Annotated in this window: 53 protein-coding genes, 2 pseudogenes and 1 riboswitch; of the genes and pseudogenes, 30 read left to right on the top strand and 25 right to left on the bottom strand. The window is 54.6% G+C overall.

Annotation, left to right across the window (positions count from 1 at the left end):
• Window positions 1-156 precede the first annotated feature (156 nt).
• A complete protein-coding gene (locus ACHZB8_RS06115; protein WP_316859380.1) occupies window positions 157-744 on the bottom strand; it encodes a YqgE/AlgH family protein in 588 nt (195 codons plus the stop codon).
• A 319-nt stretch (window positions 745-1,063) separates the two neighbouring features.
• On the opposite strand from ACHZB8_RS06115, the gene ACHZB8_RS06110 reads away from it, so the two are divergent.
• Together ACHZB8_RS06110 and ACHZB8_RS06105 are read left to right on the top strand one after the other, a co-directional pair.
• A complete protein-coding gene (locus tag ACHZB8_RS06110; protein ID WP_316859379.1) occupies window positions 1,064-1,921 on the top strand; it encodes a protein-disulfide reductase DsbD domain-containing protein in 858 nt (285 codons plus the stop codon).
• A 75-nt stretch (window positions 1,922-1,996) separates the two neighbouring features.
• Window positions 1,997-2,488 (top strand): peroxiredoxin, encoded by a 492-nt coding sequence (locus ACHZB8_RS06105; RefSeq protein ID WP_316859378.1) that lies wholly within the window; start codon window positions 1,997-1,999, stop codon window positions 2,486-2,488.
• Here the strand turns inward: ACHZB8_RS06105 and xseA are convergent.
• Complete coding sequence (xseA, locus tag ACHZB8_RS06100; protein ID WP_316859377.1) at window positions 2,485-4,443, bottom strand: exodeoxyribonuclease VII large subunit; 1,959 nt, start codon at window positions 4,441-4,443, stop codon at window positions 2,485-2,487. The genes ACHZB8_RS06105 and xseA overlap by 4 nt on opposite strands.
• A gap of 176 nt (window positions 4,444-4,619) precedes the next feature.
• Here xseA and ACHZB8_RS06095 point away from each other — a divergent pair, with 176 nt between their 5' ends.
• The 7 genes from ACHZB8_RS06095 to ACHZB8_RS06065 all read left to right on the top strand — a co-directional run bounded on the left by ACHZB8_RS06095 (window position 4,620) and on the right by ACHZB8_RS06065 (window position 10,337).
• Window positions 4,620-5,393 carry a 16S rRNA (uracil(1498)-N(3))-methyltransferase gene (locus ACHZB8_RS06095; RefSeq protein ID WP_316859376.1) on the top strand — a complete coding sequence of 258 codons (774 nt, stop codon included), beginning with the start codon at window positions 4,620-4,622 and terminating at the stop codon, window positions 5,391-5,393.
• 192 nt (window positions 5,394-5,585) lie between these two features.
• A complete protein-coding gene (locus ACHZB8_RS06090) occupies window positions 5,586-6,230 on the top strand; it encodes a LysE family translocator (protein ID WP_316859375.1) in 645 nt (214 codons plus the stop codon).
• 272 nt (window positions 6,231-6,502) lie between these two features.
• A complete protein-coding gene (locus ACHZB8_RS06085; protein ID WP_316859374.1) occupies window positions 6,503-7,474 on the top strand; it encodes a DMT family transporter in 972 nt (323 codons plus the stop codon).
• 193 nt (window positions 7,475-7,667) lie between these two features.
• Complete coding sequence (locus ACHZB8_RS06080) at window positions 7,668-9,047, top strand: glutamate--cysteine ligase (protein ID WP_316859372.1); 1,380 nt, start codon at window positions 7,668-7,670, stop codon at window positions 9,045-9,047.
• A gap of 130 nt (window positions 9,048-9,177) precedes the next feature.
• Window positions 9,178-9,384: a hypothetical protein gene (locus ACHZB8_RS06075; RefSeq protein WP_316859371.1), complete on the top strand. Its 207-nt coding sequence runs from the start codon at window positions 9,178-9,180 to the stop codon at window positions 9,382-9,384.
• Window positions 9,385-9,650: 266 nt separating this feature from the next.
• The gene (locus ACHZB8_RS06070) at window positions 9,651-10,025 is read left to right on the top strand and encodes a hypothetical protein (RefSeq protein WP_316859370.1); all 375 of its coding nucleotides are present in this window, start codon (window positions 9,651-9,653) and stop codon (window positions 10,023-10,025) included.
• A gap of 174 nt (window positions 10,026-10,199) precedes the next feature.
• Window positions 10,200-10,337 (top strand): hypothetical protein, encoded by a 138-nt coding sequence (locus tag ACHZB8_RS06065; protein WP_316859369.1) that lies wholly within the window; start codon window positions 10,200-10,202, stop codon window positions 10,335-10,337.
• A 23-nt stretch (window positions 10,338-10,360) separates the two neighbouring features.
• On the opposite strand, the gene ACHZB8_RS06060 is transcribed toward ACHZB8_RS06065, so the two are convergent.
• Window positions 10,361-11,398, bottom strand: a complete 1,038-nt coding sequence (locus ACHZB8_RS06060; RefSeq protein ID WP_316859368.1) for a lipocalin-like domain-containing protein — start codon at window positions 11,396-11,398, stop codon at window positions 10,361-10,363.
• Window positions 11,399-11,981: 583 nt separating this feature from the next.
• Complete coding sequence (locus ACHZB8_RS06055; RefSeq protein ID WP_316859367.1) at window positions 11,982-12,932, bottom strand: oxidoreductase; 951 nt, start codon at window positions 12,930-12,932, stop codon at window positions 11,982-11,984.
• Between the two features lie 124 nt (window positions 12,933-13,056).
• Between ACHZB8_RS06055 and ACHZB8_RS06050 the strand changes: the two genes are divergently transcribed.
• Window positions 13,057-13,581, top strand: a complete 525-nt coding sequence (locus tag ACHZB8_RS06050; protein ID WP_316859366.1) for a TetR/AcrR family transcriptional regulator — start codon at window positions 13,057-13,059, stop codon at window positions 13,579-13,581.
• Window positions 13,582-13,691: 110 nt separating this feature from the next.
• Here ACHZB8_RS06050 and ACHZB8_RS06045 read toward each other — a convergent pair whose 3' ends face one another.
• Window positions 13,692-13,997, bottom strand: a complete 306-nt coding sequence (locus ACHZB8_RS06045) for a BA14K family protein (RefSeq protein WP_316859424.1) — start codon at window positions 13,995-13,997, stop codon at window positions 13,692-13,694.
• A gap of 447 nt (window positions 13,998-14,444) precedes the next feature.
• On the opposite strand from ACHZB8_RS06045, the gene ACHZB8_RS06040 reads away from it, so the two are divergent.
• Window positions 14,445-15,398, top strand: coding sequence for a DMT family transporter (locus ACHZB8_RS06040; protein ID WP_316859365.1), 954 nt, complete (start codon window positions 14,445-14,447; stop codon window positions 15,396-15,398).
• A gap of 47 nt (window positions 15,399-15,445) precedes the next feature.
• On the opposite strand, the gene ACHZB8_RS06035 is transcribed toward ACHZB8_RS06040, so the two are convergent.
• Window positions 15,446-16,336 (bottom strand): LysR substrate-binding domain-containing protein, encoded by an 891-nt coding sequence (locus ACHZB8_RS06035; RefSeq protein ID WP_316859364.1) that lies wholly within the window; start codon window positions 16,334-16,336, stop codon window positions 15,446-15,448.
• A 275-nt stretch (window positions 16,337-16,611) separates the two neighbouring features.
• Between ACHZB8_RS06035 and ACHZB8_RS06030 the strand changes: the two genes are divergently transcribed.
• Entirely contained in the window at window positions 16,612-16,995 is a 384-nt protein-coding gene (locus ACHZB8_RS06030) for a DUF1127 domain-containing protein (protein ID WP_316859362.1), read from the top strand.
• A gap of 126 nt (window positions 16,996-17,121) precedes the next feature.
• Here the strand turns inward: ACHZB8_RS06030 and ACHZB8_RS06025 are convergent, their stop codons facing one another.
• The 5 genes and pseudogenes from ACHZB8_RS06025 to ACHZB8_RS06005 form a co-directional block, all read right to left on the bottom strand.
• The gene (locus ACHZB8_RS06025; protein WP_316859361.1) at window positions 17,122-17,661 is read right to left on the bottom strand and encodes an AAC(3) family N-acetyltransferase; all 540 of its coding nucleotides are present in this window, start codon (window positions 17,659-17,661) and stop codon (window positions 17,122-17,124) included.
• A pseudogene (locus tag ACHZB8_RS06020) lies at window positions 17,645-17,965 on the bottom strand (AAC(3) family N-acetyltransferase); the annotation flags it as partial. The pseudogene ACHZB8_RS06020 and the gene ACHZB8_RS06025, both read right to left, overlap by 17 nt.
• Window positions 17,966-18,024: 59 nt before the next feature.
• On the bottom strand, window positions 18,025-18,726 hold the full coding sequence (locus ACHZB8_RS06015) for an LUD domain-containing protein (RefSeq protein ID WP_316859359.1): 702 nt from the start codon (window positions 18,724-18,726) through the stop codon (window positions 18,025-18,027).
• A complete protein-coding gene (locus tag ACHZB8_RS06010; protein WP_316859358.1) occupies window positions 18,723-20,168 on the bottom strand; it encodes a LutB/LldF family L-lactate oxidation iron-sulfur protein in 1,446 nt (481 codons plus the stop codon). The genes ACHZB8_RS06015 and ACHZB8_RS06010 overlap by 4 nt, the downstream gene beginning before the upstream one ends.
• Window positions 20,165-20,992: a (Fe-S)-binding protein gene (locus ACHZB8_RS06005; RefSeq protein ID WP_316859357.1), complete on the bottom strand. Its 828-nt coding sequence runs from the start codon at window positions 20,990-20,992 to the stop codon at window positions 20,165-20,167. The genes ACHZB8_RS06010 and ACHZB8_RS06005 overlap by 4 nt, the downstream gene beginning before the upstream one ends.
• Window positions 20,993-21,533: 541 nt before the next feature.
• Between ACHZB8_RS06005 and ACHZB8_RS06000 the strand changes: the two genes are divergently transcribed.
• The 3 genes from ACHZB8_RS06000 to ACHZB8_RS05990 all read left to right on the top strand — a co-directional run bounded on the left by ACHZB8_RS06000 (window position 21,534) and on the right by ACHZB8_RS05990 (window position 24,887).
• Window positions 21,534-22,547, top strand: a complete 1,014-nt coding sequence (locus tag ACHZB8_RS06000) for a TRAP transporter small permease subunit (RefSeq protein WP_316859355.1) — start codon at window positions 21,534-21,536, stop codon at window positions 22,545-22,547.
• Window positions 22,544-23,956, top strand: a complete 1,413-nt coding sequence (locus tag ACHZB8_RS05995; protein ID WP_316859354.1) for a hypothetical protein — start codon at window positions 22,544-22,546, stop codon at window positions 23,954-23,956. Before ACHZB8_RS06000 ends, ACHZB8_RS05995 begins: the two co-directional genes overlap by 4 nt.
• A gap of 328 nt (window positions 23,957-24,284) precedes the next feature.
• The gene (locus ACHZB8_RS05990; protein ID WP_316859353.1) at window positions 24,285-24,887 is read left to right on the top strand and encodes a GNAT family N-acetyltransferase; all 603 of its coding nucleotides are present in this window, start codon (window positions 24,285-24,287) and stop codon (window positions 24,885-24,887) included.
• A 186-nt stretch (window positions 24,888-25,073) separates the two neighbouring features.
• On the opposite strand, the gene ACHZB8_RS05985 is transcribed toward ACHZB8_RS05990, so the two are convergent.
• Entirely contained in the window at window positions 25,074-25,472 is a 399-nt protein-coding gene (locus ACHZB8_RS05985) for a cytochrome c family protein (protein WP_316859352.1), read from the bottom strand.
• A gap of 502 nt (window positions 25,473-25,974) precedes the next feature.
• Here ACHZB8_RS05985 and ACHZB8_RS05980 point away from each other — a divergent pair.
• Window positions 25,975-27,279 carry a GGDEF domain-containing protein gene (locus tag ACHZB8_RS05980; protein WP_316859351.1) on the top strand — a complete coding sequence of 435 codons (1,305 nt, stop codon included), beginning with the start codon at window positions 25,975-25,977 and terminating at the stop codon, window positions 27,277-27,279.
• A 250-nt stretch (window positions 27,280-27,529) separates the two neighbouring features.
• Here ACHZB8_RS05980 and ACHZB8_RS05975 read toward each other — a convergent pair whose 3' ends face one another.
• Together ACHZB8_RS05975 and ACHZB8_RS05970 are read right to left on the bottom strand one after the other, a co-directional pair.
• Window positions 27,530-28,243 (bottom strand): L,D-transpeptidase, encoded by a 714-nt coding sequence (locus tag ACHZB8_RS05975; protein ID WP_394706126.1) that lies wholly within the window; start codon window positions 28,241-28,243, stop codon window positions 27,530-27,532.
• Window positions 28,244-28,626: 383 nt separating this feature from the next.
• The gene (locus ACHZB8_RS05970) at window positions 28,627-29,412 is read right to left on the bottom strand and encodes a DUF2927 domain-containing protein (RefSeq protein ID WP_316859348.1); all 786 of its coding nucleotides are present in this window, start codon (window positions 29,410-29,412) and stop codon (window positions 28,627-28,629) included.
• Window positions 29,413-29,858: 446 nt separating this feature from the next.
• On the opposite strand from ACHZB8_RS05970, the gene ACHZB8_RS05965 reads away from it, so the two are divergent.
• Both ACHZB8_RS05965 and ACHZB8_RS05960 read left to right on the top strand, forming a co-directional pair.
• Entirely contained in the window at window positions 29,859-30,584 is a 726-nt protein-coding gene (locus ACHZB8_RS05965; protein ID WP_316859346.1) for a protein phosphatase CheZ, read from the top strand.
• A 432-nt stretch (window positions 30,585-31,016) separates the two neighbouring features.
• Entirely contained in the window at window positions 31,017-31,625 is a 609-nt protein-coding gene (locus tag ACHZB8_RS05960) for a DNA-3-methyladenine glycosylase I (protein WP_316859423.1), read from the top strand.
• Between the two features lie 25 nt (window positions 31,626-31,650).
• Here ACHZB8_RS05960 and ACHZB8_RS05955 read toward each other — a convergent pair whose 3' ends face one another.
• A complete protein-coding gene (locus tag ACHZB8_RS05955; RefSeq protein WP_316859345.1) occupies window positions 31,651-32,700 on the bottom strand; it encodes an alpha/beta hydrolase in 1,050 nt (349 codons plus the stop codon).
• Window positions 32,701-32,980: 280 nt separating this feature from the next.
• On the opposite strand from ACHZB8_RS05955, the gene ACHZB8_RS05950 reads away from it, so the two are divergent.
• The 5 genes from ACHZB8_RS05950 to ACHZB8_RS05930 all read left to right on the top strand — a co-directional run bounded on the left by ACHZB8_RS05950 (window position 32,981) and on the right by ACHZB8_RS05930 (window position 39,060).
• Complete coding sequence (locus tag ACHZB8_RS05950) at window positions 32,981-33,790, top strand: mechanosensitive ion channel domain-containing protein (RefSeq protein WP_316859344.1); 810 nt, start codon at window positions 32,981-32,983, stop codon at window positions 33,788-33,790.
• A 395-nt stretch (window positions 33,791-34,185) separates the two neighbouring features.
• Window positions 34,186-35,655 carry a histidine--tRNA ligase gene (gene hisS / locus ACHZB8_RS05945; protein WP_316859342.1) on the top strand — a complete coding sequence of 490 codons (1,470 nt, stop codon included), beginning with the start codon at window positions 34,186-34,188 and terminating at the stop codon, window positions 35,653-35,655.
• Window positions 35,656-35,700: 45 nt separating this feature from the next.
• Complete coding sequence (locus ACHZB8_RS05940; RefSeq protein ID WP_316859341.1) at window positions 35,701-36,840, top strand: ATP phosphoribosyltransferase regulatory subunit; 1,140 nt, start codon at window positions 35,701-35,703, stop codon at window positions 36,838-36,840.
• Between the two features lie 12 nt (window positions 36,841-36,852).
• Complete coding sequence (gene hisG / locus ACHZB8_RS05935) at window positions 36,853-37,842, top strand: ATP phosphoribosyltransferase (RefSeq protein WP_316859340.1); 990 nt, start codon at window positions 36,853-36,855, stop codon at window positions 37,840-37,842.
• 117 nt (window positions 37,843-37,959) lie between these two features.
• Entirely contained in the window at window positions 37,960-39,060 is a 1,101-nt protein-coding gene (locus ACHZB8_RS05930; RefSeq protein ID WP_316859339.1) for a glycoside hydrolase family 3 N-terminal domain-containing protein, read from the top strand.
• A 17-nt stretch (window positions 39,061-39,077) separates the two neighbouring features.
• Here the strand turns inward: ACHZB8_RS05930 and ACHZB8_RS05925 are convergent, their stop codons facing one another.
• Complete coding sequence (locus ACHZB8_RS05925; protein WP_316859338.1) at window positions 39,078-39,449, bottom strand: hypothetical protein; 372 nt, start codon at window positions 39,447-39,449, stop codon at window positions 39,078-39,080.
• A 76-nt stretch (window positions 39,450-39,525) separates the two neighbouring features.
• Window positions 39,526-39,648: riboswitch (SAM-I-IV-variant riboswitch) on the bottom strand.
• A gap of 457 nt (window positions 39,649-40,105) precedes the next feature.
• On the opposite strand from ACHZB8_RS05925, the gene ACHZB8_RS05920 reads away from it, so the two are divergent.
• Complete coding sequence (locus ACHZB8_RS05920; protein ID WP_316859336.1) at window positions 40,106-40,864, top strand: ChbG/HpnK family deacetylase; 759 nt, start codon at window positions 40,106-40,108, stop codon at window positions 40,862-40,864.
• A gap of 746 nt (window positions 40,865-41,610) precedes the next feature.
• Here the strand turns inward: ACHZB8_RS05920 and ACHZB8_RS05915 are convergent.
• From ACHZB8_RS05915 to ACHZB8_RS05905, 3 genes are all read right to left on the bottom strand, one after another.
• Window positions 41,611-42,603 carry a hypothetical protein gene (locus tag ACHZB8_RS05915; RefSeq protein WP_316859335.1) on the bottom strand — a complete coding sequence of 331 codons (993 nt, stop codon included), beginning with the start codon at window positions 42,601-42,603 and terminating at the stop codon, window positions 41,611-41,613.
• A gap of 241 nt (window positions 42,604-42,844) precedes the next feature.
• Window positions 42,845-43,312: a phage regulatory CII family protein gene (locus tag ACHZB8_RS05910; protein ID WP_316859334.1), complete on the bottom strand. Its 468-nt coding sequence runs from the start codon at window positions 43,310-43,312 to the stop codon at window positions 42,845-42,847.
• A gap of 129 nt (window positions 43,313-43,441) precedes the next feature.
• On the bottom strand, window positions 43,442-43,924 hold the full coding sequence (locus ACHZB8_RS05905; protein WP_316859332.1) for an Rrf2 family transcriptional regulator: 483 nt from the start codon (window positions 43,922-43,924) through the stop codon (window positions 43,442-43,444).
• 184 nt (window positions 43,925-44,108) lie between these two features.
• Here ACHZB8_RS05905 and ACHZB8_RS05900 point away from each other — a divergent pair, with 184 nt between their 5' ends.
• Window positions 44,109-44,318: a SlyX family protein gene (locus ACHZB8_RS05900; RefSeq protein WP_316859331.1), complete on the top strand. Its 210-nt coding sequence runs from the start codon at window positions 44,109-44,111 to the stop codon at window positions 44,316-44,318.
• A gap of 367 nt (window positions 44,319-44,685) precedes the next feature.
• Here the strand turns inward: ACHZB8_RS05900 and ACHZB8_RS05895 are convergent, their stop codons facing one another.
• Both ACHZB8_RS05895 and ACHZB8_RS05890 read right to left on the bottom strand, forming a co-directional pair.
• On the bottom strand, window positions 44,686-46,170 hold the full coding sequence (locus tag ACHZB8_RS05895) for a PAS domain-containing methyl-accepting chemotaxis protein (RefSeq protein ID WP_316859330.1): 1,485 nt from the start codon (window positions 46,168-46,170) through the stop codon (window positions 44,686-44,688).
• A gap of 495 nt (window positions 46,171-46,665) precedes the next feature.
• Window positions 46,666-47,514 (bottom strand): prolyl oligopeptidase family serine peptidase, encoded by an 849-nt coding sequence (locus ACHZB8_RS05890; RefSeq protein ID WP_316859329.1) that lies wholly within the window; start codon window positions 47,512-47,514, stop codon window positions 46,666-46,668.
• A gap of 625 nt (window positions 47,515-48,139) precedes the next feature.
• Between ACHZB8_RS05890 and ACHZB8_RS05885 the strand changes: the two genes are divergently transcribed.
• From ACHZB8_RS05885 to ACHZB8_RS05870, 4 genes and pseudogenes are all read left to right on the top strand, one after another.
• The gene (locus tag ACHZB8_RS05885; protein WP_316859328.1) at window positions 48,140-48,745 is read left to right on the top strand and encodes a hypothetical protein; all 606 of its coding nucleotides are present in this window, start codon (window positions 48,140-48,142) and stop codon (window positions 48,743-48,745) included.
• A gap of 9 nt (window positions 48,746-48,754) precedes the next feature.
• Window positions 48,755-49,858, top strand: a complete 1,104-nt coding sequence (locus ACHZB8_RS05880; protein ID WP_316859326.1) for a HAMP domain-containing protein — start codon at window positions 48,755-48,757, stop codon at window positions 49,856-49,858.
• Window positions 49,786-49,935: pseudogene (locus tag ACHZB8_RS05875) on the top strand (hypothetical protein); the annotation flags it as partial. The gene ACHZB8_RS05880 and the pseudogene ACHZB8_RS05875, both read left to right, overlap by 73 nt.
• Entirely contained in the window at window positions 49,925-50,476 is a 552-nt protein-coding gene (locus ACHZB8_RS05870) for a methyl-accepting chemotaxis protein (RefSeq protein WP_316859325.1), read from the top strand. The pseudogene ACHZB8_RS05875 and the gene ACHZB8_RS05870, both read left to right, overlap by 11 nt.
• A gap of 19 nt (window positions 50,477-50,495) precedes the next feature.
• On the opposite strand, the gene ACHZB8_RS05865 is transcribed toward ACHZB8_RS05870, so the two are convergent.
• Complete coding sequence (locus ACHZB8_RS05865) at window positions 50,496-51,131, bottom strand: MarC family protein (RefSeq protein ID WP_316859323.1); 636 nt, start codon at window positions 51,129-51,131, stop codon at window positions 50,496-50,498.
• 123 nt (window positions 51,132-51,254) lie between these two features.
• On the opposite strand from ACHZB8_RS05865, the gene ACHZB8_RS05860 reads away from it, so the two are divergent.
• On the top strand, window positions 51,255-52,169 hold the full coding sequence (locus ACHZB8_RS05860) for a putative phage abortive infection protein (RefSeq protein WP_316859322.1): 915 nt from the start codon (window positions 51,255-51,257) through the stop codon (window positions 52,167-52,169).
• A gap of 580 nt (window positions 52,170-52,749) precedes the next feature.
• Here ACHZB8_RS05860 and groL read toward each other — a convergent pair.
• The 3 genes from groL to ACHZB8_RS05845 form a co-directional block, all read right to left on the bottom strand.
• Window positions 52,750-54,399 (bottom strand): chaperonin GroEL, encoded by a 1,650-nt coding sequence (groL, locus tag ACHZB8_RS05855; RefSeq protein WP_316859321.1) that lies wholly within the window; start codon window positions 54,397-54,399, stop codon window positions 52,750-52,752.
• 65 nt (window positions 54,400-54,464) lie between these two features.
• Entirely contained in the window at window positions 54,465-54,752 is a 288-nt protein-coding gene (groES, locus tag ACHZB8_RS05850; protein WP_316859320.1) for a co-chaperone GroES, read from the bottom strand.
• Between the two features lie 388 nt (window positions 54,753-55,140).
• The coding region (locus ACHZB8_RS05845; protein WP_316859319.1) for an AAA family ATPase at window positions 55,141-55,506 on the bottom strand (366 nt) is incomplete at its 5' end.

The raw sequence follows: 55,506 nt of genomic DNA, 5'->3' as shown, positions 1-55,506 counted from the left end.
CGTTGTGAAAAGCGGACAGAGGATTTTGTGCAAAAGCAATCAAAAACCATCAAATAACATCAGGATGGTGCGGTGCAGCTTGATGCTCAAGGGTGAGCTACGGCAAAACAGGGCCGTTTGCTTGCCGATCAGAGATGGCGATGAAAGCAATGGAGATCACGCGTGTCCGGCCTCGTGCGAGAGCATGGACAGATCAATGCCCATCATCGCCAGGCTTCGCTCATAACGATCCTTGGGAGCGCATTCGAACAACAGCCCCCGATCAGCCTTGCAGGTCAACCAGCTGTTATTCTGCAATTCTTCCTCAAGCTGCCCCGGCGACCAGCCCGCATAGCCAAGCGTCAACAGCGCCGAACTTGGCCCGCGCCCTTCGGCCATGGCCCGCAAAATCTCGATAGTCGCAGTGAGGCAGATGTCATCGGAGACAGACAGGGTTGAGCTTTCAAGCTTGAAATCTGAACTATGCAGCACGAAGCCCCGACCCTGCTCAACCGGCCCCCCATCCAGCACATCCATTGAGCGCACAGGGGCGGGTAGATTGATCATGTCCTCGTCATCACCAAGAATATCGACCTGACGCAACAGATCGGGAAAGGTGATCTGATCTGAAATATGATTGACCACCAGCCCCATCGCCCCATCATCGGAATGGGAGCAAAGATAGACGACGGACCGCTCGAAAAAGGGGCCCTTGAGGCTTGGCATGGCGACGAGAAATTGCCCCTCAAGAGAAGATGGGATCATATTCCGGTCCTGATTTTTGTTCAGCTCAATCATACGCCAAGGTTACCTTTGCTAGCCGCTTTGTGTAAAGCGCTTCCAGAGCGATGCTTTGTGAGACTTCACACTTCATCACAAAATTATGTGTTAAGCCATACACATGAAGAAGGCCCCCCTCACAGTCTTGACAAATTGCCATTCGATGCTGATAGCATCACGCCTTTAGCGAATGCGACCGGCGGGCATTTGAAAGGCGGTCTGTTATCCTCATGTCAAAGGGGCGCGAAAGGACATGACGGCAAACGCACAGCCCGCCCAAGAATGAGCCAGGAAAATGAAACCTATGAAATACTTTGAAAATTTGGCGATCCGGAGCGGCCTTGCGATCCTTGCTCTCTTCCTTGCCGCGCTTCCTCAGGCTATGGCTGCAATGACGGATTGGCAACAGGTGCAGGGCGGCAAAATGCGCCTGATCAGCGCTGGCCCGAGCGAGGGGCTCTACAAGGCCGGTCTTGAAATCAGTCTTGATGAGGGGTGGAAAACCTACTGGAAGGTTCCCGGCGACACCGGCTTGCCCCCTTTGTTTGACACCAGCCAATCGACGAATGTGGCAAAGATCGACATTCTCTGGCCCGTCCCCAAGCGATTTAAACAAGGGGATACGCAGATGCTGGGCTACAAGGAAGCCATCATTTTTCCGATTCTGATAACGCCCGAGGATGCACAGAAGCCAGTGACCCTGGTGCTTGATGCCCAGGTCGGTCTCTGCTCTGAGCTGTGCATTCCCTTCTCGGCAGATTTCTCGCTGACCCTTGATGAAGAGACAAGGCATGACCCGATGTCCGAGCTGCTGATCGACCGCGATATGGCGCTGGTGCCGGGCAATCCGAGGGATGATTTCGGAATCAGCCGCATTCAGAGGAAAATGGGTGGCACCTCCGGAGATCACCTGCTCATCACCGCCCTCATACCCGATGGGTATGGAGCCAAGGATCTGTTTGTCGAAGCGCCGGAAAACTGGTTTTTGCCACTTCCCCGCAAGGTTGGCAAAGAGATGCGGAATGACGTGACATTCTCGCTTCCCCTTGAAGGCTTGCCCAAGGGAACAAGTCCCGATGGCGCGCGCCTTGTTATCACCTTGACCAATGGCGAAGAGGGCGTGACACAGGATATTGAGGTAAGGACTGACTATCCCGAGTGATAGGCCGCCTTGGCGGTTGGCAACAAAGTCAAGCGAGCAACATGAATCTGATCACCAACTTGGAATGAGGCAAAGATGATCAAAGTCGGCGATAAACTACCTGATGCAACATTTATTGTAATGGGGCAGGACGGAAAGCAAGAGGTTACCGTCAAGTCCCTTTTCGAAGGCCGCAAGGTCGTCCTGTTCGGTGTGCCCGGTGCTTTCACACCCACTTGCCATCGCAATCATCTGCCGGGCTATATCAACACCATCGACGGCATCAAGGCGCTTGGTGTGGATGAAGTTGCCGTGGTAGCGGTCAATGATGTCTATGTCATGGATGCCTGGGCTCAGGCGTCCGGCGGCAAAAACCAGATCACTTTTCTGGCCGATGGCAATGCCGATTTCGCAAAGGCAACGGGTCTGGATCTCGATCTCGGTGCAGGCGGCATGGGCATCCGCTATAAGCGCTTCTCGATGATTGTCGAGAATGGAACCGTCACCCATTTCAATCTCGAAGAAAATGCCGGAATCGTAGAGAAAAGCGGCGCAACCATTGTTATCGAGCAGTTGCAGGGCGACTAGAACAAGCTGCCTTGCGCGTCGTCATCGCTCTTTTTGCGGACCTTTGTCGGCTTCGGGGTGTCCTTGATGCGCGCAAGGATTTCCTTCTCGATGGCCGCAGTCAACTTGGCTGTGGCCTTTTCCAGACGTTCGGTCGAAGCCTTTTCATCGAGCGGTTTGGTCTTGGCGCTTTTGCCAAGAGCCGCGCCTTTCGTCTTGTTCTTGACTTCGGGAACCTTGGCGACATCGGGTTCAGGCACCTTTTCAACCGGAATCGACTTGGCGCGGGCGACCCGGCGACGGGCACGCTTGCCGGCAATGGTCAGCAAATGCGCCTCGATATCCTCTGCCGATATGGCATCTGCGCCCATGATGCCGAAAGCACTCGCTTCCGCATTGTCTCCCCCGGCGGTTTCAGGCAGGCCTTGCGAAGACGCGGGGATATCCGCAGCCCCTTTGGGTGGGGCCACCGGGCCGGGCTCGAAACTGTCGATGAGCGAGGCCGTCGCATTGATCGAGCCATCGGCGAACTCGAGGCATAGAGCCTGTCCGGCGTTGATCGCCTCGGCCCGCCGCATCGGCTTGCCATCCCGGTCCCGCACCAGCGCAAAGCCGCGTGCCAGAACGCCCTTGTGTGACAGGCTGACCAGCAATCGGCTCGTAGCCTCAAGCTGTTCCTTTTTCTGCTTGTGCGTCAGCAGGGCGATCCGAGCAAGTCGTTCACCCCGATCCGCAAGGCGATCTTTCTGTACCCTGATGCGTTCGGACATGACAGTCGGGCGCAATCTGCTTTGCGCCAGCCCAAGGCGGGAGTGATGGTTCTGGGTGGATTGCACAAGGCTCTGTCCCAACCGATTGAACGTGACATCCAGCCTCTCTGCCTGCCGCGTGATCCTGTCGGAAACAAGGGCAGGGCGCAGGCGTGCACTGGCCAAATTCAGTCGGGCACGCCGGTCTTGCGTCGAAGCAATGAGGCTTTGTGAGAGGCGGCCGGACACCATGTCGAAGCGCTGTTGGGCCAGTGCCAGAATGTCGCGCGGTTGCGGCAGGGCGCGGGCGGCGGACCGCAGATCTGACCGTCGCCGGTCCATCATCCGCGCAATGGCCCCATACTGCCTCAGGTGCAGGTCGCCAAGCGTCGCGACAAGCTCTGAACGAACCGGCAGAGCCAACTCTGCCGCGCCGGTGGGCGTCGGTGCGCGCAAATCGGCGACATAATCGATGAGCGTCACGTCCGTTTCGTGCCCGACGGCGGAAATCACCGGAATGTCGCTTTCGGCAACGGCCCGCGCCGGTGCTTCCTCGTTGAAGCCCCAGAGATCTTCAAGGCTGCCGCCACCCCGTGCCACGATCAGCAGATCGGGCCGCGGGATCGGGCCATCAACGGCAAGCGCATTGAAACCGCGCACCCCGGCGGCGACTTCGTCAGCACAGCTTTCCCCCTGCACACGCACGGGCCAGACAATCACATGGACAGGAAAGCGATCCCGTACCCGATGAAGGATATCGCGGATCACGGCCCCGGTCGGTGAGGTGACAACGCCGATGACGCGGGGCAGGTGGGGCAGAGGCTTCTTGCGCTCCTGAGCGAACAGCCCTTCTGCGGCCAGTTTCTTCTTGCGCTCTTCCAGAAGCGCCATCAACGCTCCGGCCCCGGCCGGTTCCATCCGGTCGATGATCATCTGATATTTCGACTGGCCGGGGAAGGTGGTCAACTTGCCGGTGGCAATCACCTCAAGGCCCTGTTCGGGCTTGACCGCCAGCTTGGTTGCATTGCCGCGCCAGATGACGCCGGAAAGCACCGATTTCTCGTCCTTGAGATCCAGATAGATATGTCCTGAGGCCGGGCGGGAGACCCGCCCCAGCTCTCCGCGCACCCGTACATAACCGAATTGATCCTCGATCGAGGCCTTTACCGCAAAGGAGATTTCGGAAACGGTAAATTCGGTTGCATTTGTCGGCGTGGGGTCGGCCATGATTGGATCTCGTAAAGATTTCGACTCAAACAGTTATTCATTGGTGCCCGTCTTTGCGCTCGGGGTCAAGCTTTGCCCGCCAAATCATCACCTTGGCAGGACGGCGAGCATTTCCCCTTGCGTCGGTGGGCCAAACTGCGCAAGAAAAGAGGGAAACAGACCAAGGTGAGACCGATATGTCCCATTATGATTTCAAGAGCCAGCGCCTGTGGGTGGAGCAGGATATTGCCGAACGCATAGCGATTCCCTGTGATCGGGCTCAGGCCAACTATCTGCTCAATGTGTTGCGCATGGAAGAGGGCGATCACATGCTGATCTTCAATGGCCGCGATGGTGAATGGAAGGTCGAGGTTCGACCCATGGGGCGGAAGAAATGTGCCCTCATCCCGGTGGAGCAAAGCCGCCCCCAGCCGGAGCCGCAGGACAATGACCTGCATTATCTCTTCGCGCCGCTGAAATCGGCCCGCATCGACTATATGGCCCAGAAGGCGGTGGAAATGGGGGCAAGCCAATTGCGTCCGGTCTTCACCCAGCACACCCAGGAGCGCCGCCCCAAGCTTGACAAAATGCGCGCCAATATCATCGAGGCCGCCGAGCAATGTGGCATCCTTACCATTGCCGAACTCACCGAGCCGGTGACCTTACCAAAGGTGCTGGAAAACTGGGAGGCCGAGGAAGAAGGCCGCCATATCATTTTCTGTGACGAGGGGGAGCTTGGCAAAGACCCGGTCGCCATTCTCGACACCATAAGGGGCGAGGGCAACGCTGTCCCGCCGCTCGCGATTCTGATAGGACCGGAAGGCGGGTTTTCCGAGAGCGAGCGGCAATTGCTGCGCGAGCAAAGCTTTGTGACACCCATTCCCCTTGGACCGCGTATTCTGCGCGCCGACACCGCAGCGGTCGCAGCCTTGGCGCTCGTGCAGGCCGTGCTCGGGGACTGGGCGGATTAGTCGGGACTGGCAGAGCCGGACCACGCACAGGACCGGGCTGCGGCTTTGCTGCTGCTGGACAAGTCGGCATCTTTGTGCAAGCTTGTGCATGTAGATGGCAAAGGCTGACAGTCTTTAGGGATCTGGCGCAGCAAGCCATCGCTTCCATTCCACCTGTATTTCCGTAATCAAAGCCATTTCAAGAGCCAAATCATGATCATGTCCGCCGAGGCCTGGGGCCTGTTTCTCTTTGCCTGCATTATGCTCAATATCGCGCCGGGGCCGGATCTCATCTTCATCCTGTCCCGCACCATCGGTCATGGCAAGAAGGTCGGGTTCGGCGCTTCACTCGGGGTCTGTTCCGGTGCCATGGTGCATGTCATGGCCGCCGCTTTGGGGGTTTCGGCCATTCTGGCGACCTCGGCCATGGCCTTCATGCTGGTCAAATATGTCGGGGCAGGCTATCTGGTCTGGCTTGGTATCAAGGCGCTGATGTCGCGGCAGAGCACATTACAGGTCGAGGCAATGCAGAAAGCCAGCCTGACGCCATGGGGTGCCTACCGGCAAGGGGTTCTGATCGACATTCTCAACCCAAAGGTGGCGCTGTTCTTTCTGGCCTTCCTGCCCCAGTTCATTCCCCACGATGGCACGCTCAGCTCCCATCAGATCTTTCTTGCGACCATTCTTCTGGGCGCAATCGTTATTCTCGTGGGCCTTGTGATCGAGGCTGGCTTTATTCTGGCCGCCGCACCGCTTGGCAACTATTTGCGTCACAATAAACGCTTTTCGCTCTGGCTTGACCGACTTTTCGGTGGTCTTCTGGTCGGCTTGGGCGCGAAACTGGCGATGTCGGAATAGCGCTCCGACATGTGCTGACCGTCGTAAAGAAGAGGCTGCCACGCTCCATCAACTGGGTGCGTGGTATCCATCAATATCTTTCATTTGTTGCCGTCCATCCTTTCATGTAGGTGATGGCCGAGCATGGTTGTTTCTCACTACCCAATGACTGGGCTCCCCGAGGAACCGGGGCCGGACCATCCAGGTCAGTGGTCAGTGGCTAGAGGCAACAGCCACGCGGCGGCCGTTTCCATCAAGGGGCGGCCAAGGGCGATAGCAGAAAAGACATCGATATGAGCAATGCAGTTTCAAAAAGGAATTTGACGGAAGGGGACAACCCGTTACTGGGCGTTCTGCTCATGATGTTCTTCTGCATGTTTATTCCCTTCGCAGATGCCTTGATGAAGCTGCTTGGCGAAACGGTGCCTGTGATGACGGTTCTGGTTGCCCGTTTTGCAATTCAGGTATTCTTGATGGGGATCGTGATGCTGGTGCAGCGCGGAGGCATCAGCCACATTCTCAATCTCTCCGGTTATGTCTGGAAGCGCCTCGGGCTGCGCTCCATCAACCAGATTGCCGGCATCTCGGCTGTTTATATCGGACTGCAATATCTGCCGGTTGCAGACAATACCGCCATTTGCTTCGTCTATCCGATCCTGATGCTGATCACGGGGCATATTGTCATGAAAGAACATGTCGGCCCGCACAGGATCGTGGCGTCACTGGTGGGATTTCTCGGCACGCTTCTGGTTGTTCAGCCCAATTTCATGGCCGTTGGCGCCAATGCCTTCTGGCCGCTAGGGGTTGCCTTCACCTTCGTGATTGTCATGATGGTGACCCGACAGGTCAGCCGCGAGATCGACCCTGTTTCGATACAGGTTGTCACCGGTTTGCTGGCGCTGGTCATACTCGGCATCCTGCATCTGCTGTTCGGCGGACAGGATTATGCCTTTTTCGAAATGGCCTGGCCAAATGGTCGGGAGGTGCTATATCTTGTCGGGGCCGGGATCATCGGCAGCTTGGGGCATCTGGTTCTGGCTTTTGCGGTCCGCTTTGCCCCCTCAAGCACTCTTGCTCCGATGCAATATCTCGAAATTCCCTTTGCAACGCTCATTGGCTGGTGGATCTTTTCCGATCTTCCCAATCAACTGGCGGCCTGGGGCATCGGCGTCACGATCGCTTCGGGTCTTTATATCGTTTATCGAGAGCAAAAGGTGCGCATCAAGCATCGGTCGGGCGAGAAAGCAGAGCTTGCACTTGACTGACCTCTCAACAGGCGCCCCTGTCAGGGAGGCCCTGTGCGGATGCACACAGTTTTCCGGTGCAGATGCTCACAGTTTTTAAGAAAGAAACCCTGTTTACCCATTGTAACGAGCAAGGCGAGACCCTAGTTTCACAATACGTGACAATTACAATGACAGATTGTCGCGTCTCGCCACAATACCAGGAGCCTGATCAATGGCCGCTTCCCATGAAACCGCTGTTCCCATTACCCTTGAAGATCGCAATGCCCTGATCGAGTGCATCTCGGGCGGCGAAAAGCCCAAGGAGAAATGGCGGATCGGTACCGAGCATGAGAAATTCGTCTTCTACAAGGACAATTACGAACCCGTGCCTTATGAAGGAGATCGCGGCATCGAACGCCTGCTGCTCGGCATGGAAGGCCTGCTTGGCTGGAAACGGATCGAGGACAAGGGCAAGATTATCGGCCTGAATGATCCGATCAATGGCGGCGCTATTTCGCTTGAGCCCGGCGGCCAGTTCGAGCTGTCCGGTGCACCGCTCGACAATCTGCATCAGACCTGCCGCGAAGTGCATGGCCATCTGGCACAGCTGCGCGAGGTTGCCGACCCGCTGGGCATTGGCTTCCTCGGTCTTGGTGTTTCGCCCAAATGGCATCGGGAAGATGTGCCCGTCATGCCGAAAAGCCGCTACGCCATCATGATGAATTATATGCCAAAGGTGGGAAGCCTTGGCCTCGACATGATGTTCCGCTCCAGTACCATTCAGGTCAATCTCGATTTTGACAGCGAGGCGGACATGGCGCAGAAGATGCGTGTCGGCACGGCCTTGCAGCCGATTGCAACAGCCCTTTTTGCCAACTCGCCATTTCTGGATGGCCACAAGAATGGCTATCAGTCCTTGCGCAGCGCGATCTGGCAGGATACGGATCCGGATCGTACCGGCGTGCTCCCCTTCATTTTCGAAGAAGGCTTCGGATATGAGCAGTATGTCGATTGGGTTCTGGACGTGCCGATGTATTTCATCACCCGTGAAGGCACCTATTACGACATGACGGGGCTGACCTTCCGCGACTATCTGTCTGGCAAGCGCAAGGAAGGCATGCCGGACACCGCACCGACCTTGCAGGACTGGGAAGACCACCTGACGACCGTGTTCCCGGAAGTGCGCCTTAAACGCTATATCGAAATGCGTGGTGCCGATGGTGGCCCATGGCGTCGCATCTGTGCTCTTCCGGCGCTCTGGACGGGGCTTCTCTATCATCAGCCGTCGCTTGATGCTGCGTGGGATCTCGTCAGGGACTGGACCCAGCAAGAGCGGGAGGCCTTGCGCATTGGCGTGGCGAGAGATGGCCTTAAGACATCCTTCCGCACTACGACCGTGCAGGCAATTGCCAAACAGGTTGTCACCCTTGCCCGTGAAGGTCTTGCCGCGCGCGACCGTCTTAATGGTGCCGGGTTCGACGAAACGCAATATCTCGCAGCCCTTGAAGAAACGGTGACCCTGGGACTTACCCCGGCTGACCAGCTTCTCATGCGCTTCAACAATGAATGGGGCGGGAATATCAATCGCGTTTTTGAGGATTTTGCCTACTAGAAATCAAAAAACGACAATTTACGGTAATTAATGCAACTTGTGATGGATTGTCGCCTATTATTGCAAGGCTCTGTTAATAGGTATTGTCTATACTTGTTTTCGTGAAACCATTTTTGAGGACATGAAGACAATGACAGATTGTTGTGAAAACCTGGAAAAATGCGGATTTTTCAAAAAATACAATGAGTCCAAACACCTGGCCTGTCTTGGCTTCACCAGGACCTATTGTCAGGGCGAGCGTCAATGCGAGTGTAAACGCAAGCTCTATTTCAAGGAAAATGGCAAGGCACCCTCTGATGACATGATGCCCAATGGTGCAATGGTTGCGGCCGCCTAGAGTGCCGTGCGTGTAATCTGGCGAAAGCAGGGGCACTGAAAAGTGCCCCGTTTTTTGTTGTTTCCGGCCAGATGGACTGAGCGCGTGCCGTTGCCGGTTTCGGCTCATCATGCTCGGCTCTCCACCGACTGTCGTGATTGCCTTCCGTCACACCGGAGCGGTTGAAAGGAAGGGCAGCGACAAAACTCGGTCTTGTGGGCCGCTATCCGTGTCTTGTAAAATGTCTGGACCATATAGATCCGGTTGCACGATGCGAGGATCCCACCGTGAAAAAAATTTTTAAAACATTTTTATGTTGCTTCGTCCTTGTTGGCCTTTCCGCCTGTGTTCCGGCCAAAATAAGTGGTCAGAAGCCAGACAAGACCAAGATCAGCCTTCTCTTTTATCCCGGTGGAGTGAAGCTGGATGATCTGGTCGTTTTTGATGGCAAGACCTATTTCGGCAAGGTCGACACGCTGAAGAACGATCCGGTTGATGATCTCCGCTTCACGCTCACGAGCGGTGAGATATTTATCGGGCAATGCACTGCTTTCATGCCCGATGAGGAACAACTGCCCAAATGCATGGAATATGAGGTCTATCAGAGTGACAGGGAAGAAATTCCCATAGGAACCAATTTCTACCGACCCAGATGGTTCTGATGAAAACCAACAATGCCCGTGATCCACGGCCTGTATTGGCAGAGACCATTTTGCAAGGTCGCAAGTCGCAAATGCAAGCCATTGCGGCCTTTTGTCGTCAGATACAAGGTGTCTGGCGTGGGGGACGTCCTGAGAGCCCGCGCGAGATATCAGACGTGAGATGCCAGGCCAGAGATGCCAGACGTAAGAGGGCTGGCGCGAGGTGCCAAGCGTGAAGGAGCAGGCGCGCGGGGAAGAGGGGGCGATGAGGATCACAGCTTGACCATGGCGCTTTCGTCATTCCTTGGCGGGGAGCTGCGAAAACGCCTTTGATCAGAACAGACGATCCAATCCGGTCAGCGCCAGCGCCCCACCATTTCGACAAAGCCTTCTCCGGTCACTTCTTCCCCATAGATGTAGCCATCGACAACGATCTTGCCGTCAAACTTGATCAGATTGCCGATTTTCGAGACCACTTCGCGATGCTGGGAAGGCAAGCTGATCTGAAGGCATGTTTCAAGCGGTTCATGTGAGAGAACCACATGCCGCGGATAGCGACGACCCGACAGGCGACTGTCGACGAAGTCATTGAGATCGAGCGGCTCGATTTTCTCGATGATATGAGTTCCATCCGGCAAGACAACCGTGCAGCATGTCTCGATGCGGTTGCATGAGAAGTCCCACAATTGCGAGGCACTGATCTTGATGCCGTTGCTGAGCTGGGGATAGAGATTGATCCACTGGCGTTGTTCGAGATTGCGATCCAGGCTAAACCGTCTCGGCAGGGCTCCCCACTGGCGGTTGAGCCACATGGCACCGGTAACGGACTGAGGCTTGCCCATGATGTCGACCGAGCCGGAAACCTGAATGGCTGGCAGAGAGAATTTGTAATGCTGTGCACCGAGGAAATAGAAAACCCCCTCGCCATTATTCACCAGAACCGGAGACGAGATCGTGCCCGTAAGCTCGATTGATGCGTCCGGGAGGTCGGCCACAATATGAATATCGGTGCCACTGCCGCTGATATCGACTTCCCGCGACGAGATTTGCAGGGCCTGCCCGCTTATCAGGATATCCTTGAGCGGAACGGTGTTCTCCACCTCCCTGATCCAGCCGGTATCCTGATCCAGAAGGCAAAGGCCTATTGAAATCTGAGGTTCCTTGGCGCTCGGTTCGACGATGAGCAAATGGATCCGGAAGCTGAAATGATGATCTCCCCCCCTGAGGGAGGTTGAAAACTGCCAGGATTCAAGAGGGTGACGCCCCTCATGCCAGGCAAGATCATGCGCCAGCCTTGCGCTGGTAACGGGCACAGCCTTGCCTCGTCTGGCAGACCGGCCTTGTTGTGGCGTCTGAAGAAGAGTATCTCCGCCAATCTGCGATTTGAGCTGCATACCTGACCTCCAGTAAGCGGCATGTTCCACGGAACAAAGAAAATCTTTGCTTCACCTAATATGGAGTTGCACCTATGGGGTCATGCGGCACTGATGCCGTTCGCGCATGGCTGACAGAGCCCAAAACAGCGCGAAGCAACCAGTTATGCCGTCTGCGACACCGGGACCTTCCTCCAGACCCCCGGCATCAGGAAAAAAACGCACAATCAAACACACGCAACCGTCATTGTTTGAACGCAGGCTTCATTGCCTCCCCAGGCAACTTTGCTTAACAGTAAAGGTTTGCATTCTGACTACAGCACCTTCGACTATCGTCGTGTAAATGATTTTACGACTTGACAGGTCTGAGTTATGTGCATCGGTCGCTAGAAATATCGACTCGTTTTCCCTCTCAAAACCTATGTTAGCAGCGCATTGAGGGGTATAGTCAAGGACTATTTGGTCGCATTCGAAAGAAATGTGAGAGTAACTGAAAGTTGGAATGATTCTGCTTTTTCAACAGGCAAAATATTGGTATTTGTGCTGAATAAATGGACAAATTGCGTGGCCAACCCGGTTTTGGATTGGCCACGAATGTCTAAAATCACGCTTGAGGCGTCGGCAGAAAAGTGATGTCAAGTAATGTCTCACTTGCCTGCCAGAGGGCCTTCCAATCCTCTTTTTTCAAGGCATGCGACGCCACATGAGCATCGGAAACCGGGCCGCTCATGCCGAGAAATCCTGTTGGCCCGTAATAGGCTCCGCGCTTGGCTTCCACCCCGGCCGCAGCGAGCAGGGTGGGGATGGCGCCGCGTTCCTTGGGCTGGGCAATGAGAGAGTTGAGAGGGCCATAGAGTGCATGGAGAAATCCGGTTGGCCCGGTGCTTTGCAAATTGGTGTTCGAGTAACCGGGGTGACATGCGATTGCGCTGGCCGGGCTTCCGGCTTCGGCCAGACGACGATCCAGCTCCAGGGCGAACATCAGATTGGCCAGCTTGCTCTGGCCATAGGCCTTTGTCGGGGTGTAGCCTGATCGGAACATCAGATCGCCGAAATTGATGCGACCGACGCGATGGGCAATCGATGAAATCTGCACGACCCGTCCGCTTGCCGCCTCGACCAGATCGATGAGCAGGCTGGTCCAGAGAAAATGTCCCAGATGGTTGGTGCCAAACTGCAATTCGAACCCGTCCCTGGTTTTCATTTCAGGGGTTTGCATGATGCCGGCATTGTTGATGAGACCATCAATCTTGGGTGCAAGGGTTCGCACCAGGGCCGCCGCGTCTCTGATCGAGGCGAGATCCGAGAGGTCGAGCGTGACAAGGTCGACCTTGCCGCGGATCGTTTTCGCAAGCCTTGCGCGGGCCGTTTCTGCCTTTTGCGGTGAGCGGCACGCCAGAATGAGGTCCGCACCCCTTTCCCCCAGAACACGTGCAGCCTCAGCGCCAATACCGGAGTTGCCACCGGTAATGACAAACAGCTTGCCTGTGAGGTCCGGGAGGCGCTCCGGTTGCCAGTCCTTGATGCCGAGATTGGAAACATAATTCGAAGTCATCTGCGATTTTCCTGAAATGTGTTGAACCCGAATTGTCAGAAGGGTAGGGTGATAAGACCGATGGACAAAGTTTACAAAAAAGATGAAATTTGTCAACTTTGTAAATATTTTGTGGAAAGCTCTTATGAATCTCGACGAAATCTTGCTGATCTTCTGCCAATATGGGTTTCGAAAGGCGTCAATGGACGATATTGCCAGAGCGGCAGGACTGTCCCGCCAGTCTATTTACAAAAAATTTGGCTCCAAACAGGGGATTTTTGAATGGACACTTGCCGAACTGACGGCCCGTACATTCAAGAGTGCCATGATGGCGCTGGACGATGCCGAGGCCACGGTATCGGATCGCATCGCAAATGCATTTGATCGCTGGGCGGGAGAATATGTCCCTTTGCTTAGCGGAACCCCGCATGGGGCCGAGATGTTTGAAAGGGCGATGGAATTCTATAGCAAGGACGGTCATGAGGGCGAGGATGAGTTCTACTCCGCGGTTGAGGCCCTCATGCTGGACGCTGGTATGGCCAAGACACCTCAGGATGCGGCTGACAAGGTTTATACTCTGGCCGTCAGCGCCAAGGGGCTGCTTCTGCGATGCCGAACAAAACAAGCCTTCCATGACGACATGATCCGCATACTCAAGGCCATCATCTGAGTCTCAAGCCATGATCACGAATAAAAACGCTCCCGGTACGAGAGTGGTCCGGGAGCGTGTCTTGTTCTTGTCGATTACGGCATGATCCAAGACGATGTCTTGTTCATGTCTTACATGCGGCACAAGCGCCGAGGTCCGTTATAGGGCTGATAGCTGCAATCCCAGGCACGGAAGCTTCTGTAACGCGCAGCGCAGGCTGGCACATTGCAATAGGGACGTGGTGCCGGGCGATAGACAGGTCTCGGAGGAGGTGGCCGATAGTAAGGTCTCGGGGGTGCCGGTCGGAAATAAGGTCTTGGAGGCTGTGGGCCATAGAAAGGTCTCGGAGGAGGGGAGCCATAATCACGGGGGGGTGGAGGTGGTCCGAACGCATAGGCCGACCCACCCGGCACGGCTGTGCCAAGTGTCGCAAGCATAAGCGCCAAAGCGACCAAATAAGCGAGTTTCATATCCATAACTCCTGTCGCGGGGGGCGTTATCAGTAAATTTATTGAGAAACGCTTTCGTTTAACTGATGTGTGATTATCCCACTTTCGTCAAATGACGTCGATATGTATTTATGTAGCAATAGAAATGTTTGTCGTATCCGGAAATTTGCCGATTTTTTCAATGGGATAGGAAAAGAGAGGGAGTGGCCCGAGAGTGGGGATCGCGCTCGGCCCGGACGTCTGGAAACAAAGGCCTGAACCGGGGCTGTCAGCGTAAACATCAAGCATTCTTATCGGTGGCAAAAAAAATGTCATTAGAGCTTATGAATGGAGTTTGTTAGGATCCACCCCATTCCGAAAGGCCGAACATCAAGCTGTCAGGCCAACAGCCGATCTCCCATACTGCCCAAGGCTCGTCAAATACAGGAAAAGCCAATGACCGAAACGGCAACCGATCCGATCACTCCCAATCCGTTGGAAGCAAAGACCCTTGGTGTCATGAGCGGCAGGGATTTCTCCCTCTATGCCATGATGATCATCGTATGGGGAACGAGCTGGATCGCGATGGCCAATCAGATCGATATCGTGCCAGCTCTGATCACCGGCATCTATCGCTTTTCGATCGCCTCTCTCATCGTCTTCATCTGGGCCATGATCGGCAGATATCGATTGCTGTTCCCCTTGCCTGTCCATTTGCGCATGGCGCTGTTGGGCATGTGCATGTTCTCCACCAACTTCGTGATGTTCTATTATGCGGCGGGCTACATGGCTTCCGGCCTGATGGCGATCATCTTCTCGCTAACCAGCCTTATCAATATTGTCCTCAGCGCGATTTTCCTCGGTCAGCGTCCCACCAGATTTGGACTGATGGGAGCGGCACTCGGTCTCATTGGTATCGGGCTGATTTTCTGGCCCGAGATCGCCGCCAATGCGGGGAATGACGGAGTTCTGATCGGGCTCGGCTTCGGTCTGGCAGGCACGTTCTGCTTTTGCACCGGTAACATTATTTCGGTCGCAAACCGGAAATACAATGTCCCTCTGGTCAGCGCCAATGCCTGGAGCATGTTCTATGGAACGCTCTGGCTGCTGTTCCTTTCGCAACTGCTTGATGTGCCGTTTCTGGTCGACTGGCAGCCCAAATACTGGATCGCCATGGCATGGCTGGTGCTGATGGCTTCGGTCATCGCCTTCTGGGGGTATATGACACTGCTCAACAATATCGGCCCGGCGCGGGCGGGTTATCTCACCGTGCTGTTCCCGATTGTGGCGCTGGTTCTGTCAACCATTTTCGAAAACTATCACTGGACGCTACCGGGGCTGCTGGGGCTGGTCGCCATCATTGCGGGCAATATTCTTGTCATGCAGAAGGGAAAGGGAGCGAGGGTCTGAGCGGCGTTAACCCGCTCCGAAACGTCAGTTCGCTCTCTTTGACAGGTCTATTCGGCCGCCACTTTGCTGTTGCAGGACACATTGTCCAGCGCATTGACGATATGAGCAGCAAGCGCATTGTGGATCCGTTCCTGTGAATTTTCCGAACGCAGCATCGCAATGTCGCAATGAGGCAATTCCGGAAAGCCCTCCCGTGGGCCAAGAACGCGCATATCCGATGTCAACGCGCTTTCCGGCAAGACGGAAATGGCAAGTCCCGCCATCACCGCCCCAGTGTGCGCGGCAGCGGAAGAACTGACATAGGCGATGCGATATTTCTTGCCTGCCTTTGCCAGAGCCGTTGTGGCACAGGCCCGCCAAGAGCAGGTTTTTGTCCCGAGTGCAAGGGGAATGGTTGATTGGCAATGCACCGAATGATGCGCCGATGAGACCCATAGCAGGGGCTCCGAGCGGATGATCCGGCCGTGCTTCTCTCTGGTCCGGTCTCCATGGGTGACAATCCCGAGATCAAGCCGGCTGTCCTGAATGCGCCGGTGAATGCAGGAGCTTTGCTCGCAGACGACTTCGATCTCTATATTGGGATGGGTCGTGGCAAAACTGGCCAGCACGGTTGGCAGCAATCGCGGGGCATAATCGTCGGGCAGACCGAGCCGAACCGTCCCGGACATGGCATCGGCAGAAAAGGCCGCAACGGTTTCCGCATTCAGCGACAGCATCCGTCTCGCATAATCGAGCAATCTGACACCGGCATCAGTCACCCGGCTCTGGCGACCGTCGCGCACGAATATGGTCTGTCCGATCCGCTCCTCGAGCCGACGCATTTGCATGGACACAGCTGACTGGGTCTTGTTCACCTGTTCGGCAGCCTTCGTGAAGCTGCCTGTTTCGGCAATGGCGATAAAGGTGCGGAGCTGGTCCAGATCGAGAAGGGCATTCATGGTGGATACTCACAGGATGTAAGGTGGACAGACCCTTGTGGCAGCACGCGGCAGGGTCAAGCCGAAAGGGAATGCAGCGGCATGTCGCAACTTATCACAAAATGAGATCATTTCTATAAAAAACATTCGTTGGACTTATTGTTTGCGGTTTGGGATAGTCGCCTCAAGTTGAAGCGGATCGCAAATGCCATGGCCCGCCATTCAGGGCCCGGTCGTGAAAATGGCAGATTTCCGTCCCGCCACGAGACCCGAACAGGACACAATAGGAGGCCACCATGCTGACAGTTCTCATGAACTCTGTTCTCACATTCGCGGCACATTCTATGCGCCGTGTGGTCTCAGGGCTTGCGACAATTGCGCGCAATCGTGCCGCGCTCTCCCAATTGTCCGAGCTGGATGAGCACACCCTTGCAGACATTGGCCTGACCAAAGGCGACATCGTGGTGGCTGCATCCCAGCCGCTTTATCGCAACCCAATGCTGATTGATCCCTTCGAGGCACGTAACAGAATTCACGCACGCGAGCTTGAAGTCCTCGCGCGTTGGCACAGACCGTCCGAGCCGCCCCACAAGGTTGCTGAAACCTTGAGGATTACCGAAACACTGAAGGCCTGCTGTTCGGACCAAAAGGTCGAGACCGCAAGCAGCGGCTGTGCCTGACCCTGTTCATTTGAGTAAGCAGCCAGGGGTCGTTGTGAAGACCCCTGTTTCCTTGACCCGTCCCCCGCGGCGGGTCTTTTTTTGCCTTGCAGGGAGGTCGATATCCTGCCTGTCCCATAGGGACGCTTAACGCTCGTTGCCGCTCGTGCCAAATACCGGATCGGGGCGTTTGCTCCAGCGCTCAAGGGCAAAATCCACTGCATCGCGACAAGCAACGAGCATGCCCCTGCCTGCGCCAACCGCAAAGGCCTGTGCGATGCCATTTGCCAGAAGGGCCTCGCCGATGGGCATGAAGTGCCCGGTTTCTCCGGCTGGCTCAATCGAGAAGCGTTTCCAGACGCGCTCGTTATGCTCCATGACGGGAGCCGCCTGCTGTTCGCGCGGACGATGGGGCCATGCTCTGGTTTCCGCCAGATGCAGCATCGTGAAGCGATGAAAACCGACCCCCAGAAACAGCGTCTGTCCTCCGAGCTGATAGAGCTTTTCAAGCGGCGAGCAAACACCAAAGGGATGGTCTAGCGGATGCTCGGCGACAATCTCGGGAGCTTTCGGCCCCAGGGCGGCAAAGGAATTCTGCGGGTGGGAACTGCGCTTGACGCCCGGCCAGGTGCGAAACAGCTCCGCCGTTTTCCCCCATGCCCCAGGTTGGAGTGCGCAAAGGATCATAGGCAGGCATCTCGGCTTCGATAATCGGATGCCATGAGGCGGGAACCGGTGGCTTTTGCCAGTGGCAAGGCTCGGACAGGTGAGAGGAAAAGCTGGGCATCACCAGCGTCCCCTCCGGACCAAGCACATCAGTGAGGGCCTCGATGATCGCGACCGGACCACCGGCCACCCAGCCAAGCGCACTCAAGGAGCTGTGAACGATCACACAAGAGCCCGCTTCCAGCCCACCCTCTCGCAATTGAGCCGCAATGCTTGAGCGCGTTGCAGGGCGCACCGCAGCTTGCACGGCATCGGCTTCGGACATGGCTCAGGTCTCCTTGTGGGCTTCTTTGCCAGAATCAGTTGGACCGGTCCATGCTAACCCTATCCCACGACAATCACATGTACGTCACGTGGCCCATGGGCGCCCAGCAAAAGCGTTTGCTCGATATCGCCAGAGCGGGATGGGCCGGTGATGAAATTGACGGCCCGCGGCATGACCGCCCGACCATTGAAGTCGCGCAAATTGTCCTGAACGCTCTCATAGTCGCCCGCAATATCATCGGCATTGACAATAATGATCTGTGTTTCGGGAAGGAAATTCAGCGTGGTGGGATTGTCGGTTCCCGAAGTGAAAATGGCGGTTCCTGTTTCCGCCACAGCACCAAAGGCATGGCTGACGCCAACCGGATCGGACCCGTCGGAAGCGCCGACCGTATAGTCCAGTTGCGGTTCCTGGTCCCATCGGATGGCGGCAAGGCGCGCATCGCTCCCCATGCGGATCTTTTGTGGCAGATTGCGCCCTCTGAGATAGGCAGCAATGGCGCCGGGAACTGCATCATAAGAGCTTACCCGCTCGGTGCTGGAAGCGGCGCGTTCGGCATAATCCATGAACATCGCAACCTGCTCGTAGCGCCCGACCTGCGCCCGCCTGGGCACAATGCCACGCTCCTTTTGCGCCAGCCTTTCAAGAGCCTCCTGCCGCGCCCTGGTCCTGTCTTCATGGCCCGGCATCGAGGCTATGGACTGGCTGATCCTGCCAAGGATCGCTGATCGTGCTGCGGTCTTGTCTTTTCTCGCCATCATCTTGCCTTCCCTTGCTGTTTGCCGCCCTTATCCTGGGCCTTCGCCCAGAGCTGTTGGAAGGTTTCCCCTTCCGGTGCCGGGAATTCCCTATGTCTGGTCCAGCCGCTTGCCGCTGGCAGGCGCTTCATCAGGCCGGTCATTGGCGCAAGATATTTCATCAGCTTCATGCCCGGCCTCATCACCGAATGATAGAGTTTGGGGCGCGATGCCAGAAAAGCCCAGCCCTTGAGTCCAAGGCGCTGCGGGTTGGTCGGCAAATGACGTGCAAAATCCCGCTCGCGCCAGTGACGCAGCATCTTGGGCAGCGGAATGCGCATCGGGCAGACGCTCTCGCAGCGGCCGCACAGGGTCGAGGCATTGGGCAGATGGCCGGTCTTGTCGATGCCGACGAGGGAGGGGGTCAGAACCGAGCCCATCGGGCCGGGATAGACCCAGCCATAGGCGTGACCACCCACCGCATGATAGACCGGGCAATGATTGATGCAGGCCCCGCAGCGGATACAGCGCAGCATGTCTTCAAACTCTGTTCCCAGCATCTTGGAGCGGCCGTTATCGAGCAGAATGACGTGATATTGCTCCGGTCCGTCCGGATCTTCATCGCGCCGGGGTCCGGTGGAAAGGGTGGTATAGACGCTCTGCTCCTGCCCGGTCGCCGAGCGCGCCAGCAGCCGCAAGAAGACATCAAGGTCGTTGAGCGTCGGAATAACCTTTTCAATCGAGGCGAGGACGATATGCACCCGCGCCAGCGTCTGGGTCAGATCGCCATTGCCCTCATTGGTGACGATCACCGAAGAGCCTGTCTCCGCCACAAGGAAGTTGGCTCCCGTGATGCCGACATCAGCTGCAAAATATTTCTCACGCAAGATCTGCCGGGCTTCTCCCAACAGGCTTTCCGGCGCGTCCAGATTGCGAAGAGGGTCAAGCCCTTTATGCTTGCTGCGGAAATCGGCCTCGACCTGCTCCTTGGTGACATGCACCGCAGGCGCAATGATATGGCTGGGATGCTCTCCCCTCAGCTGGACGATATATTCGCCAAGATCTGTCTCGGTGACCTCGAGCCCGTCCTTTTCGAGGAACGCATTGAGCTGCATTTCTTCCGAGATCATCGACTTGCCCTTGGTCAGGGTTCTGGCCCCGACCGAGCGGCAGATCTCGCGCACCAGTTCGCAGGCATCTTCGCCCGTTTCGGCCCAATGCACATGCCCGCCCGTTGCCGTGACCTGTTTTTCATATTCTTCCAGATAGACATCGAGACGACCCAGCGTATGGGTCTTGATGTCGCGTCCCAGATCGCGCAGCGCCTCAAATTCCGGCAGTGCATCGGCCGCGGCCTGCCGTTTGCCGATAAAGCCAATCTCGACATTCTTCAGCGCCCGTTGCAGGGTTTCGTCCCTGAGCGCCTTGCGGGCATTTTCGGGAAAGGTTGGAGATGTGACTTTCATGACTTGTTCCTCCCCTGACGTCCCGGTTTCTCGCCGATTGCCGGCCCGTCGACCATGTCGGCCAGCACTTCGGCAATATGGCGCACCTCGATCGCCGAGCCATCACGCTTCAGCTTGCCTGCCATATTCATCAGGCACCCCATGTCGCCCGCCAGCAGGGTGGCCGCGCCGGATTCCACGATGGTTCTGGTCTTTTTCGTCACGATTGCATCGGAGATATCGGGATATTTGACCGAGAAGGTGCCGCCAAAACCGCAGCAGACATCACTGTCGCGCATTTCCTTGAGCTCCAGCCCCTCAATCGAGTTGAGCAACTGGCGCGGCTGTTCCTTGACACCAAGTTCCCGCAGCCCCGTGCAACTGTCATGATAGGTGACCGAACCGGTAAAGGAGGAGCTGACCTCTGTCAGACCCGCCACATCGACCAGAAAACTGATCAGTTCATGGGTCTTGGCTGCGACCTTTTGGGCGCGCTCGTGCCACTCGACCTCATCCTTCAGGAGTGCCGGATAATGCTTGGCGATCATGGCTGCGCAGGAGCCGGAAGGCGCAACGATATAGTCATACCCCTCGAATGCCTTGATGACCTGCTTGGCGAGCGTCTTGGCATCGTCCAGATCGCCCGAATTAAACGCTGGCTGACCACAACAGGTCTGCTCCTTGGGCACTTCAAGCACGAAACCGGCATCCTCAAGCAGCTTGATTGCGGCAAATCCCACCGTCGGGCGAAACAGGTCCACAAGACAGGTCACAAAGAAGCCGACGGTCCTGGTTTTCCGGTCCTCGGGAGAGAGCGTTCCGAATTTCATTTCAATCTGGTCCATTTCAAAAAGTCTTTTCCGCTCGAAAGCAAAAGGGGCAATCTGCGTTGCAGGGTCGCGTTCTTGCAGCCTTTGGCAGGCTCATCCGCAAACAGAAGGATCTCACAAGCCCCCTGATATTCAAAGTTGCATTGGTGAAAACGAGGCTCAATCAGGTGAGGGGGTCGAGCCGGTAGTCTGGACATAAAATGGACCATGTGCAAGGGGCAGCAAATTCACTTTGTCCGACCTTTCCCCTTTTTTCCCATATTTGTGCCCGAAGCCTCTGTTCTCGCAATTTTGGTCATATTTCCATGCTTTCATGGTCATCACACGGTTAACAATGATCATTAAATATGTCTGTATAAAATACCGAAAATAGTGGTTATTACCTAGCCAATGCCGGGGGGATCGTATCATAATCGAGCCCTGGTGGCTGCGGATGGGTGCGTGGCCGAACTGAATTTTTCTTTCCGGCATCTGGACATAGGCAGAAATGCCAGTTTATGAGTGACATCTGTCCAGACGTGAATTCGGGTGGGATGTCAAAGGGGGATTGGGTCAGATGAAAGGCGCTGCTGTTGCTGTGATCGGCTGTCTGTGCGCCGTGCTGGCCTTTTTTGCCCCAGCGCTTTATGCAGGCCCTCTGCTCCTGCTCTCTGCGATCACGGTTTTCATGGCCTGCTGCTGGCGGACGCGTCCGATCCTGCTTCTGATCTCCTACATTCTGTTTGCCTATGCTTTCATCTCGGTGCCGCAGGGCTTGCCGGGCATGCTGGAGGAATATGGCCTTGACCTCAGGATCCTGACCATCACTGATGGCGTGTTGATCGCTTTGGGAGGCAGTCTGTCTGTTGTCTTGTTCTTTGCTCTCAGTTGCAAACGTCAGAGTGGCGGTGTGCGTCTGAGCGCCCAGGAGGTGAGCGAGGATATCGGTCGTATCGTGGGATTGGTCGCCCGTCTGGTCTCCCTGTTGTATCTGCCCTTGCTCCTGCTCCCGCTCTATTTGCTGTTCCATGAAGCGGATCTGAACGGTATATCCGAAATGGAGCTTCTCGACTGGGGCAAGATCGGCTCACCAGACCAGAGCGGAGTGTCTGGCGGTATCGTCCCGAATATAGTGGCATGGATGGTTGCCATCCTGTTCATGGGGGGTCTTGCATCCGCTTATATGCGCGACGATCACCATCGCTTCACCCGCCTGCGCCGGTGGTTCGGTCCCTCCTGGCAGGCCTGGATTGAATTGATCGGCTCCATCACTCTGCTCCTGCCGCTTTGCTGGGTTTTCATCATCCTTGGCTGGCACCATGCGGACATGCGCTTTGAATTGGGCAATGCGGTCAGCCTGCTGACAATCGCCCGGCTTCCGGACTGGCTGCTTTATTCGGTCTTCCCGGTTTCCTTTCTGCTTCTGGCTGCCGCTGCCGTTGCAATCATGTTCCGATCACTGGTCTATCTGTTCGGTCCACCTTATTTGAAAAAGCGAGCGGCAACCCATCTTGACCCGACGCCCGATCTTGCGAACCAGTCCTATGAAATGGCCGAAAGGTCTTCACACAAAGGGGCACATCTGGGATGACCGACTGGCAGAGCATAGCGTCAAGCGTGTGGAATGGAGCAACGCCTGAGCTGCTGCTGCTCGGCTTCCTGCTCTTCATGGCGAGCGGATTTCCAGTGGCCTTCGGTCTTGGCGGTGCGTCTTTGCTCTGCCTTGCCTTCGGGCTCGGCAATGATGTCATCACGCTTCAACAGCTCCAGACATTGCCTGCCGAAATTCTGAACCACACATTGCTGAACCGGGCCTATCTGAGTTTGCCACTGGTCATTCTGCTGGCGGAACTGATGATCGAAACCGGACAAATGGCGCGAGCCTCGACCGCGATCAAGGGGCTTTTCGATGCCGATGTCTTTCGCCCTAAAAATGCGAAGAATGGTGCACGCAGAGCCGCCAGACAGCAAAAGCTCGATAAAAGGCACAAGAGCAATCAGCGCTCGATCATTCTGGCGATTGCCTTGCCTGCCTCCGTACTGCTGATCTTCATTGCGGACCGCTTTGCCTTGCCTGCGGAATATCTCGCAGCGGCTCTGGCCATTCCCGCCCTCGGGCTTTTCCTCCTGTATTTCATAAACTGGCTCGCCGACCTTTGGGCCGGGGCTTTTGCCGCAAAGACACGCAGTCTTCTGGACCCGACAGCCAGGACACCAGATGCACGTCCATGGATCAGGCTGAGCTTTGCCGTTCTGATACCGCTGTTGCTGGTCGCCGCTTTTCCGGCTCTGCTGCTTCATTGGCATCTCTCGATTTTCGCAAGCCTGTCATTGCTGATCCTTGCTCTGGTCGTCCTTTCTCTGTTTCAGGGCAAACTGACCCCGGTTCAATTTGGTGCGGTTCTTGGGCGCGCGTCTCTTGCCTGTGCCAGTCTTGCGGCCATGTTGATCACCGCTTATTGCTTCCACTGGCTTTTCATGCGGTTCGGTGGCGAACAGCACATGCAGGCAATGGTCCGAATCCTGATACCGCAAGGGGAGGGAGGACAGCCCTGGCTGACCCTTTTCGGGCTGCTGTTTGCAATGATGCTGATCGGCCTGATTCTGGACTGGCTTGTTATGTCATTGGTTGTTTTGCCAATGGTTCTGCCCATCTTTGCACATATGGACTTTTCCGATAAGCTGGCCCCCTTCTGGCCGCAAAGCACATCCGCAGCATTTGTTCAGGGGGAAAAATATCCTTTATCTATCTTTGACTTACCCTTCCATGCCCGGCTTTGGTTTGCCTCCCTTGTCTGGCTCACGCTGTTCACGGCCCTGGTGACCTTCTCTCGGCAAAATGGCGAGCTGGCCGAAAAAGAACTTGTTTCATGGACAGGTTCGATCAAAGATAGTCCGGCAAGTTTGGCCCTGTTCCTTACGCTCCAGATTGTTGGCTTGATCGCTGTGATCATCATGCCGCAGGCGGTTTTGTGGTTGCCTGCTTTGATGCTGAACTGATCACATCTGGTTTCCGGACGGTTTGTCTCGTTTCAAATGGGCCATGAATGCGCACATGGTCGGCCTTTGTGGTTCGTCCGGCAGGCTGCCGGATTGAAGCAATGACAAGGCTGGTCCCCACGAAGAAGAGGGGTTTTATCTTCGTGGTGTCATGTGCTGGAGAAAAACGAGGAGGCAGGGAAGCTGAGGTTGTGAAACGCAAGCCTCGGCTTTTCCTTGCGTGGATAACAAGGATGAAGGACGGTTTTACCCTCTGCCATTTCATCAGATCCGACCCCATTTTCCAAAAAGAGTGCAATCATTCACCATGAGCGGAGCAGAGGCCCGGATGATGACAGAAAACCCAACCTCCATTCTTGTCAGGGCTGCCGAGCCTGATGACGCCCTTGATCTTGCCAGCCTCAAGGTTGTGTGCTGGCGCTCCGCCTATCCCGGACTCATACCGCAAAGCGAGCTTGATCACCTTGACGCCGCCTCCGAAGCACCCCACTGGCGAGACTGGCTGTCGGATTCCGAGAGCCGCATGATCGCGTGCCTTGTCGAGCTTGATGGAGAGCTGGTTGGCTACGGACTTGCCGGTCCCATGCGCCTTGGTGATCGACCGGGACGTGAGATCGATGCCGATGCCGAACTCTATGCGCTCTATGTCCACCCGGATCACTTGCGAAAGGGGCTTGGCCAGCGCCTGATGGCGGCCCTTCTTGAAAAGATGATGTCAGACGGATACAGCAGCCTCGGGGCATGGATGGTCGGGGGAAATCTGGTTGCCGAGGCCTTCTATCACAAGCTCGGGGCAGAGGAAGCGGGCAAGCGGGTCGAAATCCGCCATGGACGCATCGCATATAGAGAGAAGGCATGGCGCTGGAGCACGCTGAGCGCGTTGAAAACGAACCTCGAGCGCCTTCTGATGCAGTCTGAAGGAGAGCGATGAGCTGTGCGCCAGATATGAAAAAACACCCCGACACAGGAATATCGGGATGTTTTCTCGATCAATCTGCCACCGGCTCGGCGCGCTTTTCAGCGCATGAAATCCGACTGTCGCACTTGATCACTTGATCGCCGCTCTTGCCGCGCAAACCGCTTTCACAAGTCTGGTCGCCCGGCAAGGCGCATCATTCTATTCAGAGAAAGTCTTCAGATAGGCGATGACGTCTGCCCGATCTTCTTCCTTTTTCAGCTTGTAGGTCATTTTGGACTTGTTCTTGACCCCGGCATCCTTCAGATAATCTTTCGGATTGAGCAGATAGGCCATCAGATTTTCTTCTTCCCATGTAACGCCCTGTTCGCCAAGCGCAACATAGCCTTCGGAATATTTGAAATCCGGAACAGTTCCAATGGCGCGACCATAAACGCCGGTCAGAATAGGCCCGACCTTGTTTTTCGCACCTTCGCCAATCTGGTGACAAGCCGTGCATTTTTTCCAGACTTGTTCGCCGTTCGCGGCATCGCCCTCTGCAAAGGCCCCCGCAGCAGTGGCAAGAAGGAAAATGCCGGCCATGGCAACCACGTGTTTCATACTCGCAATCCTTTTCGTCAGTTTCGGTCTGATTTAAGAGGTCCAGACGTATGCAACTTTTACGTCTATTCTAACTTAGCTTTCAGCTTTTGAATGACAATCGGGCAAAACGGCACAGCGGCCAAAGTATCGAATTTTCAAAGATATACGTGAAAATACGAAGGTTGGACGCTCCTCCCAAAAGTCCTCCATTCATCCCAATGGTTGCAGGTCTTGGGCGCTTTGGCAATAGTTAGTTTTGAGTATTTCTAAACAAACTTCAAATCAGATATCCAATGCATATAGAAAACAGGATATGTGAATTTTATAGAACAAGTTTCAATTTTCAGAGCAAATTCCAAGTAGCCCCGCCGCCAGCTCAGATTTCAGAAGCGTGGTTCTGTCGCGGGCCAAAGTAACCACTGCAATAAAAAATGAAATGTCAGTTGGAATTGACTTTTAACAAGTTTTTATCATCTGGGGTTTACAATTCAGGCTTGAATTAAGGGGTGGAATTAGTCGAATGGCCACACAATCTTTGGTAGCTGGTATGGATCTTTATCCAATGTATGACGATCTCAGTGACGGGATCATCGTCATCACAGGGGAGGGCAAGGAACTATATCGCAATAAGGCCATGCAGTTTTTCCCCGAGCATCTGGAAGATCGCCTGCTGGAATTTTGCGGATCCGAGAGCTGTGGCTGCACCCTCAACACGACCAGGCATCTGATTGCGCGGGCCAAGATGGAAGGCTGGCGCTTCAAATGTCACAAGATCGGTCAAAACAAGGTCGTCATCGTCAAGTTCGACAATATTCTCGGCGAGCGGATCAAGATGCTGCGTGAGGATTTCGCCCATGCGATCCGCGAGGGAACGCCCGCCCCAGCGGCAGCGATGCAGGTTCTGCGCAACAACGTCTCCTCGCGATGGGTCTCTATCGGAAAGATCGACTTTGCCAAGGAGCAGATAGACTTTGATCTGGCCTTTGATGGCGATCGCCTTGATGCCCGAACACTGCCGCCCATTTTCAAAAACAAATCCTTCGATTTGTGTCACAACATGGCGATCACATCCGATCTTGGCAGTTGCTTTGCAAATCCTGAAGTGCTTGGTGAGGTCGGAATCGGCCATGTCATCGGCATGAGCCTGAAAAATCATCACAATGAATGCATCGGTTACGCCCTGCTTGCCGATGAGCAAGAGCCTCAGGATGTCAGTGACACCGTGACCCTGTTGCAAGAGCTTGCTGCGCTTTATGGCCCCTATTTCGAGGTGGGCAGCATCCACGAGCAGGTTCAGCAAGCGGTGGCCGATGCCAATACCGATATTGTCACCGGACATGGCAACCGCCGGGCGATGGAAGCCTATCTGCAAAGCTGCCTGCAAACCATGAAAGGCGAACAGGACGAGTCCGAGATCCTGTCTCTGTTCAACATGAAGGCGATGCGCAATTCCGTGGTCATGCTTGTCGATCTCGACGGCTTCAAGCGGGTGAACGACATTTTTGGTCATAGCGAAGGGGACCGCGCGCTCAAACTGGTTGCCGATAGTCTTCACGACTTCGAGGTGGAGAATTTTGTTTTCCGCTATGGGGGGGATGAATTGGTTCAGGTCTATCCGAGGGCGGGCGATCTGGATGCCGATCACTTGCGTCTGCATGTCAATTCGGTGGAAAGAAAGCTTTCCAAGAATGGTTTCAAGGGCCTCGGTCTGAGTATCGGCGTGGTCCATCTGTTCGAAGGCGACGGCACGATTGCCTCTCTGATGACCCTTGCGGACGCGCGGATGTATCACGAAAAACGAACCCGTGCGGTTACCTTCGTCTAGCCAGTCTCCTGGCCCGACCAGTTCCTTTTCTGCTCTCTGGCGCTCCTGTTCTTTCCCGACCTTGCAGACTCTTGACCCGGCTTTCCTCTTGCGACCTTTCCGGCGTTCCGGCGTGGCTGATTTTCAATAGATGCCCGCAAAAAAAAGGCTTCCCTGTTGGGAAGCCCAGTTAGATCCAATCATGGATCTCACTCTCAAGTCAAAAGCTGGGACGGGCTCGCTCAAAGTCCGCCACAAATCGTTTCCGTGATCAGATGACCACGACGGATGTGCCGACACCGACACGTTCATACAAGTCCATCACATCCTCATTGCGCATGCGAATGCAGCCGGAGCTGACCGCATGGCCGATGGACCATGGCTCGTTGGAGCCGTGAATACGATAAAGGGTAGAGCCCAGATAGAGGGCACGTGCACCCAGCGGATTGCGTGGTCCGCCTTCCATGAATTCAGGCAAGCCGGGCTGACGGGCCCGCATTTCCTCAGGAGGACGCCAGGATGGCCACTCGGCTTTGCGTGACACCCTGTGCGTGCCAGCCCACTGGAAGCCCGGACGACCAACACCCACACCATAGCGTCTGGCGGTGCCATCCTTGTTGATGAGATACAGGTACCGTTCATTGGTATTGATGACGATGGTACCGGGCTTCTCCGCGCCGTAATAGTCGACAACCGTCGGCAGGAAACGCGGATCAATGGTTGGCCTGCGCTGCGCGGTCACTTTCTTTGACGCTTCAAGGGTTGGCCTGGCGACCGATGAAACCCGGTTGACGCGCGGGCGTCTGTCAACGGGGCGGGCCCTTGTCTGGCCGGGGCGCAACTGCATGACCCATGGCTCGATCTGGTCGGGGCTCAGGATAACGGGGGGTGGCGCGGCATAGCGAACGGAACTGGCTGCACTTGTTGACACTTGCCAAGACAGGCACAGCGCAACAGCGCATGAAGATAAAAATAGATGCCTCATCGACGATACTCACAACAAAAATCGACAGCATTCCGGGCCATAAGCCCCAAATGATTGTAACGAGAAGCATAGGGAAAAATTATACTTAACAAATGCTTCTGTATTTGATTCAAAGTTTATGCAGTAAATCAATCGGAAAGGTTAACAAGAAATTGCTAAGGCGATTGATTGGATTCAGCGTTAAAAAAGGGTTTCTGAATCAAATTTATACTTAATGAAATGACAATCTCGAGGCCTTTCCGCGTCGTGCGGGCTTTGTGCCTGCCTCAGTCGGGCGGAATCTGTGCAATTTGCGGCTTGGATCCGGCGAGCCCGGTGGAAAAAAGCACGGCTTCCCGGTTCGGTAGCCAGCTCGGACTGTGCCGAAAGGATGAAAAAGAGGCCTAACGCTTCTCGACAATCTTGCGGGCATAGCGCAGCAGGTGCGGCGTCAGGGGTTTGACTTCGTTCAGCGTCATGCCCGGCCTCAGGTCCGGACTGTAAAGCATGTTAAGGATCATGCGATCATACTGTGTGAAATAGTCGAAACGGCTCTCGTCATTGAAGATGGAATAAATCAGGCTCTTGTCATCGTTGACCGGGCCGAGACCTTGCAGGATCTCCTCCACCATGCAGCGTTGGAAGGTCGCCCGCCCCTTGTCCGAAACGATGACAGCATCGGACCGCAAGATGCCGGAGCGGCGGGATAGAACCCGAACGATACACTCTCCGGGCACCTGAATTGACTTGTCCTTGAACACTTCATTCTGAACCGTTGGAATATAGTCCTTGGCATCGACCACATAGATGGTGAAGTTGGCGTCCTTCTTGTTCCGTGCCATTTTGATCTGCAAGCCGGGGATGCTTTGAGGCAGGCTTTTGACGAAGGCCCGAACCGTCTTCAGTCGATTGAGTTTTGCGCGATTGTCGATCCAGATACGCACCGGCGTGACATATTTCTTGACCCTCTTGGACTGGCTTCCCCAGCTCAAGGCAGAGATTTCGGACCCGAACACGGTCTTGTAGAAGCCATTTGTCAGGTCATCGTCATGATAGGAGACGGTTTCTGCGCTGACTGCGGGCTGGAGCAAAAAGAGCAGGACGAGGAGCACACCACAAAGCTCAGCCATGGCGGTGCCCGCAGGTCTTGTCTTGTCTGATGCTTTAGCCAAGCGAACTAAACGGTCCATCGATCACGCCAACCTTGCTTTCCAAATAACTCGGGCCAAAGACCTTACGGGGCTTTCTTTTGGGACATCCTTGTCAAAAATCCGGATTCAAGGTCACGCGCCGAGCAATTGTTACAATGCGCATTTGCATCGGGAAGGTCAATTGCAAGCTTGCATCATTTCTACCGTAACCCCCGTGAAGCATCAGCAATATCGGGCATTTGCGCGCTATTCTGCCAGATGGCGGGTCGGCATTCGGCTTCAAATTTCATAGCCTAGTGAAAAATAAGCACTTATAGGGAAATCAAAAACCCAATATTAACGAAGCCTGGTCTAATGTGCCCCCATTAAGTCTTTGCGCCTTGCCATCGCTGACAGGTGAGGTGAGCTGTTTGTTAGCCTTCCTCCGTCGCGCAATCGGCCTGTAAGACCCATAGAGTAGTTTGTAGTTCGGGAGTAAAATTGGAATGGCACTGGCTACGAAACCATTTCGAATTGAGCAGATTTTAGGCGATGCGGTGCTTCCAAGGGCTGGCGCAGCAAATTCCGCAATTTCAAGCGATCAACACCGAGAAATCATGAACGAACTGGGCGCTCTGCGCCGGTTGATTGAACCGGCTCAGGAAATGAACACGTCCATGTTTGACACGTTCCAGAAAGAGTTGAGCGAGGCCCTCAAGATCAAAAGCGAGATGGACGAGATCTATGAGGCCATCGCTGAGACCAAACGGGAAATTGCAACGCTGCATGTGAACGGTCTGCACTCTGCGGAAATGAACCGGGTCACCGACGAGTTGGACGCCATCGTCAACGGCACCGAGCAGGCGACAGAGCAGATCCTGGCCGCCGCCGAGGTGATTGACGAAAATTCCAGCAAGCTTTCAAAGGTTCTGACCGGTGAAGAAGACCAGTGGACCCACGAAATTCAGGAAGCTGTCATTTCCATGTTCGAGGCCTGTAACTTCCAGGACTTGACCGGTCAGCGTATCACCAAGGTTGTCAATGTTCTGCGTTTCATCGAAGAGCGCATCGTCTCCATGATGGATATTTGGGGCGGCATTGAGCAATTCATTGAAATTGAAGTCGACAATCCATTGGAAAAAACCGGCGATGCTGCGCTTCTGAATGGTCCGGCTCTGACTGACGATGTCGGCGTTGCCAGCCAGGCCGATATCGACGCCCTGTTTGACTAACCCTTTTTGCGTAGCAAAAAGGGTGCAGACGGTCCCCCATAAAGAACCCAACAGCGACAGGTGCCTCGCCAAGAGGCACCGATAGCCTGCGCCATGGGGTGCAGACGGTCCCCCCCATAAAGAAACCAACAGCGACAGGTGCCTCGTCAAGAGGCACCGATAGCCTGCGCCATGGGGTGCAGACGGTCCCCCCCATAAAGAAACCAACAGCGACAGGTGCCTCACTGAGAGGCACCGATAGCCTGCGCCATGGGGTGTAGACGGTCCTCCTTTAAAGAAACCAAAAGCGACAGGTGCCTCGCTGAGAGGCACCGATAGCCTGCGCCATGGGGTGCTTGACAGGTTCAGTGAATCTAGCTAGATGAACAAAAGATGAACATTTACATAGGAGGCTGGACTTTGACAGACGAGACACTTTCAGATGGTCTGATCATGGGCCCCGATGGCAAGGCGCGTTGCTGGTGGCACGACAATAAACCTGACTATATGGCCTATCATGATCAGGAGTGGGGGCGCCCGGTAAAGGATGATCGGACGCTTTTTGAAAAGATCTGTCTTGAAGGCTTTCAGTCGGGCTTGAGCTGGTACACGATCCTCAGCAAACGGGAGAATTTCCGCGCCGCCTTTGCCAATTTCGAGATTGCAAAGGTCGCCACCTTCGGGCTGGATGATGTTGAGCGCTGCCTTCAGGACAAGGGCATCGTCCGGCACCGTAAGAAGATCGAAAGCACCATCAACAATGCGCGCCGCGCCCAGGAATTGCAAAAGGACTTCGGATCGCTGGCGGCCTACTTCTGGGCCCATGAACCGAGCCGTGAAGAGCGACCGGACAATGCTTCCTTTGACGAGATCCGGCAACTGACCAAGACCGAGATTTCAACCCGGATTTCCAGGGATTTGAAAAAACGGGGCTGGTCCTTCGTCGGCCCGACAACGGTCTATGCCTTCATGCAGGCCATGGGGCTGGTCAATGATCATGTTGAGGGGTGTTGCTGCCGCGATGATGTAGAGGCCCTGCGTCGGGGCTTCCAACGCCCGTAAGCATCATGAGGTCTGGCAAGAGGACCTAGCGCAGGGACAGCATCCAGTTGAGCGTCTCGCGCCAGTCCAGCATGCGGATTGGCGTGCCGTGTTTGCCCTTTTCGAAAATGGCAAGCCGGATCGGATAATCTGGTCGCTGGGCCTTGACCTTCTTGAAGAAATCCAGCTGGCTCTGCCATGAAAAGGCAGTATCATAAGTCCCGTGGCCAATATATATTGGCAGCCCGTGCCCATTTGCTGAAAAGGCCGGGGAATAAAGCAGCGTGTCGCGACGGATCGTGCCCAGAAACAGCATCCCGTCGAGCATCTTCACCGCACTTGCATCCTCCAGAAGCTGATAGCAGATTTCTCCTCCCATGGACCCGCAGGCCACAAACACCGCCGCCTTGGGGGATTTCGCCTTCTGCTCGGTGATCAACGCCTTGATGTCGGCCTTGCCGCGACCGCCGAAATCGGTGAAATCGGGAGAGATGTAGAGCCCGTCATTGCGGACCATCAGATTCTTGATGCGATTGAAATTGCCCCCGAAGCTCCAGTCATTGAAGCCAAGGGATCGGTCGCCGCCCCGGCCATGCAGAAAGATGGTGATGGCCTTGGCCTTGCCCGCACTTCTGCCCGCCGCCTCATAGTGAAGCGTGCGGCCATTGACGGAATAACTTTTCGTCACATGGCTTTTGTCCGGCAGGCGAGAGATATAGTAGCTATAGACTTTGTGAACAGGAACTTCGTCCCGCTCGTTGACATCGCGGGTTTCCTTGTAATTGACCCGCACGAAATCCCCGTCATACCCGCTTTCCAGGAGATCGGGATATCGAAACAATCGATCCTTCCATGAAGACAGGCGATAGGAGCTTGCCGCCACCCCATCGGCAAGCAGGCAAAGCATGAGAATCGCCAGCGCTCCAAATCTTCCGGTTCGCTTAAGCCTTCCAACGCGCCCAAGTCTTCGAACTTGCACGCCAAAGCACAGAGAACCGGCGCAAACCGGCCGGGAAAGGATCATGCGAGAAGAAGTCAACGGGAAGATCATGGCGGGGTCCGTTTTCAAAAGGCGGCTTTGCTGTTGCGAGCGCATGATACCGGCTCCTGAGCTTTGTTCAAGCACCCCTCTTGAGATGCCAGAAGGAATTCGCACAAGGCAATGAAGGGAGCGGCACGGATCCGGGGAGACCGCTCCGCGTATCGAACGTCTGCAAGCGGTGTTTTCTCTGCAATATTGAGCACAGATGTGCGTTTCCTTTGCAAATATGCTAACAAGTTGTTAAGGGAAACCGCCATGGCTCGACCGGACATTGTGGGTGCCGTGCCCTTTCGTGCATGAAAATTTCAACGCCAGCAGACCTTGAGAGGATATGATGAGCGAGTTGTTTGAGCAGTTGGGAAGCTATGCCCCACTGATTATTAATGCCTGCAAGGCATTGATTTTTATCATTATTGGCTATATTGCCGCCGGCATGGTCAAGCGGTTTATTCTGAACAAGATCACCCCGCTTGAATCGGTCGATGACACCCTGGGAAATTTTGCCGCGTCCCTGGCACGCTGGGGCATTCTGCTGATTGTCGGCATCGCCGTGTTGCAACTGTTCGGCTTCCAGGCGACCAGCCTTGTCGCGGTTCTGGGCGCAGCCTCCCTGACCATTGGCCTTGCCTTGCAGGGCACCCTGAGTGATGTTGCATCGGGCATCATGCTGATCATTTTCCGCCCCTACAAGCTGGGGGATTATGTCGACATTGGCGGCACATCTGGCACGGTCAAGTCCATCGAGCTGTTCGTGACCTACCTTGTCACCGTCGACAATGTGCAGATCATCGTGCCGAACTCCAAGGCATGGGGCGCGATCATCACCAACTATTCGGCCTATGACACGCGTCGCGTCGATCTCACCTTCGGTATCGATTACGGCAGCGACGCCAACAAGGCCATGTCGCTTATCATCGATCTGGCCAACGCTGACGAGCGCGTTTTCAAATCGCCCGAGCCATGGGTTGCCATCACCAATCTTGGGGATTCGTCGGTTGATGTGTCGACCCGCCTGTGGTGCAAGGCATCTGACTATTGGCCGCTGAAATTCGAATTGTTGCAGAAGGTCAAGGAAGCCTACGATGCAAACGGCATCGATATCCCTTATCCGACCACAACGATTGTGCGCAAGGACGAGGATTGATCCATACGGCGGCGCAAGCTGTCCAATGGCCGATCAGATCAAGACAGAGGGCGGCCCCGTGCTGCCCTTTCTGCTTTCGGCAACTAGTCGGGCGGGCCAAGGCCAAGGGCATTGGCAATCACGCTCTCTAGCACCTGCTTGCTCAAACACCCGTCGATATCGATAGTCTGCAATGTGTTTTGCCCGGTCTCTTGTTGAATAAAGGCGTAACTTTGTGCCGCAGCGTCTTCAGTTTAGCGATATAGATGTCATTTACGTGAAGTTTCCCGCACAACTCGGCCCGATTGTTCGCTCTTCTCTTGCCGCAACTCGCCCGATAGGCTAGGAAAAACGCGCCAAGTCGCGCACAAGGCGCGACCCTGTTATCAATTCTAGTTCAAAAGTGACGTCCAACCATGGCAAAGAATAAAAAGCCCAACAAGCTCAAGGCCCGCCTGCCGCGCGGATTTGTGGACCGGACTGCCGAAGATATTCGCAGCTCCGATGACATGATCGCAAAAATCAAGGCTGTCTATGAGCATCATGGCTTCGATGCGATTGAGACGCCGACCTTTGAATATACCGATTGTCTGGGCAAATTCCTGCCCGACACCGACCGTCCCAATGCCGGCGTCTTCTCCGTGCAGGATGATGACGAGCAATGGATGAGCCTGCGCTATGATCTGACCGCGCCGATGGCCCGCCATGTGGCGGAGAATTTCAATGAAATCCAGCTGCCCTACCGCACCTATCGCGTCGGCTATGTCTATCGCAACGAGAAACCGGGGCCGGGCCGATTCCGCCAGTTCATGCAGTTTGATGCCGACACCGTCGGCGCACCCGGCGTTCAGGCCGATGCCGAAGCCTGCATGATGATGGCTGACACGCTCGAAGCGCTGGGTATCGAGCGCGGCAACTATGTCATCCGCGTCAACAACCGCAAGGTTCTCGATGGGGTGATGGAAGAAATCGGCTTTGGTGGTGACGAGCATGCAGAGGCGCGTCTCACTGTTCTGCGCGCTGTCGACAAGCTCGACAAGTTTGGCCCCGATGGCGTCCGGCTTCTGCTTGGCGAAGGCCGCAAGGACGAGAGCGGCGATTTCACCAAGGGCGCAGGCCTCAGCTCCGAAAATGTCGAGAAGGTGATTGCCTTCACGGAAGGCACGCTCGACATGGACAATGACGGTACCCGTGAGCTTGATACGATGCAGGCCATCTTTGATGCCTGCGGTTATGGCGAAGATCGCATCAAGATCGACCCGTCCGTTGTCCGTGGTCTCGAATATTATACCGGCCCGGTCTATGAAGCCGAGCTGCTGTTTGATGTCACCAACGAAAAGGGCGAAGTGGTTCAGTTCGGCTCTGTTGGTGGCGGCGGGCGCTATGATGGGCTGGTCAAACGCTTCGTTGGCCGCGATGTTCCGGCGACCGGCTTTTCCATCGGCGTTTCCCGCCTGATGACCGCGCTTAAGAATCTCGGCAAGCTTGGCGATGAAATCGTGGTTGCGCCGGTGCTGGTCACCGTCATGGATGGCGATGTCGAAAGCCTTGGCCATTATATGAAAATGGTGCAGGATTTGCGCGCTGCCGGTGTCCGCTCCGAGCTTTATCAGGGCAACTGGAAGAAATTCGGCAATCAGCTCAAATATGCCGACAAGCGTGGCTGCCCGCTGGCGATCATTCAGGGCTCTGATGAGAAAGAACAGGGCATCATCCAGATCAAGGATCTGGAAGAAGGCAAGCGCCTGTCCGCCGAGATCGAGGATAACGCCACATGGCGCGAAAGCCGCCCGGCTCAGGTCGAGGTGCCCCTTGCCGAGATGGTCGAGACCGTGAAAAAGATGCTGGCCGATCAGGCTGCCGACCGCGCCAAAGAGCAGAAATAGCAAAGTCAGCCTCCGGGCTTGGCTAAAATGGCTAAAGGAGAAGAGATGCCCCACTTCAGCCAGGAAATGCGCGCGGAGCTGGCGAGCCAGTTCGAAGCGGCCGGTGCAAGATTGATCAATCTGCCGATCCTTTATTCCGCTGACCTGTTTGTCGATCTGATCGGTGAGGATATCCGCCGCCGCCTCTATATTGCAGATGCGGCCAATGGTGAGGCGATGGCCCTGAGGCCTGAATTCACCATTCCGGCCTGCCTGCATCACATCTCTCATGGCGATGTCTCTCGCAAGGCCAGCTATGCCTGCTTTGGCCCTGTCTTCCGCCAGCGTGCCGATGATGAACCGGGCGAGTTCCATCAGGCGGGCATCGAACAGATCGACCCCGAAGGGGGCGTTGAATTCGACGCGACAAGTGTTGCCCGCGCCGTTGCCATGGTCGAAGCGCTGTCCGCGAACAAGGCCATTGTCACCGTCGGTGATCTGGGGCTGTTCTCCGCGCTTCTGACCGCACTTGGGACGCCGACCGTATGGCAGCGTCGTCTTGAAGGGGCTTTCGGTGATCGCTCCGTGCTCGACCGCATGCTGAGGCGGCTTGAAGAGGGCGGGTCTGACAATCACGGAGCCTCCGCAGGTCTTGCCCGCATTCTGGAAGGCAAGGAGCCCCAGGATGTGCGCGAAGCGGTTGAGGAAATGCTCGATATCGCCGGGCTGTCGGCTGTCGGTGGTCGCTCGGTTGGCGATATCGCGGAACGCTACATGGAAAAGGCGGAGCTTGCCGCTATGGCCGGTTGGGACAAGGACAAATTGGCGATCATTGCGCGCTTTCTTGCCATTTCCGGCTCGCTTGAGGAAAGCCTCTCAGCGCTCAAGGCCTTCAATGAGGCCGAGGGCAATCCTCTCGGAGAGGCCTTGGCGCTCCTCGAACAGCGATTGGAAGCCATCAAGGCTGCCGTGCCAGAGGGAACAAAGTTGCAATTCAAGGCCGATTTCGGTCGCCGCCTTGATTATTATTCCGGGTTCAATTTCGAGCTGCATTTCCAAGGCCAGTCAAAGCCTGTTGCCGGGGGCGGGCGCTATGATCGCCTGCTCGGCCTTCTGGCCAACCGGTCGGGAAAAGGCAAGGAAGGCGAGGCGGTGCCTGCCATCGGCTTTGTCGTCTGGCTTGATCGCCTGTTCAAATCCAACTAGGGAGAGACCATCATGAGCAAGAGCCCTCTTATCATCGCGGTTCCCTCCAAAGGTCGCCTGCAAGAAAACACCAATGCCTTCTTTGCCCGCGCCGGACTTGACGTCGCCCGTCCCGGTGGCGCGCGCAATTATCGCGGCCATCTCACCGGTATCGACAATGTCGAGATCGCTTTCCTTTCCGCCTCCGAGATCGCCAAGGAACTTAAGGCCGGTTCGGTGCATCTGGGGGTTACGGGCGAGGATCTGATCCGCGAACATCTCGCGAGCCCCGAGAGCTATGTCGATCTCCTGATCAAGCTCGGCTTTGGCCATGCCAATGTCATCATCGCCGTGCCCAAGGCATGGATCGATGTGCGCAACATGGAAGATCTGGGCGATGTGGCCATGGACATGCCCGCCCGTTATGGGCATCGTCTGCGTGTTGCCACCAAATATATCAACCTGACCCGCGCCTTTTTCGCCAGTCACGGCATCATCGACTACAAGATTGTCGAAAGCCTTGGCGCAACGGAAGGCGCTCCGGCTACCGGATCCGCCGATATCATCGTTGATATCACCTCAACCGGCTCAACCCTTGAGGCCAATAATCTCAAGATCCTCGAAGATGGCGTCATGCTTCGCTCGGAGGCCAATCTTGTTGCCTCCCTTACTGCCGACTGGTCAGAGGAAGCAAGGAGCGCACTGGGGCAGATTCTTGATCGCATCCAGGCCGAGGAAGCAGCCCGCAATCGTCGCGAGATCTCAGCAGCCCATTTCGATGCCGCCATGGTGAGTCAGCAAATTTGTGATGAATTCGAGCATGAGGGTATTTCTGCGCCCTTCGGGCATAATGAGCATTTTTTGCGCCTGCATGCGCCGCAACGGGTTGTCTATGCCATCGCCTGCCGCTTGCGTGAGCTTGGTGCAATGTCGGTTTCGGTCAGCCAGCTTGATTATATCTTCGAAGCCTCAAATCCGCTGTTCGAGCATATGAAACAGCGCCTTGAGGATGCCGGGATCTGATCCGGAAGGGGCAGGGACGTCTCATCATGTTTTGGACGCATTGATTTGCGATAGAATCGCGTCATAAAGGGGCGACCTTCATCTTCTCCCGCAACACATACCGAGCGGAACTCTGTCATGAGCCACAGGACAAGCCTTACCCGTCGCGATGCCCTCAAGCTGACTGCTGCTGTATTGGCAGCCCCGGTCATGATCCGGCCGACAATTGTTAATGCGGCCGAACTGGAACGGGCCATCGGCGATCTCATCATGGTCGGCTTCACCGGCAAGAGCGCAGACGGCAAATTTGCCCGCACGATTGCGGATCATGTTGCAAAGGGCAGGGCGGCATCTGTGGTCTACCTGGCCGCCAATGTCGGCAGCCGCAGCGACATCCTCAAACTCAACAAGCTTTTCCATGATGCCGGTGTCACCCATATCGCGATCGACCATGAGGGCGGTACTGTCCAGCGGCTCAGGGAACGGCAGGGCTTCAAACGCATTCCGCCCGCCTATAGCCTTGGTCAGAAGGAAGCGGTTTCAAGCGCAGAGCGGATCTATAATCAGGCGGCAGGCGAGCTCAAGAAAGCCGGCTTCACCTTCAATCTGGGGCCGGTTGCGGACCTGCATCGCTCCTATAATCCGGTGATCGGCAAGAACAGGCGTGCCTATGGCGAGGATCCGGCAACGGTGGTGCGTTATGCCGGGGCCTTTGTACGAGCCCATCGCCGTTATGGCATCACCACGGCTCTCAAGCATTTTCCCGGTCACGGTCTTTCCAAAGCCGACAGTCACAACGGTTTTGTCGATATTCGCGACAGCTGGCAGGAAGAAGAACTCGAACCATTCGCCCAGCTGATCGGGCAGGGGCTGGCCGACGTGGTCATGTCAGGCCATCTCTATGTTCGCGTGAGCAAGGGCAGCGATGGGGAATTGACCACCTTTTCGCGTGCGCTCGTTCAGGATGTCTTGCGCCGGGGACTGAAATTCAAGGGCGTGACCATGACCGACGATCTGGACATGGGCGCGGTACGCAAGCTGGCAACGCCCAAAGAGGCGACTTTGAAAGCCGCCAGCGCCGGATATGACATTCTCCTGCTGTCCAACACCCTCAATCCCGATCCGGACCACCCGGCCGAGGCTGTTCAGTGGATCAAGTCCGCAGTCCAGCAGGGGAGTTTGCGGGAAGACCAGATCTTGCAGTCCTCCCGGCGCGTGCGCAGCTCCCGGCTAAGTTGAGTGGATCACGGGCTTTTCTAGCGACCAGAGCGGGCCAGCTCGCGGGCCAGACTTCGCGCAAGTGTCGGATGGTTGAAGACCAGTGCCGCAAACACGCTTTCGTCAACCGCGTGAGTAAGACCGGCGCGGATCAGCGTCGCGCACTGCTCGGTGCGATCTCTCAGATCCATCAGCGAAAGCCCGTTCTTGGCTCCCAGCTCATAGGCCGAATGATAGGACATCACCCTTGCACGAAACCCGGCCTTGAGCACCGTGGCAATCGAGGGGCCGACCTGCGTGCCATGAGCAGGGGCCTTGAAAGATGTCGTATTGCCCTTGTCTATGCCTCTTGCCAAGCTGGAGGCGTGATTGACGAGACAATCAAAATTTTGATCAACTGCTTCAAACATTGTGCTTCCTTCCTAACGGAGTCAGAAGCGAACGACGCCCTGACACGGTCTGGAAGACTGACGACAACTGATAGGGAGATTCCGCATTTGTTGCGTCCATCTTCGCGGTTTGCAAAGATGCCGCCACATCCCGAACAGGTGCCACCTTGCCGCGGGCGGCAGGTTGGCGAGGGCGTCAGCCCTTCTCTTGATGATGGCGGGACAATAGAGCGCAATCGAGGCAGAATCAAGCATCTTGTGAAAAATCTTGCCATTTGGGGTGCATACTGCCTCTCGGGCAAACCGGTCTGATGCAACCAAAGGAAGAGGCCGCCCTGATGACGGCCTCTAATGACGGTAAATTGTGGGGACCGTCCAATTGAAAGACTTTATTGGTGCTCACTTTGGTATCACAATGGGGGACTGGTACCGTGAGCTTGTTATGCGTCTTCCATAAAGAGGAGTATAGGAAAGCACGATGTGCTTTGCCATAGATCGAAAGTTTTTAGGCCGGTTGAGGTAGTACTTTTACGCACTTATAAATAGGATAATGCCCGTTTCCTTATTGGCTTAGGTAATCAACTTATTGTGATTGCTTAATTTTTCGTATCCATGCAGCCAAGTTGGCGTCTTGAATTCATGCTCGAACAATGATTCTTTTCACCAGGAGTTAAGTCTTGCTCTGCGCGTTGGATTATTCTCTGGCCCATGGCGTTGATGATGCCATTATCGATCTGACGCAACGCGGCATAGTCGGCGCCATTTCCTGCCTTTCGATTTCGGATCTCTGGCCACAGAGTGCCAAGCGCTTTCTGCGTGAAACCGATAAAATGAGGGTGCAACCAAGAATTGGGCTCTCTCTCACTCTGTCCGGGTCTTTCTCTCCCCTGTCGGCGGGCTTTGCACCGGAGAATAGAGAAGAAGAAGGCAAGTTGCCCCGTCAGGAAGATCTCGCATTTGCTGCGAACCGGCTTGCGCTCGATGTCGGACTGCTGGAAGCGGAATTCCGGGCGCAATTGCGGCGATATTCCGCCCACCTCGGAAAAATGCCTGACTTTGTCACTTTGCAAGCGAGCATGCTGTCTTTGGGACCGGTAGCGCGGGCTGTGACCCAAAGCTTGTCCGCACTGAAGTTGCCGCAATCGGTTTTGCTTTGTCCGCTCCCGAACAAGCCATCATCCTTGCATCAGCGCATATGGCAAAAACTGGTCTGGAAATCGACCGAATCTCAACGTCAGCCATGGAATCGGCGTGTCCTGATGGATGCCACCGGACCTGATCGACTTCCCCCCAAAAGCAGTTGGCGTCAGGATGGAAAAATCTGGACAGCGATCTATCCGGCTCATCTGGATGAGAGACTTGTCAGATTTGACGGTGACTTGAACAGGCGGCAAAACCAGTTTTCCTGGTTCGACCAAACAACAAACACACCATAATGGTGCATTGCTGGGTAAATAGCCTGTCGTTATAGCAATTCCTATTATATAGCCTTGATTTTACAACTTTTCCGTATTAGTTACGTAATACTACACTTGAGTTATTATACGGGAAGGTTATGCTATATTTCTGAGATTGTCTCGCTCTTTGAGTGTTGCAACAAACAGTCAAATGAAGAAGAACGCTTGTTGATTGATGTGGGGACTGAAACAAAAGCGGCTGAGCAAAGGCGGGGGAGCACTTTGAGTGGATGTAGATCGTAGGCTTGTTCTCAGTATCAAACGCAGAAAAGCTTGGCTTTCTGACGTATAGTGATCGACGGGATAGTCTACAAATCAAACATCACCCAACCTTCTCTCCCTAATGACTATAAGACCACAAAATATGTAGCTTTCTCTGGTGCGTTTTCTTGAAAGGCGCTCAGATTTTGTCATACCCAATCGCGGAAGCGGATGGTTTCTCCTGCTCGTGGCAAAGCAAGCAGGCAAGGAAGACATGAAGGCAGGTTGTGGAACAAGGGGGTGTTGTGACACCACCTTGATGGGACACTGTCGCGGTCGATGTCAATCGATACTGCGACAAGGCGGGCCGCTTCTCGGGGGACTTGCGGCCCGCCTCTCTATTCTTGTCCGGGACGAGACGTCAAGGAACAATCAAGACGATTTCAAACCTCTGAGCGCAGCGCTGTGCCACATGCATGCGCCTTCCCGGTTGCGGCAACCTGAGCGTCTGCAAGGCCACTGGCCTAGTCGAGAAAAAACAGGTTGTATCGCCCTTGGCCAAAAGCCGTCATACCTCCCGAATTCAGCAATGCACCGATTGTCAGAAGCCTTGAAAGGCTTTTCCTTCCGTCTTTTGGCAATGCAATGCGCATGAGACCGGTTTTACCCTGCATGGCTATCGAAGCGCTGCGCTGTTGGCTGATGGAACGATTCCATTTCATCTCGCTCAGCCCTTCCTCGCGAACAGAACAACCAGCAGCAAGAGACTTGAGGTGCGTCTCTGCTTCCTCGATTTGCATGCCGTGCCAACGAGCGATATCGATCACCCGATAGAGCAGGCCATGGAAGAAATGCTCGTCAAACGGAACGTCATATTGGTCGTCGTTCCAGGCGAGGGGCGTGACGAAGGCGACAATCGCGGTATCGGCGAGCTCAGGCTCGTCTCTCAGCCCCGTCCAGACCCCTTCGATAGACCGGATCAGAACGCTGTCGCAAACCGGACCCATCCCGCCGATGTAAATGCCCCGTTCGATAGCGCGATGGCAGGCATCTGCAAGATTGTTGGTCCAGAGCAGACCCAGACCAAACAGCCGCAAGGTAATCCGGACCGTCGATGCATCAACGCTTTCACTTCGGATGATCCAGGGCGGTGCGGTCTCTCCCACCTTTGTGCCCTGTTCTCCATTGAAGAAAACCTGCAAACCGCACGCCGGGCTCCATGGGCAGGGCAGACCTGCCAGAGCTTCCCGTGAGGCGGTCGCGATCAACTCCGAACCGATGGCCTGCCGGACGGCACCCGGAAAACCGGGATGCTGCGCCAGAGGCCCGTCTCCTTCGCATTCAAAGATGATGTCTCGCACGGTCAAGGCATGGGCAAAGGTTTCGAGATCGCACAGCGTGTCAGGACTGGAGACAAGCTGGCGCAACTCATGGCCGGACGGGGCTATGGCCGGAGCCGTCAGCAAGGTCGGCAGGGGGCTGGTAGGAGTGACTTCATTAACTGAGACATTCGACATGACAAAGGCCTTTTGAAACAGGGAGAGAGAAAGACAGGAAGACCCATCAGGGGTTGATCATTGTCTCTCATATTTGATGAGGGGCGCATCTCTTGTCGATAAAAATATGGGGCCGGTTTTAAAGCGGGCGGGCGGCACATATACCCAATTTCACCGGTTGCATGCCGATCCGGAACCGGCGACACCAAGCCGGGCAACAAGATTTCGGGTACTTGCAGGCATGATCTTCCGGGGCGTCAGGCTATTTGTGCATGGATGAAACAAACTCGCGCAGCGAAAGAAGGCTGCGTTCGGCTTCGTCGATTTCCTGCATGATGGTCGCTCGCTCGCGGTGATCGATACGCTGATCCTTCAATGCCTGATCAATGACCTCCAGAACATCGGAAGCCTCGAACACAATGCGATGGGCAGCCTTGAAAATGTGATCCTCATGGCTGTCGCTGCCAGGCTCGATCCTTTCAGCCGCGACATAGGATGTACCCTTGAGCAAATAGCTGACAAGTGATGGGTCGGGGAAGAAGGCGATCAGGCGTCTGATCTCATCGGCAGAAAAGGGCGTCTTGCCTTGCAGGCGCTGATAAAAGGACTGATAGCTCATGTCGATCCCTGCTGCGACGCCTTCGATATTATATCGCTCGCTGGTATCGATCGCTTTTCTGACGAGGGATCCGAATTGCTTGCCCCGATCCCTTGTTTTCAAATCTTTCATCTTCTCAGGTCTCCCGCCCGCATTGATGATCTGCGACTGGACGGGGCAACCTTACATTGAAACGGGTAGTGAAAAAACCCTTGACCGTGGATTTTGTTCAGACTGCCATAAAATATGGCGGGCAAGACGTCAGTTGGCTTCGAGGCAAGGCTTCTTGTCACAATCCTCGGACAGGAGCAAATTCGGGGAGTTTTTCGACTTGGCGACAATGTCCGCAAGGGTATTCTCGTTGAGGCTGGCAACGAACTGCTTGATGGAACGCGCCATCACGCGGGACATCTCGCAGCCGCCGAACATCGGACAATCCGGTTGCGGTTCATCCTCACAGCGCGGGCAAAGACATTCGACCACACCGAAATCGGATTCGATGGCTTTTGCCACGTCTCCCATGCGGATTTGCTCTGCCGGCATGCCCAGTTCCAGCCCGCCGCCACGGCCACGCGTGGTCTTCAGGAATCCGCTTCCCGACAATTTGGCGATCAATTTCATGCAATGGGTCCGCGAAAGACGCAAGGCAGTCGCAACCGTCTCAACTGTCAGGTTCCGTTCATCATTCATGGCGACCAGCATTAAAATCCGATAGGCGAAATCGGTCCCTTTTGCCAATCTCATATGCTCACCTCATTTTTGTTGTCTGGCATTCCTGTTGGTTTACCCTTGAGATTTCCTTGAGCTGCGTCAATTGTGGAGATCAAAGTCATATTTAATCACTTTGCATGAGAGAATCGAGCAGGCAAACTCATTTTGAGGTAAAAAAGTCTAGAAACGAAATTTTCCAAAGTCGAAAGGGACTGACGTGGCACAGGAACTCGAAGAACGCGTTGTCGATCTTGAAATCCAGATCACCCATCAAGCGAATACGATCGATGATCTCTCGCAGATGGTATCGAGACAATGGGAGATGATCGATCGATTGACCCGCCAGGTCAAACTGCTTCAGGACTCGATTCAGGAGCTGGAGGAAAATATCGGCCCTCCGGGTAACGAGAAGCCGCCTCACTATTGATTCTCGCACGGGGCAGGGACAAAGATTGCAGACAGAGGACGAGAAAAGCCCCGGACAGGAAAAGGCACAAAGACTAGCCCCATAGAACAAGAGCGCACCAGGCTCATGGTAGCCAATGGGTGCGCTCTGAGTTGAACATCGTCTGGTGCTGAAATTCGACGCGGTAGGCAAGACCTACAATCATCATCATACCTGAGATGTCATCATTTTGCCATTCTCCCTCAGTGTGAGATGGTTGGCGAAAAGTCAGCCCTGCCCGAGCGAAACACGGATCGGGATCCGGGTGGCAAACAAAAAGGCCGGAACAATGGATCCGGCCTTGAAATGGTCTTTTCGGCGGGGTCTATCCCCCGCCCGGTTCGTTGGCTCAAGCAAGCTTGCGAGAGGATTCGCGCACATTTCTGGTTGCGATTTCCATCATCTCGGTCGCCTGCGAAATAGTCTCCACGTTGGAGCTGATGGTGGAAACGCCATCCGAAGCGGTCTGCATGTTGCCCGAGATATCGCGGGTTACGGCGGATTGCTCTTCGATGGCCGCTGCAATGCTGCTTGAAATGTCACTGACTTGCTGAATGACTTCCTTGATCTGGTTGATCGCAGTCACGGCCCCGGCGGTTGATGTCTGGACGGAATTGATCCGTGCGCTGATATTCTCCGTTGCCTTGGTGGTCTGGGAGGCAAGCTCCTTGACCTCTGCGGCGACCACGGCAAATCCCTTGCCTGCTTCTCCTGCGCGTGCTGCCTCAATGGTGGCATTGAGGGCGAGAAGATTGGTCTGGGCTGCAATATTGTCAATCAGCTCGATGACATCGCCGATGCTCTGGGCATCATCTGACAGGCCATTCATGATCGTTGCCGACTGGTTTGCTTCAGTAACGGCTTGATGGGAAACGCTCGTGGCCTGAGAAACCTGACGGCTGATTTCCTCGATGGAGGCGACCAGCTCTTCGGCTGCCGCGGCTACGGTTTGCACACTGGAAGAGGCTTGCATAGCGGCACTTGCTGCGCTGGCAGCCTGCACATTGGTGTCAGACACGGTGCTGGAAATCTGATCCAGTTCCACATCGATGCTTTTCTGGATACCCCTGCGACGCATGCGATCCTGCACCATAGCAGTAATATCGGTTGCGAACTTGATGACGCTGACCGGACGTCCGGTCGGGTCGAGCACCGGATTATAGGTCGCCTGAATCCAGATTTCGCTGCCGTCCTTGGTAATACGCTTGAATTCGCCCGAGTGGAATTTGCCGCTCTGCAACGTTTGCCAGAACTGTTTATATTCGTTGCTGCCTGTTTCCTTGCTTTCCACAAACATACGGTGATGCTTGCCCTTGATCTCGTCAAGGCGATAGCCAAGTGCAGAACAGAAATTCTGGTTGGCAGTGATGATCGTGCCGTCAAGCTCGAACTCAATCACGGCCTGCGAGCGGTCAAGCGCGCCCGATTGGCCTTCAAGCTTGATACTGCGATTTTTTCTCTCTGTTGTATCACGGGCGAGCATGACGACTTTCTGTGGCTGTCCTGCTCCATTTTTGACCACGCAATAGGAGGCCTGAACCCACAGTTCGGTGCCATCTTTCGTCAGGCGCATGAAATCGCCATCCTGATTTTCCCCGCGACGCAAGGCGCTCCACAGCTCGCGTTCCACAGCGGAATTGCGAGCCGCTTCCGCAACCATGCGGTCGTGCTTCATGCCCTTATATTCATTGGGCTGATAGCCGGATGCGAGCGTGAATGCCTTGTTGGCTTCAAGGATCACGCCATCCATGCTGAACTCGACCACTGCCCATGATGAGCCAATTGCGTCGAGTATCGCTTTACTGTTGTTTTTACCAGTCAGTGAAAGTGCCATTGTCCTTACTTCCTTTGAGGCTGGATCGATATGTTGAATCGAGAATGGCCCTCATTTGGTAAAAGCGAGTTTAATAACTTTCGCAGAAACAAAACAATTTTTAGAATTTTTGTAAGTTGGTGCCGCAACGCTTAAGTATTGATAGAAAAACGGCAGAAAAATTTAAGACTTTGTCAATAATAAATGTGCGCCGGGTTGTATTGTCACTTTTATCTATTTGAAAATGAGTGAAATGGCGGACCCAAAGGGAAAATGCGATAGTAATAATTAAAAATACTTATATTGCAAAACGAGAGAAGGCAATATTCTCAACCATTGGATGGCGTTTGTGGACGGGAAATACGAACCTGTCGTCGGGGGCGCTCGCCATCGATGACTTGCCCCAAACTGAGACAGGTTCCGTATTACAAAAGAAGAAGAGCGGCACCGATCCTGTCGCGCCGTTCAAAGGGCTTCATCCCGTCCCTTCGGAATTGAAACACTGAAGCCTGAGACCTATTCAGCCAGTTTCCGGTTGAACCAGTCCTTTGCAAGATCTGGCCAGAGGGCGTGACTGCCATCCAGATTTCTCAGCGCAAATCCATGCGGCGCCTTGCCGTAGATATGCGCGTCCACATCGATATTGTTGCGGCTTGCGGCATGGATCAGATTGAGCGCATGCTGTACGGGAACACTGCGGTCCTGCAAGGCATAGGCAAGAAACACCGGACAGCGGGGCAGGCCATGCGGCGCGCTTTCAATGCCGATGGGCCAGTCATCGTAGAAGTCCTGCTTCTGCAATGGCGGATAGTCCGGCTTGTCTTCGGGATATTTATGGTCGCGATGATTTGCATTGATCGGTGCATAGGTGATCAGGCTACCGCGAACATTCAGATTGCTCGGCTGGCAAGCCATGGTCCCAGCCATATGCCCACCTGAAGAGAGGCCGACATGGAAAAGTGGCAGGGCCGCGCTGTTGCGCTCCAGATGTTTCATTGCGCTCAAAGCATCGGTAAGGGCGATGTCCTTGCAGTAGACGCCGCCTGTGCCGCTGTCGCCTCCGGGCAGACGATGAACAACAACATGCGCATCCATTCCCATCGCATTCAGCCAGAGGGCCACCTCGACGCCTTCCTTGTCATACATGAGCTTGGTATAGCCTCCACCGGCATAAACAAGCGCCTGAGCACGCGGCCTAGCCAACCTGAAGCTGTGCAGCTCGGGGGCATGAACCTGCTCGATCTGACGGTCAGGCCACTCCCCTGAAAAAACGGTCTGGGCGAGAGGTCGTTCGTCCAGCCTGACAATTTCGGGTTCAGGAGGTGTGGCGGGCAAATGCAAAGGGGAGAAGCGGGTATCAATCATGATCAGTTGGCCTTGCTTTGGGGCTGGCGGCGGCGAAACGAGAACAAGTTTAGGGAAACCGTAAAACCCTTTATAACCAGTTAAGCTTTTGAATGTAAAGAATTTTTTTAATTACTTGTCTATGTGGTTAATGCTTTTTATACGCACCTTTCCAAGATGGACATTTACGTATAACCAGAGCCGCTCAAGCTTCAACTCTGTTCATCTCCCCGCTTGATGGCGGATGCAAGCTGCCAGAGAATATGGAAAAAGGGAAAGAATATGAAATCGTTTGGTGGCATAAAACCCGACGAACCTCGTTTCCTCACGCAGATATTCAAACAACCATTGCAAGAAATACTTGCGGCCAATTCAGACATGAATTTTCCCTCTATTGTTGCACATTCCTAAGTTGCTTAGGTTGTAATTTGAAAGTATTGGTTGAAATAAAGTTGTCCGAAATCAAAGGCATAAATTGCCCTGTGTAACAGTTTGTTTCGAGAGTGTATAAAAAACTAAATAAAACTGACAGTTTTACCAATGAAAAGTCTTAGAATACTTAAAACATACGTATTTTAAAGCAATAAAAACGACCTGTTAAGTAATTTACTTCAGAATTTGAGAAAAATTAAAGAAGGAAACGTCAATGAAACAGGTTCTTGGCGCTTTGGGCGCATTAATGCTGGCATTTGGTGCACAGGCTATGGCCTCTCCGGAACTGGACCTCAATCGCATGAATGTTGAGGCGCTGCAAGCGGAGATTGACACCTGGCTGAACAAGGAAATCGTTGCAGTGAGCATCGAGGCTCACAACCACAAATATGGCAACGTCGGCGAGAAGGATATCATCACGCTTGATGAACAGTGGCGGGCCGAGACAAAAACGGATGACAAGCCGCTGATCGCAGCGACGCTGTCCAGCCCGCTGTCTGTCTATCTCTCACGCATGCAAGGGCAGTCCGTGGGGCTGTTTGTCGAAATTTTCGTTATGGATAACAAAGGCCTGAATGTTGGCCAATCTTCGGTGACGTCCGATTTCTGGCAAGGCGACGAAGCCAAATTCCAGAAGACTTTTGATGTTGGCCCGGACGCGGTTTTCATCGACGAGCCGGAATGGGACGACACTCTCAAGATTTGGCGTGCTCAGGTCAACAGAAGCGTGACCAATCCCTCTACAGGCAAACTGATCGGTGCGGCGACCGTTGAAGTGAATTTGACCGAATGGTTTCGCCGACAAGTTGCTGCTAATTAGGAGGCCGACATGCTGAACAACTTTTCCCTAACCTTTAAAAGCCTGTTGTTTTTCGGTCTTCTTGCGATGGTTGGTGTGGCTGTCGGTCTTGTAAGTTACATCAAGTCTGACGCTGCCCGGCAAGCGGTCGCCCAGCGGGCAGACATGGAAGCGCAAGTCGCTGACATGCAGGCACTCAAACTTGAAATCGAAAATCAGGCACTTTCCCTGAAGTCTTTCCTGCTGACCGGTGAATTGAGCTGGTCCGATACGGTCCGGTCCGGCTACCAGGCCCTGTCAGGCCATTTTGATGAAATGACCACCCAGCAGGGTATCGACGCGGTCAAACAGGATTGGCAGGACTGGTATAACAACTTTGCCGACAAGCAGCTTACTATGATGCGTGATCCGATGACGGTCGAACTGGCGCGCGCCATGGAAGTGTCTGGCGAAAGCAACCAGCATCTCAATGATCTGATCGGCCTGATCGATGAGCAGATCGAACAACGGCAATCCCGGATGGCTGATTTGACTGCGGAGCAGAATGCCGAGCTGAATAGCGTGACCAGCGCAGCACTCATCGGCCTTGTTCTGCTGATTGTGGCTGCCATGGGTCTTGCATTCCTCAATCATCTGATCATCTCGCGTCCGCTGAAGAAAATGGTCAATGTCACGGGTGCCCTGGCAGATGGCAATCTTGATGTCGACATCGCCAATAACCGTGGCGACGAAATCGGCAAGATGTATCAGGCCCTGTCCGTGTTTCAGGTCAATCTCAGACGCTCCAAGCAGCTTGAGCAGGACGCCGCCGAACAGCGCAAACAGGCAGAGATCGATCGCAAGGAAGAAATGCGTCGGCTGGCCGCTGAATTCGATGATGTCGTCGGCACCATTGTGGGCAAACTGGCCGGCTCTGCACGAGCATGGAAGAGAATTCATCCAATCTGGCCCACAAGGCCGGGGAAACGGTTGAACGTTCGGTTGCCGTATCCGCGTCAACCCAGCAGGCCAACGCCAATGTGCAGGCCGTCGCAAGCGCGACAGAAGAGCTGTCTACCTCGATCAACGAGATCTCCGGCAAGGTCACCAATGCTGCGCGTCTGGCCAATGAAGCCAATCACGAGGTTGAGCTGACCAGCCAGTCGGTTGCCGATTTGCAGCGCGTGTTGCAGGAAGTCGGCTCCGTTACCCGTCTGATCAATGACATTGCGGAACAGACCAACCTGTTGGCCCTCAATGCCACCATCGAGGCAGCCCGCGCCGGGGAAGGCCGGCAAAGGCTTCGCGGTCGTGGCCGCCGAAGTGAAGGATCTGGCCAGCCAGACCGCCAAGGCAACCGAGGAAATCGATCGTCAGTTGACCAATATGGAAAATGCAGCCAATAGCTCGATCAGCGCAACCGAGACAGTTGCCAACAAGGTGCTTGAAATCACCGAGCAGACATCGGCCATGGCGGCTGCAACAGATCAGCAGTCTGCGGCAACTTCCGAGATTGCACAGAATGTCAATGAAGCGGCCACCGGCACCGCCCATGTCAGCCGGGACATCGAAACCGTTTCTGGCATTGCTCAGGAAACCGGGGAACTGGCGACCTCTGTGCAGTCGATGATTGCCAATATGAATGAGCAAACCCGCGAGCTTCAGGAAAAAGGCGGACAAATTCATCAAGCACGTGCTTGCGGCCATAGCAGAGGCATTCATGATCATGCGGAAAGGGCCGGGAAACCGGCCCTTTTGCGTTTGGTGCAATAGCTCACCGGTTGCATCATCGTCACGCCAGTCCCGGCAGCAACACCTTGATGCCCGAAACCACCATTGCCACAGAAATCGCAAGCAGGATCATGCCCATCAGGCGCGTCATGATCATGCGCATTGTCTCGGTGAGAAGGGCGCTGAACTGACTGGCAAAATAGAATACCAGAAACAGCATCGTGAGGATCAAGGCAAGGATTGCCGAAAGCAGCGCAAAGTCTGTCATGCTCTTTGCTTGTCCGGCATAGATGATCATCGTGGCGATCGAGCCCGGTCCGACAATCATCGGAAAGGTGAGGGGGAAGAAGGCCAGGGTGCTCAATGAGCTCGGATTGCTGGGATTGCCCTTTTCCTGTTCTGAACCATGATGCGATGCCGCTTCATTGCCATTGAGCATGGACCAGGCAATATGGGCCAGAACAAGACCACCTGCGACCCGGAAATCATCCACCTCAATGCCAAAGAAGCTGATGATCCTTTGGCCCGCCATCAGGATGACGATGCACATGATCGTGGAAAACAGCACCACCTTGATCGCCAGATTTTTGCGCTGCTCGACACTGAAGTCATCGGTGAGCGTCAGAAAAACCGGCAGATTGACGAAGGGGTTCATGATGGCAAAGAAAATGCCGAAGAGGGTCAGGAGGGAGGTCATGGATGCGGTTGCTCAGAAGAGAGGCTATTGAATTTGTAATTTATGGTTGAAAATTACTCTGTACGGATTCAAGGATTGCAAGCAAATGAAATCCTTTAAGCCTTTAGCATTTGAGGTTCTAAAATGAGCAATAACGATCCATTCGTCAACTCGAGATCTTCCCAAACAGGAATGCCTCTCTTGCTATGGGGGATTGGTCTCATAGCGCTGTTGTTTTTGCTCTTGGGTGCTGCGTCTACCTATTTCATGACGCGTGGTGAAGACTTGGTTGCATTAGCCCATAACCAAGACGCCCTAGGGCCGATGGGTGACTTCGTTGGAGGGTTTCTTAATCCGATCTACAGCTTCTTGGCCCTGATGGCTCTGATCTACACCCTCTGGCAGCAGAATAAGATCATCCAACAGCAAGAAAGGGCAATCGCCTTACAGATAGAGGAATTGGAAGCAACAAGGGAAGAGTTGAAGCTGACGAGGGAAGAGGCGGAAAAGACGTCTGATGCGCTAGAAGCGCAACATCGGAGCATGGAACTTCAAAGTTTTGAAAACAAGCTTTTTTCTATGATTGACACACTAAACGATGTTGTTGCGGGTTTTCACTCCGGTCCTAACAACAAATATTGCGGGGAGGGCGTCCTTCAGCACTTTAATGATTACTTTGTTGAACAGACAAAAGCATTCACGAAGTACGAAGAGCTTGAGAGATTTGGAGACGAGTTCGATAACGAAGTTGACGGGTATCAGCCTGAAGTCCGGACGTTTCTCAGAAACGCGGAGGGAATACTCTACTTTATCGCGTCGCATCCAGCTTCCGTAAAATACAAGCTGTATGTTTCGATTTTTTCTTCAATGTTAAGTCTTTCAGAAATGAAAATCATTTTCTACGGCTGCTTTTCAAGTCATCATGAGAAGCTGATATGGGCAATCGGAAAAATCGAGTTTCATGAAGAGATTCCGGCTACGGCCTTCACAAACCAGGAGCACTGGAAATTATTTCTTGAAAGGATTGAAGAAATTTCAGGCTCCATGGGTCAAAGTTGAAGCTACTTCAACCTTCCGTCTACCCTCGCAGAGGGTACGCGCCCGTCCGCCCCATGGCGGGCGCGTTCCGCACCCACCCGGACGGTCGCTTGGCGTCCATTGCATAGCGATATCATGCCGCCCCCTTCGCGCAGATGCGCAAAAACGCAAAGAGCATGGGCAACAAAAAAGGGCAGCCCACATGGGACTGCCCAATTCTTAGCTAAGATAGCCAAGACGACTGATATTACATCATGCCGCCCCCTTCGCGCGGATGCGCAAAAACGCAAAGAGCATGGGCAACAAAAAAGGGCAGCCCACATGGGACTGCCCAATTCTTAGCTAAGATAGCCAAGACGACTGATATTACATCATGCCGCCCCCTTCGCGCAGAGGCACAAAAAGCGCAAAAAGCATAGGCAACAAAAAAGGGCAGCCCACATGGGACTGCCCAATTCTTAGCTAAGATAGCCAAGACGACTGATATTACATCATGCCGCCCCCTTCGCGCGGATGCGCAAAAACGCAAAGAGCATGGGCAACAAAAAAGGGCAGCCCACAGGGACTGCCCAATTCTTAGCTAAGATAGCCAAGCAGCAGATTACATCATGCCGCCCATGCCACCCATGCCGCCCATGCCGCCCATATCAGGCATTGCAGGAGCGCCATCTTTGGCTGGAGCATCAGCAACCATGGCTTCGGTGGTGATCATCAGGCCAGCGATGGAAGCTGCGTCCTGCAAGGCAGTGCGAACAACTTTGGTCGGGTCGATGATGCCAGCTTCGATCATGTCGACATATTTCTCGCTCTGAGCGTCGAAACCAAGGGTGTCGTTGCCTTCGAGAACTTTGTTGACAACGATGGAGCCTTCAACACCAGCGTTTTCGGCGATCTGACGGATCGGAGACTGAAGAGCGCGCAGAACGATCTTGATGCCTGCTTCGATGTCCGGGTTTTCGGAAACGAGTTTCTCGACAGTTTTGGAAGCGCGCAGCAGAGCGGTGCCGCCACCAGGAACGATACCGGCTTCAACAGCAGCGCGGGTTGCGTTCAGGGCATCGTCAACGCGGTCTTTGCGTTCTTTCACTTCAACTTCGGTTGCACCGCCAACGCGGATAACAGCAACACCGCCAGCGAGTTTAGCCAGACGTTCCTGAAGTTTTTCACGGTCATAATCGGACGTGGTTTCTTCGATCTGAGCTTTGATCTGGGAAACACGAGCTTCGATGCCGTCTTTTTCGCCAGCGCCATCAACGATGGTGGTGTTTTCTTTGGTGATGTTGATTTTCTTGGCGGTGCCCAGCATGTCCAGGGTAACGCTTTCGAGTTTGATGCCAACATCTTCGGAAATCACAGTGCCACCGGTCAGAATGGCGATGTCTTCGAGCATGGCTTTACGACGATCACCAAAGCCAGGAGCTTTGACAGCAGCAATTTTCAGGCCGCCGCGCAGTTTGTTGACAACCAGAGTTGCCAGTGCTTCGCCTTCAATGTCTTCTGCGATGATCAGCAGCGGACGGGAAGACTGAACAACAGCTTCCAGGATCGGCAGCATTGGCTGAAGGTTGGAGAGTTTTTTCTCGTGCAGCAGGATGAACGGATCTTCCAGATCAGCAACCATTTTCTCGGTGTTGGTCACGAAGTAAGGAGACAGGTAACCACGGTCGAACTGCATGCCTTCAACGACTTCCAGTTCGGTTTCCAGAGATTTTGCTTCCTCGACGGTGATAACGCCTTCGTTGCCGACTTTCTGCATGGCTTCGGAAATCATTTTGCCGATTTCAGCTTCGCCGTTAGCAGAGATGGTGCCAACCTGAGCAACTTCTTCAGAAGAATTGATGGTTTTGGACGCAGCTTCCAGAGCTTTGTGTGCTTCAGCAACAGCCAGGTCGATACCGCGTTTCAGGTCCATCGGGTTCATGCCGGCAGCAACGGATTTTGCACCTTCCCGAACGATGGCCTGTGCCAGAACGGTAGCAGTTGTGGTACCGTCACCAGCGATGTCGTTGGTTTTGGAAGCCACTTCGCGCACCATCTGTGCACCCATGTTTTCGAACTTGTCTTCCAGTTCGATTTCCTTGGCAACAGACACACCGTCTTTGGTGATGCGAGGAGCGCCGAAGGATTTGTCAATAACCACGTTGCGGCCTTTGGGGCCGAGGGTTACTTTTACAGCGTTTGCGAGAATGTCCACGCCGCGCAGCATTTTCTCGCGAGCGTCGGAACCAAATTTGACTTCTTTTGCAGCCATTTGAGCTTATCCTGAAATCTTTGTTACTTGTAAATAAGAGGCGATACGACAAAAGGTCCCGGCAATTAGCCCAGGATACCCAGAATGTCGGATTCTTTCATGATGATGACATCTTCGCCGTCGATTTTGATCTCGGTGCCGGACCATTTGCCAAACAGGACGCGATCACCTTCCTTGCAGTCGCAAGGAACGATAACGCCATCGCGGTTGCGGGCGCCTACGCCAACTGCAACGACTTCACCTTCGGATGGTTTTTCTTTTGCGGTATCTGGAATGATGATACCACCAGCGGTTTTCTCTTCGGATTCCACGCGACGGATAACGACGCGGTCATTCAGAGGACGGAATTTCATTGTCTGAACTTTCCCTAATCTGTGTGATGCAGCCTTTCGGACCCTTCTTCAAGGACTAGCACGCGCCCCTAAAATCTAGCGGCATCCGACAGGTCTGCTCCTCGTTAAACAAGTATTTAGCACTCATGTCGAGCGAGTGCTAATAGCGACACTGATTTAGGGGGGCGACGTCAAGAAGTCAATAATGAGGGGCGATTTTTTTCGGTCCGATTTGGAAAAAAATGAGAGGCCGAGAACCCGCTCCCCGAACGCTCACTTGCTTTCATGACAAGGCCAATGGCAAGAAGGTCGTTGGCCAGCAGGATCTGGCCGCGCGCCGGAGAGAGATCGGAGGTTAATCCACGATCTCCCCTTTGAGGTCGGCCCCCTAGCGCCACTGTCTGAGAGGCTACCGCTTTGCAGGTAACTGGACCAGATGGGCGAGCACCGCTCTCAGGCGCTCTTCCAGTGATCCACGAGCAACCAGAAAATCGCACTCTTGTGCCTTGAGTTCCTCTTCAAAGCATTTGCGAAAATAATCCCGTTTGTCAGGTTCATCCCGCTGGCCATCATCAACCCATGGCCAGTCGATATCACAAAGAATATAGAGGCGTGGGGCGTGGGGCTCGGATTTCAGGCGCTTTTTATGCTGCTCTGCCCATTGCTCCCACATGGCCCAGCGCGGTGTGTTCATCTCGTCCTTGTAATAGTGCCGGTTATAGACGAGCGAAGAGACCAGATCCGTATCGCACACCAGAAGCCTGTTTTTTTCAAG

It is taken from the genome of uncultured Cohaesibacter sp. (assembly GCF_963556055.3).
Taxonomy (GTDB): domain Bacteria; phylum Pseudomonadota; class Alphaproteobacteria; order Rhizobiales; family Cohaesibacteraceae; genus Cohaesibacter.
The sequence above is the reverse complement of the archived record's forward strand: the minus strand, read 5'-3'. Positions and strand labels throughout refer to the sequence as shown.

Excerpts from the sequence above, each read along its gene's own strand:
- ACHZB8_RS05990 (WP_316859353.1), top strand. The coding sequence starts at position 24,285 with ATGATGACAGAAAACCCAACCTCCATTCTTGTCAGGGCTGCCGAGCCT.
- ACHZB8_RS05980 (WP_316859351.1), top strand. The coding sequence starts at position 25,975 with ATGGCCACACAATCTTTGGTAGCTGGTATGGATCTTTATCCAATGTAT.
- ACHZB8_RS06015 (WP_316859359.1), bottom strand. The coding sequence starts at position 18,726 with ATGATGGCGAGAAAAGACAAGACCGCAGCACGATCAGCGATCCTTGGC.
- ACHZB8_RS06065 (WP_316859369.1), top strand. The coding sequence starts at position 10,200 with ATGCCAGACGTAAGAGGGCTGGCGCGAGGTGCCAAGCGTGAAGGAGCA.
- ACHZB8_RS06010 (WP_316859358.1), bottom strand. The coding sequence starts at position 20,168 with ATGAAAGTCACATCTCCAACCTTTCCCGAAAATGCCCGCAAGGCGCTC.
- ACHZB8_RS06035 (WP_316859364.1), bottom strand. The coding sequence starts at position 16,336 with ATGAATGCCCTTCTCGATCTGGACCAGCTCCGCACCTTTATCGCCATT.
- ACHZB8_RS05940 (WP_316859341.1), top strand. The coding sequence starts at position 35,701 with ATGCCCCACTTCAGCCAGGAAATGCGCGCGGAGCTGGCGAGCCAGTTC.
- ACHZB8_RS05955 (WP_316859345.1), bottom strand. The coding sequence starts at position 32,700 with ATGCGCTCGCAACAGCAAAGCCGCCTTTTGAAAACGGACCCCGCCATG.
- ACHZB8_RS05890 (WP_316859329.1), bottom strand. The coding sequence starts at position 47,514 with ATGATTGATACCCGCTTCTCCCCTTTGCATTTGCCCGCCACACCTCCT.
- ACHZB8_RS06040 (WP_316859365.1), top strand. The coding sequence starts at position 14,445 with ATGACCGAAACGGCAACCGATCCGATCACTCCCAATCCGTTGGAAGCA.
- ACHZB8_RS05975 (WP_394706126.1), bottom strand. The coding sequence starts at position 28,243 with ATGAGGCATCTATTTTTATCTTCATGCGCTGTTGCGCTGTGCCTGTCT.
- ACHZB8_RS06085 (WP_316859374.1), top strand. The coding sequence starts at position 6,503 with ATGAGCAATGCAGTTTCAAAAAGGAATTTGACGGAAGGGGACAACCCG.
- ACHZB8_RS06055 (WP_316859367.1), bottom strand. The coding sequence starts at position 12,932 with ATGACTTCGAATTATGTTTCCAATCTCGGCATCAAGGACTGGCAACCG.
- groES (WP_316859320.1), bottom strand. The coding sequence starts at position 54,752 with ATGAAATTCCGTCCTCTGAATGACCGCGTCGTTATCCGTCGCGTGGAA.
- ACHZB8_RS06025 (WP_316859361.1), bottom strand. The coding sequence starts at position 17,661 with ATGATCCTTTGCGCACTCCAACCTGGGGCATGGGGGAAAACGGCGGAG.
- ACHZB8_RS05925 (WP_316859338.1), bottom strand. The coding sequence starts at position 39,449 with ATGTTTGAAGCAGTTGATCAAAATTTTGATTGTCTCGTCAATCACGCC.
- ACHZB8_RS05905 (WP_316859332.1), bottom strand. The coding sequence starts at position 43,924 with ATGAGATTGGCAAAAGGGACCGATTTCGCCTATCGGATTTTAATGCTG.
- ACHZB8_RS06115 (WP_316859380.1), bottom strand. The coding sequence starts at position 744 with ATGATCCCATCTTCTCTTGAGGGGCAATTTCTCGTCGCCATGCCAAGC.
- ACHZB8_RS06030 (WP_316859362.1), top strand. The coding sequence starts at position 16,612 with ATGCTGACAGTTCTCATGAACTCTGTTCTCACATTCGCGGCACATTCT.
- ACHZB8_RS05885 (WP_316859328.1), top strand. The coding sequence starts at position 48,140 with ATGAAACAGGTTCTTGGCGCTTTGGGCGCATTAATGCTGGCATTTGGT.
- ACHZB8_RS05880 (WP_316859326.1), top strand. The coding sequence starts at position 48,755 with ATGCTGAACAACTTTTCCCTAACCTTTAAAAGCCTGTTGTTTTTCGGT.
- ACHZB8_RS06060 (WP_316859368.1), bottom strand. The coding sequence starts at position 11,398 with ATGCAGCTCAAATCGCAGATTGGCGGAGATACTCTTCTTCAGACGCCA.
- ACHZB8_RS06000 (WP_316859355.1), top strand. The coding sequence starts at position 21,534 with ATGAAAGGCGCTGCTGTTGCTGTGATCGGCTGTCTGTGCGCCGTGCTG.
- groL (WP_316859321.1), bottom strand. The coding sequence starts at position 54,399 with ATGGCTGCAAAAGAAGTCAAATTTGGTTCCGACGCTCGCGAGAAAATG.
- ACHZB8_RS06080 (WP_316859372.1), top strand. The coding sequence starts at position 7,668 with ATGGCCGCTTCCCATGAAACCGCTGTTCCCATTACCCTTGAAGATCGC.
- ACHZB8_RS06095 (WP_316859376.1), top strand. The coding sequence starts at position 4,620 with ATGTCCCATTATGATTTCAAGAGCCAGCGCCTGTGGGTGGAGCAGGAT.
- ACHZB8_RS05865 (WP_316859323.1), bottom strand. The coding sequence starts at position 51,131 with ATGACCTCCCTCCTGACCCTCTTCGGCATTTTCTTTGCCATCATGAAC.
- ACHZB8_RS06045 (WP_316859424.1), bottom strand. The coding sequence starts at position 13,997 with ATGCTTGCGACACTTGGCACAGCCGTGCCGGGTGGGTCGGCCTATGCG.
- ACHZB8_RS05915 (WP_316859335.1), bottom strand. The coding sequence starts at position 42,603 with ATGTCGAATGTCTCAGTTAATGAAGTCACTCCTACCAGCCCCCTGCCG.
- ACHZB8_RS05930 (WP_316859339.1), top strand. The coding sequence starts at position 37,960 with ATGAGCCACAGGACAAGCCTTACCCGTCGCGATGCCCTCAAGCTGACT.
- ACHZB8_RS06090 (WP_316859375.1), top strand. The coding sequence starts at position 5,586 with ATGATCATGTCCGCCGAGGCCTGGGGCCTGTTTCTCTTTGCCTGCATT.
- hisG (WP_316859340.1), top strand. The coding sequence starts at position 36,853 with ATGAGCAAGAGCCCTCTTATCATCGCGGTTCCCTCCAAAGGTCGCCTG.
- ACHZB8_RS06050 (WP_316859366.1), top strand. The coding sequence starts at position 13,057 with ATGAATCTCGACGAAATCTTGCTGATCTTCTGCCAATATGGGTTTCGA.
- xseA (WP_316859377.1), bottom strand. The coding sequence starts at position 4,443 with ATGGCCGACCCCACGCCGACAAATGCAACCGAATTTACCGTTTCCGAA.
- ACHZB8_RS06105 (WP_316859378.1), top strand. The coding sequence starts at position 1,997 with ATGATCAAAGTCGGCGATAAACTACCTGATGCAACATTTATTGTAATG.
- ACHZB8_RS06005 (WP_316859357.1), bottom strand. The coding sequence starts at position 20,992 with ATGGACCAGATTGAAATGAAATTCGGAACGCTCTCTCCCGAGGACCGG.
- ACHZB8_RS05950 (WP_316859344.1), top strand. The coding sequence starts at position 32,981 with ATGAGCGAGTTGTTTGAGCAGTTGGGAAGCTATGCCCCACTGATTATT.
- ACHZB8_RS05860 (WP_316859322.1), top strand. The coding sequence starts at position 51,255 with ATGAGCAATAACGATCCATTCGTCAACTCGAGATCTTCCCAAACAGGA.
- ACHZB8_RS05970 (WP_316859348.1), bottom strand. The coding sequence starts at position 29,412 with ATGGACCGTTTAGTTCGCTTGGCTAAAGCATCAGACAAGACAAGACCT.
- ACHZB8_RS06110 (WP_316859379.1), top strand. The coding sequence starts at position 1,064 with ATGAAATACTTTGAAAATTTGGCGATCCGGAGCGGCCTTGCGATCCTT.
- ACHZB8_RS05995 (WP_316859354.1), top strand. The coding sequence starts at position 22,544 with ATGACCGACTGGCAGAGCATAGCGTCAAGCGTGTGGAATGGAGCAACG.
- ACHZB8_RS05965 (WP_316859346.1), top strand. The coding sequence starts at position 29,859 with ATGGCACTGGCTACGAAACCATTTCGAATTGAGCAGATTTTAGGCGAT.
- ACHZB8_RS05985 (WP_316859352.1), bottom strand. The coding sequence starts at position 25,472 with ATGAAACACGTGGTTGCCATGGCCGGCATTTTCCTTCTTGCCACTGCT.
- ACHZB8_RS05870 (WP_316859325.1), top strand. The coding sequence starts at position 49,925 with ATGACATTGCGGAACAGACCAACCTGTTGGCCCTCAATGCCACCATCG.
- ACHZB8_RS06075 (WP_316859371.1), top strand. The coding sequence starts at position 9,178 with ATGACAGATTGTTGTGAAAACCTGGAAAAATGCGGATTTTTCAAAAAA.
- ACHZB8_RS05895 (WP_316859330.1), bottom strand. The coding sequence starts at position 46,170 with ATGGCACTTTCACTGACTGGTAAAAACAACAGTAAAGCGATACTCGAC.
- ACHZB8_RS05960 (WP_316859423.1), top strand. The coding sequence starts at position 31,017 with ATGGGCCCCGATGGCAAGGCGCGTTGCTGGTGGCACGACAATAAACCT.
- ACHZB8_RS05910 (WP_316859334.1), bottom strand. The coding sequence starts at position 43,312 with ATGAAAGATTTGAAAACAAGGGATCGGGGCAAGCAATTCGGATCCCTC.
- hisS (WP_316859342.1), top strand. The coding sequence starts at position 34,186 with ATGGCAAAGAATAAAAAGCCCAACAAGCTCAAGGCCCGCCTGCCGCGC.